Here is a 50647-nt window from a genome sequence, read left to right as displayed (position 1 = left end):
CCCCACCTTAATAAAAACCCCACCCTAAAAACTCTAACCCAACCCCACCCAATACCTAAATCTCAATTCACCCCACCCCCAGGAGGGCCCGGACCGCGATCGCGGTCCGGGCCCTCCTGCGTGTCGTGCCCGCGGTCCGACTAGTCGGACGTCTTGCGGGCCGTGGAGAACGCGACCACGGCGGCGACGGCGAAGAAGACGAAGCTGAGCGCGTCGGAGTCTTCCTTCCACACCTCGTTCAGGTCGCTGAAGTGGTCGAAGAAGATCTCGGTGACCGAGAGCGGGAGCTGCTTGCTGATGATGATCGCTTCACCGAGCAGCTGGCCGAAGTAGACGCCGAGCAGTGCGAAGACACCGCTGATGACCGGCAGGGCGGGGTTGCGGCCGCCGAGCTTGCCGGCGGCGAAGCCGACGATGGCGCCGACGCCCACGGCCGCGTAACCGATCTCGTGCTTCGTGGCGCCGATGATCGCACCGTAGATGCCCGCCGCGACGAGTGCCGCGATGAACGCGACGAGGATGCCCAGGCCCACGTTGTTGCGTGCCGGTGCCACCGGAGCGAACGGGGCGCCGCCGCCGTACGGGGCGCCGCCGGGCTGCTGGCCCGCGAACGGGTTGCCGGTCGGGGCGCCGGGCTGGGGCTGGCCGGGCTGCGCGGCGTACGGGTTGCCGGGCTGGGGCTGGGCGTCGTACGGCTGGTTCGGCGGTGGTACGGGCGTGCTCATGTTGGGTTCCCCCTGGGACGTCTGCGCACGAGTGTGCGAGGAGTGACGCCGCAGGCTAGCAGCCGTCTCCGACATCGGCCCACAGAAATCCTTGGGGGAACTGCGGTCAGAGCCGGTGCGCGGCCCCCGCCGGGGTCGCGCCGCGGGTGTCGAGAAGGAGCTGTGCCTTCACCGCGAGGCCCTGGAGGTCGTACGTGCGGTGGTGCTGGAGCAGCACCGTCAGATCGGCACTGGAGGCCGCCTCGTACAGCGAATCGGCACGGGGGACCGGGAGTTCGCGTACGCGCCAGTCCAGGACGTGCGGATCGTGGTAGCCGATCTGGGCCCCCATGTCCATCAGCCGGGTGGCGATCTCGCGCGCGGGGGAGGCCTCCTGGTCGGCGAGGTCGGGCTTGTAGGTGACGCCGAGGAGGAGGACCCGGGCGCCTCGGACGGACTTCCCGTGCTCGTTGAGGAGGGTGGCGCAGCGCTGGATCACGTACTGCGGCATCCGGTCGTTGATCTCCTGGGCGAGCGAGACCATCCGCAGGGGGTGCCCGGGGGTGCGGCTGTTGTACGGGAGGCAGCCCGGGTCGACCGGCACGCCGTGGCCGCCGACGCCGGGTCCCGGGCGGAAGGGCTGGAAGCCGAAGGGCTTGGTCTCGGCGCACCGGATGACGTCCCACAGGTCGACTCCGAGATCGTGGCAGAGCACGGCCATCTCGTTGACCAGGGCGATGTTGACGTGCCGGAAGTTGGTCTCCAGGACCTTCGTCATCTCGGCCTCGCGGGGGCCCCGGGCGCGGACGACCTTGTCGGTGAGCCGGCTGTAGAAGGCGGCGGCCGACTCGGTGCAGGCGGGGGTGAGGCCACCGATGACCTTGGGGGTGTTGGCGTAGACGTGGGTGCGGTTGCCGGGGTCGAGGCGGGTGGGGGAGTGGGCCAGGTGGAAGTCGCGTCCGCCGCGCAGTCCCGAGCCCTCTTCGAGGAGGGGGAGCAGGAAGCCTTCGGTGGTGCCGGGCGGGACGGCCGACTCCAGCAGCACGGTGGTGTGCGGGCGCAGCCGGGCGGCCAGGGCGCGGGCGGCGGCGCCCACGCCGGTGAGGTCGAGGGTGCGGTCGGGGCCGAGGGGCGTGGGCGCGCAGATCACGGCGGTACGGACCCGGCCCAGCTCGGCCTGGTTGGTGGTGGGGCGGAATCCGCCGGAGAGCATCCGGCGGATGTCGGACGCGGTGAGCGATCCCTCGACAGGGGTGCGGCCCGCGGAGAGCTCCGCGAAGGCCCGGGGGTCGGTGTCGTAGCCGATGGTCTGGATACCGGCGGCGACGGCGGCTTGGGCGAGGGGCAGGCCGAGGTGACCGAGTCCGATGACGGCGAGGTCTGCAGGCACGTGGGTGGCCGTCCTTCCCTAAGACCATGAGGACAGAAAGCGCAACTGCTGGGGACAGTGCAATGTCAGACTAGGCGTAAATATGACCTATATGTCGCATTGTGTGACCCCAGTCGTCCGGGTGTTGTCCACAGGCGGTGGCTGAAGTCGCGGAGCGCGGACAGAATCGAGAGGTGGGCACGGGTACCCGACCCCGCGGTCGGACCGCATCCCCGTGCCGGACCACCCCGATCTACCGGGAGGCAGCAGTGAGGACAGCGACACTGGGACCCGCGGAACGCGCCGAGGCGCTCGCCGCGATGGCCGAGCGCGAACTGGACGTGCTGGTCGTGGGGGCGGGCGTGGTCGGCGCCGGGACGGCACTGGACGCGGTGACGAGAGGGCTCTCGACCGGACTGGTCGAGGCGCGCGACTGGGCGTCCGGCACGTCGAGCAGGTCGAGCAAGCTGATTCACGGCGGGCTGCGCTATCTGGAGATGCTCGACTTCGCGCTCGTCCGCGAGGCACTGAAGGAGCGCGGGCTGCTGCTGGAGCGCCTCGCCCCGCACCTGGTGAAGCCGGTGCCGTTCCTCTATCCGTTGCAGCACAAGGGCTGGGAGCGGCTGTACGCCGGTTCGGGCGTCGCGCTGTACGACGCGATGTCGGTGTCGTCCGGGCACGGCCGCGGACTGCCCGTGCACCGCCACCTCTCCCGCCGCCAGGCCCTGCGGGTCGCACCGGCGCTCAAGCGGGACGCACTGGTGGGGGCCCTGCAGTACTACGACGCCCAGATGGACGACGCCCGCTATGTGGCGACGCTGGTGCGCACCGCCGCCGGGTACGGCGCGCAGGTGGCGAACCACGCGCGGGTGACCGGTTTCCTCCGGGAGGGCGAGCGCGTCGTCGGCGCCCGGGTGGAGGACGTGGAGGCGGGCGGTGAGTACGAGGTCAGGGCCAAACAGGTGGTCAACGCCACCGGCGTCTGGACGGATGACACCCAGGCGCTGATCGGCGAGCGCGGCCAGTTCCACGTACGGGCCTCCAAGGGCATCCATCTGGTCGTCCCGAAGGACCGCATCCACTCCTCCACGGGCCTGATCCTGCGCACCGAGAAGTCGGTCCTCTTCGTCATCCCGTGGGGACGGCACTGGATCGTCGGGACGACGGACACCGACTGGGACCTGGACAAGGCGCATCCGGCGGCGTCCAGCGCGGACATCGACTATCTGCTCGAACACGTCAACTCGGTCCTGGCCACCCCGCTGACCAGGGACGACGTCCAGGGCGTCTACGCAGGGCTGCGTCCGCTGCTGGCCGGCGAGTCGGATGCGACCAGCAAGCTGTCGCGCGAGCACACGGTGGCGCACCCGCTGCCCGGCCTCGTCGTCGTCGCGGGCGGGAAGTACACCACGTACCGGGTGATGGCCAAGGACGCCGTCGACGAGGCGGTGCACGGCCTCGACCAGCGGGTCGCGGAGTGCGTCACGGAGGACATCCCGCTGCTGGGGGCCGAGGGCTACCGCGCCCTGTGGAACGCACGGGCCAGGATCGCCGCCAGGACCGGCCTCCACGTCGCCCGGGTGGAGCACCTGCTGAACCGGTACGGCTCCATGACCGAGGAGATCCTGGAGCTGATCGTCGCCGACCCGGTGATGGGCGAACCGCTGCCGTCCGCCGACGACTACCTGAAGGCCGAGATCGTGTACGCGGCCTCGCACGAGGGGGCCCGGCACCTAGACGACGTACTGACCCGGCGCACCCGGATCTCCATCGAGACCTTCGACCGGGGCACGCGCTCCGCCCGGCTGTGCGCGGAGCTGATGGCACGGGTGCTCGGCTGGGACGAGGGCCGGATCGATCGCGAGGTCGCGCACTACGAGAAGCGGGTGGAGGCGGAACGGGAGTCGCAGCGGCAGCCCGACGACCTGACCGCGGACGCGGCGCGGCTGGGAGCGCCGGACATCGTGCCCATCTAGGGCCTTTCGTTCGGATCGTGCCGGGCGCGCGGGTCGCTTGCCCCCTCGTCGCCCGCCGCCCGCCGCCCGTCCGTCCTGTCGCCCTGCCGGACTTCCGCCCCGCCCGACGGCCGCCTCCGTCGGGCGGGGCCGGGGCGTGGCCGCCGGAACTCCGGTGCTCACGCCATGGGTTCGAAGGCGGCGGTGGCGTTCCGGGGCAGGCCTTTGGGGCGGTACGTCAGGACGGGCCGGGAATGCGGCGGTTCGGACCGTCGCCCCGGACGGCCGGCCGTGGTAGGCAGGGGGTGCCCGGGTGGAATGTGGTTCCCTGGGCAGGGAACGGTGGGGGCGCGCGGCCATGGCACGGCGGCGCCGCGCGTACGGGCCCGGCAGGAAATCCCTTCCGCCGGCCACATCGTGACGGTCCCCGGACCCGGCACCAGGACCGGTCCAGGGGTGAGGGACAATGAACGCTCTGCCAGGGCGGGTTGATCGCAGAGGGGACGCATGTCGGAGGCGGAGCAGGCACGGGGGCCCCAACGGGACAAGGACGGACGTCTTCTCGCGGGGCGGTACCGGCTCGGGGAGGTGCTCGGCCGGGGCGGAATGGGCACGGTCCACCGCGCCGTCGACGAGACGCTGGGCCGCACGGTCGCGGTCAAGGAACTGCGGTTCCCCACGGCCATCGACGACGACGAGAAGCGCCGGCTCATCACGCGTACGCTGCGCGAGGCCAAGGCGATCGCCCGGATCCGCAACAACGGCGCGGTCACGGTCTACGACGTGGTCGACGAGGACGACCGGCCGTGGATCGTCATGGAACTCATCGAGGGCAAGTCGCTGGCCGAGGCGGTGCGCGAGGACGGCGTCCTGACGCCGAGACGGGCGGCCGAGGTCGGCCTCGCCATCCTCGACGTGCTGCGCTCGGCGCACCGCGAGGGCATCCTGCACCGCGACGTGAAGCCGTCCAACGTGCTGATCTCCGAGGACGGCCGGGTCGTGCTGACCGACTTCGGGATCGCCCAGGTCGAGGGTGACCCGTCGGTCACCTCCACCGGCATGCTCGTCGGCGCCCCCTCGTACATCTCCCCGGAACGGGCCCGCGGGCACAAGCCCGGGCCGCCGGCAGACCTGTGGTCGCTCGGCGGACTGCTGTACGCGAGCGTGGAGGGCTGCCCGCCGTACGACAAGGGGTCCGCGATCGCGACCCTGACCGCCGTGATGACCGAACCGCTGGACCCGCCGAAGAACGCGGGCCCGCTGGAGGAGGTCATCTACGGGCTGCTCGCCCGGGACCCCGAGCAGCGGCTCGACGACGCGGGCGCGCGCGCCCTGCTCAACGACGTCATCAACGCCCCGGAGCAGCCGGAGCTTCCGGTGCCGCCGCCGGCCGATGCCACCCAGGTGATGGCGCTCCCCAAGGACGTGGCCGACGCACCGCCCAAGGGTGCGCAGAAGTCCGGTGAGACGGGCGAGGGGACGCGCGACCGGCTGCGCGGAGCGCTGCGCTCCGCGCGGAACGCGAAGGCGGCGCCCGCCGCGGCCGCCGGCGCAGGTACTGTCGCGTCGGCCTCCGTACCGGCCCGGCCGGCCACGGCTCCCGCGAAGGCCACGGCCTCCCCTTCGGCTGCCGTACCGCCGCCGCGTCCGGCCACCTCGCCGGTCACTCCGCCCCGTGCCTCGCTCACGGACGTGGTGCCGCGCCGCACGCTGGCGATCATCGCGGCCGTCATCGTGCTCGCCGTGCTCGGCACGGTCCTCGCGCTCACGCTCGGCGGGGACGACAAGGGTTCCGACGACGCCGGCAAGTCCAAGGACGGCACGTCGGCCTCGGCCGGACCCGCTGCCTCCGCCGCTTCCGGCGGCTCCGCCGACACGGAACAGGGCAGCGGCAAGGAGCAGGGCAAGGACGAGGACACGAAGAGCGGCGGCGGCCAGGGCGAGGGCGCCGACGAGGGCACGGGGTCGGACGACGCCAAGGACAAGGAGTCGGACGACGCCCTGCCCGCCGGATTCCGGGCGGTCGAGAGCAAGCAGTTCCACTTCGCCATGGCGATGCCCGAGAACTTCCGTTTCGCCAAGACGGCCGGCGCCAACTCCGGTGCCATATACAACGTCAGCGGCGGCTTTCCCCGCATCCAGGTCGACTACACCGACTCGCCGGGCGGCGACGCCGCCGCCGCGTGGAAGGCCGCCAGGGCCGCCGTCGCGGCCACCAGCAACGGCTACCACCACCTCGGCATAGACGAGGTCCAGTACAACGGCTACCCGACCGTCGCCGACTGGCAGTTCGAGCGTACGCAGCAGGGGCAGCGGGTCCGGGTGATCAACCGGGGCTTCAAGGTCGACGGCGGCCACGGATACGCGATCATGATCAGTTGCAAGGCCGACGAGTGGGACGGCAAGGAGTGCCGGGCGCTGCGCAAGACCGCGTTCGACACGTTCAAGCCGCTCGACTGAGGCAAGCTGCCCGGCCGGGTTGCGCCGACCCTGCCGCGCGGCCGCCTCAGGCCACGTATTGTGAGAACCCGAAGACCGTACGCAGCCGAAACCACAAGTCAATTGCACCGTAAGTAACTGCAATTGAGGGTTTCGTGCGGTCTGCGTGACCGGGGGACAGCGCGCTCTGGGGAGGCGTCGTGGACGACTATGCGGGTCGGGTGCTTGCCGACCGCTACCGCCTTCCGCTGCCCCCGTCCGACGAGTACGAACTGGTCGAGACCCGGGCGTTCGACACTTATAGCGGCCAAGAGGTTCTGGTCCGTCAGGTGCCGTTGCCCGAGGTCGTGGACGCCGAGGTGCTCGATGCGGACGGGCTGCCCACGGCGGCGCGGCGGACGAGCGGGCGCACGGTGCGCCGGTCCACCGATCCGGCGGTCCGGCGAGCCATCGAGGCCGCCCAGGCGGCGGCCCAGGTGCCCGACCATCCCCGCCTGGACCAGGTCTTCGACGTGTTCGCCGAGGCCGGTTCGCTCTGGATCGTGAGTGAGCTGGTCGCGGCCCGGCCGCTCGCGGCCCTGCTCGCGGAGCACCCGCTCAACCCGTACCGGGCCGCCGAGATCGGCTCGGACGTCCTGACCGCGCTGCGCGTCCTGCACGCCCACGGCTGGACCCACCGCAACATCACCGTGCGCACGGTGCTCATCTGCGACGACGGACGGGTCGTGCTGACCGGCCTGGCGGCCGGCGCGGCGGAGGAGGCACTCTGCGGGTACGTGCCGGTGCCGCGCACCGACGACGACGGCGAGGGCGGCTACGGCGCCCCCGCGATCGAGTCGGGTCCCACGGGCCCGTACGCCCCGCCCGCGGTCGAGGCGGGCGGGGCCGACCCGTACGGCCTGCCGGGGGCGGAGCAGGGCGGCACCGATCCCTACGGCCCCTACGCGGGCGGGGCCGTAGGGATCGGTGCCGACTCCTACGGCCCGCCCGCGATCGAGCCCGGGCGCGCCGATCCGTACGGCCGGCCCGAGGTGCCCGGTTCCCGCGGGCCCGCGGGAATCGAGTCGGGGTCCGGGGACGGTCCTTCGCAGCCCTACGGAGCCGGCGAGCCGGAGTCCGTGCGCAGGCCGCCGCCCGCACCGCCCGCCACCGTGCCCGTCCCCGCCTCCGAGGCCGGCAGCGCCCAGGCGCGGGCCGCGCGGGCGGGCGCCATCGCCGCATACCGTGCGGGCGCCCGCGCCGCCGCCCGAGTCAGTGAGGAGGAGCGCCGGGCCGGTACGGACGAGGCGCAGGACACCGGCATCCTTCCGGTCCCGCGGCCCGCCCACCCGCAGCCGCCCCTCGCCCGGCCCGGCGTCCCGGCCGCGTACGACGCCCAGGACCTCTACGACGACGAGGATCCGTACGACGACGAGGATGACGGCTTCGAGAGCGGCGACTTCAACGGCAACCACGCCGTTGACGGCGACGACGGTGACGGCCAGGCGCCGCCCAGGCGGCTCCACCTGACCGGTTCCTGGGACGACGGCCCCGGCCGTGGACGCCCGGTGCCCGCCGGGGGCTCCAGCGAGGACGCCCTGCGCGCCGACTCCCGGCGGCAGGGCACCACCCCGGCCGTACGCCCGCAACTGCCCGCCACCACCGGCGAGACCGCTCCGGGCCGGTGGGACGAGATCGTCGCCGGCAACCAGGACCGGTCCGCGTACCGGGGCCCTGCCACCACCCTCGCCGCCGAGCGGGCCCGGCAGGCCCGGATCGCCGTCGTCGGCGCGGTCACCGAGCGCTGGGCGCCCGAGCAGGCCGGCCCGGTCCACGAGAACTGGCAGCTGGCACCGCCCATCGGGCCCTCCACCGACCTCTGGGCGCTGGGCGCCCTGCTCTACCGCGCCGTACAGGGCCACGCCCCGTATCCGGAGGAGAACGCCGCCGAGCTCGTCCAGATGGTCTGCGGCGAACCGCCCGCCTTCGCCGAGGAGTGCGGTCCGCTGCGGCCCGTCGTCGAGTCGCTGCTGCGGCAGGACCCCACCGAGCGCCCGGACTTCGAGGAGCTGCGCGGCTGGCTGCGCTCCCTCGTGCGGTCGGCGCCCGAGCCGGAGGCCGGTCTCGACGTCGTGACGCTGCCCTCCGCCGACGCCACCCGGCTGCCCGTCGTGCGCCGCCGGGGCGAGCTCGTCCGCAAGCGCCGCGGACGCCGCGGCGGGGCGGCGCACGGCCGGCACCGTCACACCAAGGAACGGCTGGAACCCGCGGAGCGGACCACGCTTCAGCCGCGCGAGCCCAGGAGCCCCAAGCCGCCCCGCGAGCCCAAGGGCCCGAAGGCGCTGCGCACCCCGCCCCGCCCGCAGCAGGAGGGGACGCGCACACCGCGCCGCCTCGGCCGGCTGCTGCTCGTCCTGATCCTGCTGGTCCTGGCCGCTGCGGTCGCGTACGCGGTGATGTTCATGCCCAAGTCCGGTACGGACTCCGGCGCCGGTGCCGACCCCTCCCGTACCCCGTCCGGAGCGCCCGAGCCCGGCTCCCGGGACTCCGGGGAGCCGTCACCCTCGGGTTCCGGCGCGCAGCAGCCGCAGACCAGCCGCTCCGCCGTCGCGGTCGCACCCGGCTACGCCCTGCGCAAGGACGCCGAGGGCTTCGAGGTCGGGACGCCCAAGGGCTGGCAGCGCAGCCCCGCCAACGCGAACCGTCAGATCCGTTACGGAAGCGACGGCTTCAGCCTGCTCGTCGTCCCCGGCCGCGACACGGTGAAGGCCAACGGCGCCGACCCGCTCGACTACCAGCGGGACAAGGAACCGGAGTTGAAGCCGTTCCGCGACTCCAGCTGGGCGTCGGCGAGCGGTCTGCGCCGGATCGACGTAGGCCGGCAGGCCATGGCGGAGGGCCAGTTCACCTGGCGGGAGGCCGGTGGCCGTGAGGTCTACGTCCGCAACCTGGTGATGGTCGTCGAGGGCCGCTACCACATCCTCCAGGTCGTCGGCCCCGAGGATCAGCGCGACAAGGTGACCGAGATCTACCAACAGGCCAGCGTCTCCTACCGCGTGACACAGTGAAGGCAGGCCGTACCGCGGCGGGCGGTCCGGCGGAGCGACAAGCATCACAGTGCGGTCTCGTGAGCGGTGCGAGGTTCCGTGGCCGTACTTCCTCTCCGTAACCTGTCATCCGAAGGAACGGGGCGGGGACACGTGGATCGATCACAGGGCACGGAAGCAGGACTGGTGCTGGCCGGGAGGTACCGGCTCGGCGAAGTCCTGGGACGCGGCGGAATGGGCAAGGTCTGGCGCGCCCATGACGAGGTGCTGCACCGCACCGTCGCCGTCAAGGAACTGACCGCCGGGCTGTACGTCGCCGAGGCGGACCGGGTGGTGCTGCACGCGCGCACCCAGAAGGAGGCCCGCGCCGCCGCCCGCATCACGCACCCCGGCGTGGTCACCGTCCATGACGTGATCGAGTACGACAACCGGCCGTGGATCGTCATGCAGTACGTCGACGGCCCGTCACTTGCCGACCGGATCAAGGAGTCCGGCGAGATGGAGCCGCGCGAGGCGGCCCGGATCGGGCTCCACGTGCTGGGCGCCCTGCGCGCAGCACACGCCGCCGGGGTGCTGCACCGCGATGTGAAGCCGGGCAACGTCCTGCTCGCGCGGGACGGCCAGGTGCTCCTGACCGACTTCGGGATCGCGGCGATAGAGGGCGACTCGACCATCACCAGGACCGGTGAACTGGTCGGCTCCATCGACTACCTGGCACCCGAGCGGGTCCGCGGCGGCGACCCGGGCCCCGCCTCCGACCTGTGGTCGCTGGGCGCGACGCTGTACACCGCGGTCGAGGGACGCTCGCCGTTCCGCCGCACCTCCCCGATATCCACGATGCAGGCCGTCGTCACCGAGGACCCGCCGGTACCCGGCAGGGCCGGGGCGCTCGCCCCCGTCATCACGGCGCTGCTCCGCAAGGAACCCGAGGACCGGCCGTCGGCCGCGGAGACGGAGCGGATGCTGCTGGAGGCCATGGAGGGGCGCGAGCCCCGGTCGGCCCAGGCGTACGTGCCCACGCAGCGGGTCCCCGAGGAGGTGCTGCGTTCCATGGGCGCCGACGGAACCTCCGGCGGCCCGGCCCCGCACGGCGGCACGGCCCGACTTCCCTACCCCGGGCCCGCCCCGGCCCCCGGCTCCGCGCCGGTCACCCGGCGCAGCCGCGGCCGGTGGCGTACGACGGTCGTGGTCATCGCCCTGGCGGCACTGGTGGGCGGCGGCGCGGGCATCGCCGCGATGCTGTACGCGAACCGCTCGGACGCGAACACCGGGGGCGGCGGCACGGCATCCCACGGCACCCGGTCGCCGGGGAAGGTCACCGCCACGACCACCCCCACACCGAAACCGACACCCACGCCGGACCCGGCGAAGGAAGGCGTGCCGGACGGCTGGCGGCGGGTGGAGGACCCCTCCGGGTTCAGCATCCTCATGCCGATCGGCTGGGAGCGCCGGGTGGAGGGCACCAACATCGACTACACCCCGGACGACGGTGTGCACTACCTCCGCGTCAGTGTGGACCCGGCACCCGACTTCGAGCACCCGTACACGCACATGCAGAACCTGGAGACGAGTCTGCGCGAGCGGCTGCCGGACTACCGGAGCCTGGAGATGAACAGCAACGTCTACCGTGACTGCCCCGGATCCATCTGGGAGTTCACCTGGACCGAGAAGGACGGCGCCGGACCGCGGCACGCCATCGACCAGATGTACTACGCGCGGGAGGGCGGCCCGGAGTACGCGCTGTACATGACGGGGCCGGAGGACGACTGGGACATCACCCGGGACCGGTTCAACACGATGCTTCGCAGCTGGCGCGCGCCGGCCGACGCCGGCTGATCCGGCGGGACGGGCAGGAGATTTCCGGGCGGCCGGACGAGGGGCTCAGGGTTCACTCCTCCTGAGCGGGGAGCGGAAGATAGCCCCTGATCAGCGGTTATTCAGCCAGTGATCACTGGCTCGATCGGCGGGGGCGTCGGAGGGCTGTTGTGGGGACTGTGAAAAGCTGTTACCCACGGGTACCCAAAGCATCCGGCTCGACGTACTCTCGCCCTCATGACGGACTCGCAGGCCTCCACGTCCACCTCCGCCGCGGTTGTCGGCACCAACCCGGTGGCCGCTGTGCCCGCGGGCGTGCGCACGGCCGCCGATGTCGTGACGCCCGAGGTGATCGCCCAGCTGACCCGCGGCGTCGTCGGCTCCGGCCGTACGGCCAACCACACCCCCTTCACCGGCGAGAAGCTGGCCGACCTGCCCGAGTCGACCCCCGAGGACGTGGGAGTCGCCTATGAGCGGGCTCGCGCCGCCCAGCCCGCCTGGGCCGCGACACCGGTGCGGGCCAGGGCCGCCGTGCTCCTGCGCTTCCACGACCTCGTCCTGGACCGTCAGTCGGAGGTCCTCGACCTCATCCAGCTGGAGACCGGCAAGGCCCGGCTGCACGCCCACGAGGAGGTGCAGGCGGTCGCCGTCGCCGCCCGGCACTACGGCCGCAAGGCCGGGGCGTATCTGAAGCCGAAGCGGCACACCGGTGTCGTACCGACCCTCACCAAGGTCACCGAGCTGCGCCAGCCCCGCGGTGTCGTCGGTCAGATCGCGCCGTGGAACTACCCGTTCGAGCTGTCCGTCGGCGACGCGCTGCCCGCGTTCGTCTCCGGCAACGCCGTGGTGATGAAGCCGGACACGGAGACCGCGCTGACCGCGCTGTGGGCCCGTGACCTGCTCATCGAGGCCGGGCTGCCGGCCGAGGTCTTCCAGGTCGTGCTCGGTGACGGCCCCGTCGTCGGCCCCGAGGTCGTCAAGCACGCCGACTACGTCTCGTTCACCGGCTCCACCCGCACCGGCCGCGAGGTCGCCCAGGGCGCCGCGGCCCGGCTCGTCGGCGTCTCGCTGGAGCTCGGCGGCAAGAACGCGATGCTGGTCCTGAAGGACGCCGACGTGGAGAAGGCCGCCGCCGGCGCCGTCCGCGCCTGCTTCTCGTCCGCCGGCCAGCTCTGCATCTCCATCGAGCGGCTGTACGTCCACGAGTCCGTCGCCGACGACTTCGTGGCCCGGTTCGCCGCCCGTACGAAGGCGATGCGGCTCGGCAACTCCCTCGCGTACGGAGCCGACATGGGCTCGCTCGTCGGCGAGCGCCAGCTGGAGACCGTCAGCAGGCACGTCGCCGAGGCCGTCGAGAAGGGCGCCAAGCTCGTGGCCGGCGGCGTCGCCCGCCCCGACATCGGCCCGCTGTTCTACGAGCCGACCATCCTCGACGGCGTCGAGGCCCCGATGGCCGTCTGCAGCGAGGAGACCTTCGGACCGGTCGTCTCCGTCTACCGCTTCAGCGACGAGGACGAGGTCATCGACCTGGCCAACGCCACCCCCTACGGCCTCAACTCGAGCGTCTGGACCAAGGACGGCAGGCGCGGTCACCAGGTCGCCGCCCGGCTGCGGACCGGCACGGTCAACATCAACGAGGGCTACGCCCCCGCGTACGGCAGCGTGCAGTCCCCGATGGGCGGCATGAAGGAATCCGGCCTCGGCCGCCGCCACGGCTCCGAGGGCATCCTCAAGTACACCGAGGCCCAGACCGTCGCCCAGCAGCGGCTGATCCCGCTCGCCCCGTCCTTCGGTATGGACGACGCGAAGCACGCGGCGTTCATGACCCGCAGCCTCAAGGCGATGAAGGCCTTCCGCCTGCGCTGACCGCCCCGCCCGTCCCCTTCCCGCCCAGGTTTCTCGTACCGCACCGAGGAGAGCCATGTCCCAGGTCAGCCCTGCCCGGAATCAGTCCTTGGACCCGGAAGGAGCCGATGACGACGCCGCGTACGACTACGACGTCCTGATCGTCGGTTCGGGCTTCGGCGGCGCGGTGTCGGCGCTGCGACTGACCGAGAAGGGGTACCGGGTCGGCGTCCTGGAGGCGGGCCGGCGGTTCACGCCCGGCACCCTGCCCAAGAACTCCTGGGACCTGAAGAACTACCTCTGGGCCCCCGCCCTCGGCCTCTTCGGCATCCAGCGCGTGCACCTGCTCGGCAAGGTGATGGTGCTGGCCGGTGCCGGGGTCGGCGGCGGGTCACTCAACTACGCCAACACGCTGTACGTGCCCCCGACGCCGTTCTTCGAGGACCGGCAGTGGGCGCACATCACCGACTGGCAGGACGAGCTGAAGCCGTACTACGACCAGGCCACGCGGATGCTCGGGGTCCGGCTCAACCCGACGATGACGCCCTCCGACGTCCATCTGAAGGCGACCGCCGAGGTCATGGGCGTCGGCGACACCTTCCACCTCGCCCCGGTCGGCGTCTTCTTCGGCGACGGCAAGGACGCGGACGGTACGGCGAGGGCGAAGCCCGGCGGCACGGTCGCCGACCCGTACTTCGGCGGCGCCGGCCCGGCCCGCAAGGCCTGCACGGAGTGCGGCGAGTGCATGACCGGCTGCCGGCACGGGGCGAAGAACACCCTCAACGAGAACTACCTCCACCTCGCCGAGAAGGCCGGAGCGGTCATCCACCCGATGACGTCCGTCGTCGCGATCACGGACGACCCGGAGGGCGGCTACCAGGTCTCGACCGTGCCGACCGACCGGCGAAGGAAGGCGGAGCCCACCGTGCTGCGCGCCCGCAAGGTGGTCGTCGCGGCGGGCACGTACGGCACCCAGACCCTGCTGCACACCATGAAGGACCAGGGGCTGCTGCCCCGTCTCTCGGCCCGCCTCGGCGAGCTGACCCGGACCAACTCCGAAGGCCTCGTCGGCGCGCAGACCTCCGACCGCCGCTACCGCAGGAAGCACGGCACCAAGGCCGACTTCACCAGGGGCGTGGCCATCACCTCGTCGATCCACCCCGACGAGAACACCCACATCGAGCCGGTCCGCTACGGCAAGGGATCCAACGCGATGGGCGGCATGACCATCCTCCAGGTCCCGTACGGCACCCACCGGGTGCTGGGCTGGATCGGCAGCATGGCCAGGCACCCGGCGCTCGCCGTGCGTTCGCTCTCCAACCGGCGCTGGTCGGAGCGGACCATCATCGGGCTCGTCATGCAGTCGCTGGACAACTCCCTGACCGCGTACCGCAAGCCCCGCGGCATCGGGAAGGGACTGCTCACCGCCCGCCAGGGCCACGGCGCGCCCAACCCGACGCAGATCGCCGAGGCGACGCAGAGCGCGACGCTGCTCGCCGCCGAGATCAACGGCTTCGCGGGCTCCAACATCGGGGAGCTGATGGGCACCCCGCTCACCGCGCACTTCCTCGGTGGCTGCCCGATCGGCGCGAGTGCCGAGGAGGGCGTCATCGACCCCTACCACCGGCTGTTCGGCCACCCGGGCATCTCGGTCGTCGACGGTTCCGCGGTCTCCGCCAACCTCGGCGTCAACCCGTCGCTGACGATCACCGCGCAGGCGGAGCGGGCCATGTCCTTCTGGCCCAACAAGGGCGAGCAGGACCCGCGCCCGGCGCCGGGCGAGGCGTACGAACGGCTGTCGGCGGTCGAACCGCAGGCGCCGGCCGTTCCGAAGGAGGCGTTCGGCGCGCTGAGGCTGCCGTTCCTGGGGATGCCGGCGGTGCCGCCGAAGAGGAGCACGAAGGCCGAGTAGGGCGGACCGGCCGGGCCGGACCGGTCCGGACAGCAGAAGGGGCTGCACCCCCCTCCGAGTGCAGCCCCTCACGCTCTACCGGTGAAGCCGTGTTACGGATGTGACCGGTGGTTCCGCATGAATGACCCCCAGGACGCCCTGATGGTTGTCCCCGGGACGACGACATTCCGGTGTGAGGTCGGTCACGCCCCGCGACGTGCCCGATTCGTGATCGGAACGCACGCAACTATTCCCGCACGCCCCTGGTCGTACCCATGTCGCTGTCACAGCGGTCACACAGCTCCCGACGACCCAAGGGCCCGAGATGAGAAGCACGACCCCGAGAGCCACTCTCCGTCGCGTCACCGGAGGTTTCGCCGCTGTCGGCCTGCTGGCCGCCGTCGCTCTCGCCCTGAACACGCCGGCGCAGGCCGCGGCCCCCGAGTTCACTCTCGGAGGCCCCGCCGAGACCGCGCTGCACCCGTACCCGGCCACGGGAGCCCCGCAGAAGGCGACCCTCGGCTTCACGGTCGACAACCCGTCCGTGGACGAGGAGAACGGGACCTTCGCCGACGAGTACACCGTGCGCTTCGACCTCAGCGGGATCGCCGGTGTCGCGGACGTGTCGTTCAGCAAGGAAGGCAGCGCCGACTGCCGGACCACCGGGACGACCGCTGTCTGCACCGACTGGGGCATCTTCCCCGGCCTGAGCACCTTCGCCGACCTCGAGCTCACCGCGGCGAAGGGCAGCGAGGACGGTGACGCCGGGACCATCGAGGTCACCGCGGAAGCGCAGGGAATCACCTTCCGGTCCTTCTCCGCCCACGTCGGCATCGGTGGCCCCGACCTGTCGATGAAGCGCCTCCCGTTCAAGACGAAGCTCAAGCCCGGCGACAGCCAGCCGGTGCCCGTCACCTTCACCAACAACGGCACCCGCGCGGCCGAGGGCGTCCTGCTCACCCTGCGGCACACCCGCGGCATGGCGTTCACCGAGCGGTACCGGAACTGCGAGTACAGCGAGGCCGAGCTGGGCATGGGAAGCCCCGGCGCCTGGACCACCGCCCTGTGCTCCTTCGACGGCAGCTACGAGCCGGGCGCCACGTACACGCTGGCCGAGCCGCCCAGCATCAAGGCCACCACGCGCGCCTTCTACGACTCCTTCGTCTACGGCATCACGGAGGACGGCTCCGCCGCCCGCACCGCGGAGCGCGCCGGTGCGCGGTACAGCTCCGGCGAGGGCGCCGCGCTGACCCTCCGCGAGGCCCCGACGACGCGCTCGGCGGACCTGGAGCCGGGCGACAACCAGCAGGACGTCGACTTCCGGACCACCAACAGCGCCGACTTCGCGGCGTACGGGGCACGGGCCGGGGGCGCCGCGGGCGACTCGGTCGACGTGACGGTCGGATTCCGTAACCGGGGGCCGGCCTGGATCGGGTACATCCGCTCCGGCGAGGACGTCGCCACGGTGGACGTCACGGTGCCCGAGGGCGCCACGGTCGTCGGCAAGCCCTCGTCCTGCCGCGGTGTGACCGCGGACGGTGCGTACCGCGAGAACCAGAAGGCCGCCCCGCGCTACTTCTGCTCCACGCCGATGTCCGTCCGCGAGGACGCCGACTTCGCCCTTCCCTTCAAGCTGAAGATCGACAAGGTGGTCGCGGGGGCGTCCGGCAAGGTGCTGGTCCGCAACACCCACCTCGCCGCCCCCGCCCTGCCCTTCGACCCGAAGCCCGCCAACAACACCGCGTCCCTGGTGCTGAACGGCAAGGGCCCGGGCTCGGGCGGCAGCAGCGGCGCCGCCACCGGCGGAGGTGCCCCGGGCCAGGGTGGACCGGCCGCCACCGGAGGCTCCTCGGGCAGCGGCGGAACGGCCGGCGGCTCCGGCGGTCCGGCCGGCTCGTCCTCGACCGGCACCACCACAGGCAGCGGCTCCGGCAGTGGCGGTGCCACCGGAGGCGCTCTCGCCTCCACCGGCTCCACCTCGCTGATGACGGGCGGCGCGGCTCTCGTCGCCCTGGCCGCGGGTGGTGTCCTCTGCACGGTGTCCCGCCGCCGTCGCGTGACCCGCTGAAACCCGGTCCGTACACCTGCCCCCCGAGGGCCGGTGTTCCGGACGGAGAACGGCCGGCTCCGGGCGTCCCCGGAGCCGGCCGTTCGTGAAGAGACCGGCGAGCGGTCCCTCCGAGTGACCGGGCTGCTGTCCCCTGCCGACCGGTCACGCACGCCGGTGCGCGGTCCCACGGCGTACGTGCAGTACGCCACACGCCCCGGCGGAGCCACGCGTGGTTTCCTCTTCCCGAAGCCGCCCCTGGCTGGCACGGACACCGGGACCAACGAAGCCGTGCGGGGCCCGGTCACGCGCCGTACGGGTGAGAGTCCGCCCGAACTGGGATACGCCCGTACAGCCCTGCCGGCCCTTGGGGCGCCCGACCTGCGGTGCGTCACACGCGGCCGCGGCACAGCTCCAGCAGGGTCATCGCGAGGGAGGTGCCGGGCTTGCCCAGCGCGTCCCGGTACTGGCCCAGGATCTCCATCTCGCGGGAGAGGTTGACCCTGCGGCCGCCGGACGTGATCCGGGCCTCCTGGATGACGGTGGAGACCGCCATCCGTTCCTGGACGAGGCCGATGATCCGGTCGTCGAGGGCGTCGATGCGCCCCCGGGCGTCCGCGATCAGGGACGCGGCCTCGTCGGTGTGCGCGCCGGTCACCTCGGTGGGGGTCTTGGCGGGGGCGGCGGGCTTGGCGGTTGCGGTGCTGCTCATGGCGGGTCTCCCGGTGGGGTGCGGCTCCCCGGGGCCGACCGGGCCCGGAACGCCAGAACGCCCCGGGCCTGTCGGCCCGGGGCGCCTGGAACGTTGCTTGTCAGTTGCTCAAGCAGCACGACCATGGCAGCCGGCGGGCCGGGTGCCATAGGTAAAGACGAAGGTCGTGTGCTGACGCATGGGGGACAGTATGGCCGCCGGTGGCGGGCCCGGTCCAACGCCCGGCCCGGATGATGAGACGGCCGCGTTTCCGTGCCCCCGTCGCCCCGGGGCCACGCGGGACGCCCACAGCCGCCGTATCCGGTGTGACGCGGGACGCCCCCCGCCCGCCGTATCCGGTGTGACGCGGGACGCCCCCCGCCCGCCGTAACCGGTGCGACGAGGTACGCCCCCCGGCCGCCGTATCCGGTGCGACGAGGTACGCCCCCCGGCCGCCGTATCCCGTGCGACGAGGTACGCCCCCCGGCCGCCGTATCCGGTGCGACGAGGTACGCCCCCGCCCGCCGGTAGAATCGGAAGAACCGACCCCCTCTCCACCGCCGGAAGGCCGCCCCGTGCCAGCAGCACCCCCCGCCGCCCCCGACACCACCACCGACGTGGTCCTCGTTGTCGACTTCGGCGCGCAGTACGCCCAGCTCATCGCCCGACGGGTCCGTGAGGCCCGGGTCTACAGCGAGATCGTGCCGTCCACGATGCCGGTGGCCGAGATGCTGGCCAAGAACCCCCGGGCGATCATCCTGTCCGGCGGGCCCTCCTCGGTGTACGCCGAGGGCGCGCCCTCGCTCGACCGCGCGCTGTTCGAGGCCGGGGTCCCCGTCTTCGGCATGTGCTACGGCTTCCAGCTGATGGCGACCACGCTCGGCGGCACCGTCGACGACAACGGTGCCCGGGAGTACGGCCGCACCGCGCTCACCGTCTCCAAGAGCGGCTCCACCCTCTTCGAGGGCACCCCGGACGAGCAGTCGGTGTGGATGTCGCACGGCGACGCCTGCTCCGCCGCCCCCGAGGGCTTCACCGTCACCGCGTCCACGGACGTCGTCCCGGTCGCCGCCTTCGAGAACGACGAGAAGAAGCTCTACGGCGTCCAGTACCACCCCGAGGTCCTGCACTCCACGCACGGCCAGCAGGTCCTGGAGCACTTCCTCTACCGCGGCGCCGGCATCGAGCCGAACTGGACGACGACCAATGTCGTCGAGGAGCAGATCGCCCTGATCCGCGAGCAGGTCGGCACCAAGCGCGCCATCTGCGGCCTGTCCGGCGGAGTGGACTCGGCGGTCGCCGCCGCCCTCGTGCAGAAGGCCATCGGCTCCCAGCTGACCTGTGTGTACGTCGACCACGGACTGATGCGCAAGGGCGAGACCGCGCAGGTCGAGAAGGACTTCGTCGCCGCGACCGGGGCGAAGCTGAAGGTCGTCGACGCGGAGAAGCGCTTCCTCGACGCCCTGGCCGGCGTGTCCGACCCGGAGCAGAAGCGGAAGATCATCGGCCGCGAGTTCATCCGCGTCTTCGAGCAGGCCCAGCTGGAGATCCTCCAGGAGGACGGCCCCGAGGTCGCCTTCCTCGTGCAGGGCACGCTCTACCCCGATGTCGTCGAGTCCGGTGGCGGCACCGGCACCGCGAACATCAAGTCGCACCACAACGTGGGCGGGCTGCCCGACGACATCGAGTTCCAGCTCGTCGAGCCGCTGCGCCAGCTGTTCAAGGACGAGGTCCGGATGGTCGGCCAGGAGCTCGGCCTGCCGGAGGAGATCGTCCAGCGCCAGCCCTTCCCCGGCCCCGGCCTCGGCATCCGGATCGTCGGAGAGGTCACCAAGGAGCGGCTCGACCTGCTCCGCGAGGCCGACGCCATCGCCCGCGAGGAGCTGACGGCGGCCGGCCTGGACCGTGACATCTGGCAGTGCCCGGTGGTCCTGCTCGCGGACGTCCGCAGCGTCGGCGTCCAGGGCGACGGCCGCACCTACGGTCACCCGATCGTGCTGCGCCCGGTCTCCTCCGAGGACGCCATGACGGCGGACTGGTCGCGGCTGCCGTACGAGACCCTCGCCAAGATCTCCACCCGCATCACCAACGAGGTCGCCGACGTCAACCGCGTCGTGCTCGACGTGACGAGCAAGCCCCCGGGCACCATCGAGTGGGAGTAATCCTCCCCCTCACCCCTCGCGCCGATGCCGTCGTCCGTTCCCACGGGCGGCGGCATCGCCGTGTCCCCGGCTCCGAATCGATGGCCGATACCTCTGGCCACCTGCGGCGACCGGCGGTAACTTCCGATCCCGTACGCCTGATCCCGTACGCCCGGGAGTCCTGAGGAGTCGCCATGCCCGAGCCCATACCCGTACCCGTGGACCAGCTCCGTTTCGCCATGCCGCCCGTCCACGCCTCCGTGGAGGAGGAGCGCGCCCATCGCAAGGAACGCCTGGCAGGGGCGCTGCGCCTGTTCGGGGAGTACGGGTACGAGGACGGTGTCTCCGGACACATCACGGCGCGCGACCCGGAGTTCGGCGACTGCTACTGGGTCAACCCCTTCGGTGCCCCCTTCGACGGGCTGCGGCCGGACGAGCTGATCCTGGTGAACGGTGAGGGCCAGGTCGTCGAGGGGAGCCGGCACGTCAACCAGGCGGCGTTCGCCGTCCACGCGCAGGTGCACAGGGCCCGCCCCGACGTCGTCGCGGTCGCGCACACCCACTCCGTGCACGGCAGGGCGCTGGCCGCGCTGGGGGAACTCGTCGAGCCGATCACCCAGGAGTCCTGCGCCTTCTACGAGGACCACGCGCTGTACGACGCGTACACCGGGGTCGTCGTGGACGAGGACGAGGGGCGCCGGATCGCGGCCGCGCTCGGGGCGCGCAAGGCCATCGTGCTGCGCAACCACGGGCTGCTGACCGTGGGCGACTCGGTGGACGCGGCCGCCTGGTGGTTCCTCGCGCTGGAGCGGTCCTGCCAGGTGCAGCTGGCGGCGCGGGCGGCCGGGAAGCCGGTGCTGATCGAGCACCGGGACGCGGTCACCACCCGCGAACAGCTCGGCAGCGACCTGGTCGCCTGGATCAACTACCAGCCGCTGTGGAGCCGGATCTCTCGAACATTCTGACGATCCCACCCGCCCGGTGTGCCCCGATGCGGGAACCTCCCGCACCGTACGGCACAATTCGCAGCAATCACAGTCGAGTTGGGTTGACCAGCGGCTGTACCGGGGCGGGAAAGGGCGGCGTTCTCCGTGGCGTTGGACGAGGCGAGACAGAGCACGCACGGCGGTGGCTGCACGTGTGGCGACTGCCCGCACGGAGCACGCCAGGGGCACCGGCGCGCGGTGGCCGCCTTCCTGGCCAAACGGGACGAACTCGCCGCGGGCCAGGGGCTTCCCGCCGGAGTCGCCCAGTCTCCCTCCGCGACCAGGCAGTGGGTCTCGGACGAGCTGACCCAGTCCGCGCGCGCTGTCGCCGACCGCGGCCGTGAGGCGGGTGACGCCTGGCTGTACAGGGTGTGGCAGCGCACCCTGGTCATCGTCTGGGGCGCCGTCGCCGTACTGGCCGTCTCCGAGGCCGCCACCGCCATCGGGGCCGGCTGGACCCACGCCCGCACCGCCGGCCTGCTCGCCGGACTCGTCACCGCGGGGCTGCTCACCGCGGCCGCGCATGTCCACCGGGCGCGCGGCGGCCTCCTCGCCCCGCTGATCGGCGAGGACAACCGGCTCTCGACCTCCCGTGCGGTCGCCGCGTCCTGGGTGCTGCTAGCCGTCTTCTCCGTACTCGTCCTCGCCCTGCAGCTCGCGGGAGCCTCCGGCCACGCACAGCGCGACGCGCTGATCGAGGGCCTGGACCTGGCGCGCGGCGCCGGGGTGGTGACCGTGCTGGCGCTGGTGTGCGCCATCGCGGTGGTCGTCCGGCGGGTGGTGAGCGTACGGGTGCTGTCCGGGCGGCTGCAGAAGCTGCGGGCGGACCGGCCGCGCGCCGCCGACCTGCTGACCGACGACTCGGGGCGCGGCGGATTCACCGATGTGCAGTACGTGCTGGTGTCCACCGTCGCCGTCGTCTTCGCCGCGGTCCGGCTCGCCCGCCGGCCCGAGCAGCTGCCCGATCTGCCGTGGGGGCTCGCCCTGCTGGTGGCCGTCTCGGCGGCCACCTACTTCGCCGGGAAGTACACGGAGGGCGGCCGGCCCGTGGTGCTGTCCGTGATCCGGGCCCGTGAGGCGGGCGACCTGGACGCGCCGATCCGTACCGGCGACGACATCGAGATCCGCGGCGCGGGGTTCGTGCCGCCCGGCGCCGGGGCCCCGGACCGGCTGGCCCGCATGGTCGTGCGGATCGGTGCCGTCCACGTACACGTCCCGATGGTCCCGGTCACCGGTGGCTTCGCCAACCCGACCGACACCGTGCTGACCGTGCCGGTGCCGGTGGAGGTGGAGCCGGGGGTGGTCGAGGTGCAGGTGGTGACCGCGTCCGGGGCGGAGTCGAACCGCGTCGCGATCGATGTGACCGACTGACCCGGGCGGCCGGGCCGCCGCGGTAGCGACTCGCGATGAACCCGACCGCGCACCTGGTGAGCCGGGCGTTCGGGGCGTACGTATGGTCTGGTGACGGATCGAACGGTCCGGCGAGGGTCGAACGGCTCTGTTGGCGGACCCGGTGGTCCGGCGGCGGAGGCTTCGAAAGGCGGGAGAACCATGCACGGGTACGGCACGAACGGGCGCGGTCTGGGCGAGGCCAGGAGCCTGGGGGAGCTGGCGCGGGAGCACGCACTGCTGCCCTTGCGGATCTTCCTCGGGGTCACCTTCATCTACGCCGCGCTCGACAAACTGACCGACAGCGCCTTCTTCCACGCCACGGGAACCGGTTCGATCGGCGAGCAGATGACGGCCGTCCGCGACTCCGCCGCGATCCCGGCCCTCGTCGACCTCGCGCTGAAGAGCCCGTCCGGCTTCGGGTACGCCATCGCCTTCGGTGAACTCGCCGTCGGCATCGGCACGCTGCTGGGCCTGTGGACGAGGATCGCGGCGCTCGGCGGGGCGCTGATCTCGCTCAGCCTGTGGCTCACCGTCAGCTGGCAGGTCTCGCCGTACTACCTCGGCAACGACCTGATCTACCTCATGGCCTGGCTGCCGCTGCTGCTCGGCGGGGCCGCGTCGTTCTCCGTGGACGCCTTCCGCGCGACACGGCGGCGCCGGATCCGGTAGGCGATCCACGTCACGGTGGCGGCCAGCCACAGGCCGCCCACGAAGAGCGGGACGAAGAAGGCCCACGGGGCGTTCCACAGGTCCGCCGCGTCGGCCGCGTAGCCACCGGCCAGCACCAGCATGACCACGCCCGCCACGGCCCGTCCGGGCCGGAACTCATGACGCAGCACGGGTGACCTCCACCTGTCCGATGCCGACTTCCAGATCGAGCTCGACCGTCCCGGCCGGCTTGCTGCCCTCGGCCGGCGGCAGCGTCCGGTGCTCGTTCTCCGAGAGACGGATGTCCACATCGCCCTGGCGCCGGTCGGCCGGCAGCGTGATGTCGCCGAGGCCGGCCCGCGCGTTCACCTTCACGGTGACCGCCCTGGGCACCCGCACGACGATCCGGCCCGCGCCGAGCCCCACCTCGGTCCTGACCGTGTCACCCGCGGGCACGGCGACCCGGGTGAGGTCCAGCTTCGCCTCCCCGGAGCCCAGTTGGTACCGCGACTGCACCGCGGCGGCCGACGCGGGCCGCCACTCCTTTCGCGCCCAGTCGGTGGTGATGTCCTTGGGCATGGCCGACGCGCCCGCGAGCAGGCCGGCCGTGATCATCGCCAGCAGGAGCGTGCCGAAACCGGTCCGGCCGGCGAAGGCGCTGATCAGCATCCCCAGCCCGAGGACCGCGAGCGCGGCGGCCAGCCCGATCTGCAGACTCGTACCGAGCGGGTGGGAGTCCCAGCTCAGGCCCGTGCCCAGACCGCCCGCGATCATCGCGTTGACGAAGACGGCGCCGCCGATCGGCCGCGGCCCCCGGACCTCCCGCGACCGCTGCGGCGGGAGGAACGGGGCGTTGGCCGTCGCCCGGGGCGCACCCTCCGCCCGGCCGTCGAGAACGGCGTCCGGCGGTCCCCACAGATAGCCCGCACCGGCCGGCCCCGTGGTCCCGTCCTTGACGATCGGGTCGCGCCACCAGGACGGGCCGGACGGCGTCGGCGGCGCCTTCACCTCGGGCGGCGCGTCCGACACCGCCCGCTCGGCCGCCGGATGCGCCCGCTCCTGTGGATCGGCCGTCCTGCGGTGCTGCGTCCAGACGGTGAAACCGATGACCGCGAGCGAGAGCATCGCGGAGAACGCCAGCGTGCCGCTGTTGCCCAGCATGGACAGGAACAGACCGCAGCCGATCAGCGCGCACAACGCCGCGATCAGCGACGCCCCCTCGACCCGGCCCGACAGCAGCCGGCGCGCCTCGTTCTCCTCCTCGCCCTCCAGCGGGATCAGCAGCCATGCGAAGCCGTAGAAGATCAGTCCGATGCCGCCGGTCACGGAGAGCACGCCGAGCACGATCCGGAAGATCACCGGATCGACGTTGCAGTACCGGCCGAGCCCGCCGCACACCCCGGCCACCACCTTCTGCCGCGCGACGCGGTGCAGCTGCGGTACGGGCCCGGGGGGCGGTACGACGCCGGGCGGCGCGTCCTGGGGAACGGTCATGGCTCCATGGTGACGGGCGCCGGCCCCTTCCGGCACCCGCCCCGACCCTGGCCCGTCCCTGATATTGGCCCGGCCGACCCTGAGGTGCCCGTGCCGCATTCCGCCGGTCTCAGGGTAGATGTGGGGGCCGACCCTGATGCCCTCACCCGCACGGACGTGTGACGATCAGGTCATGCCAGCCGCCACGCCCCGAGCCGCAAGCTCCCGCACCCCCGACCTGGAGGAGCCGCCCCAGCGCAAGCTGTACCGCAGCGCCGACGGACGGCTGCTCGGCGGCGTCGCACGCGGTCTCGCCGGACACCTCGGGCTGCCGGTCGCCTGGGTGCGGTTCGTCTTCCTCGGGCTCTTCCTCGCGGACGGCCTCGGCGCGCTCCTGTACGCCGTGTTCTGGATCGTGGTGCCGCTCGGCGTCGGCGGCGTGGACGGCCCGCGGTCCGTCTTCGAGACCGCCCCCGACGGCACCCGCCGGCTCCGCAAACCCGACAAGGGCCAGGTCTTCGCCCTCATCGCGCTGCTCATCGGCGCCCTGATCTTCGTCGGCAACGTCGACATGGGCAGCAATGCCGACCGCTACATCTGGCCCACCCTGCTGATCGGCGCCGGCTCCGTCCTGGTGTGGCGCCAGGCCGACAACGCCCGCCGCGCCCGCTGGATGGAGGTCGGCAGCCGCCGCCGCGTCCTGCACCTGGCCCGCGGCCTGGCCGGCGTCGCGCTGGTCGGCCTGGGCCTGGCCGGTTTCATGGTCGTACGCGGCTCCGCCGCCCAGCTCGGCAACGTCCTCACCGCGGCCATCGCCGTCCTCACCGGCATCGCCCTGCTCGCCGGCCCCTATCTCGTCCGGATGACCCAGGACCTCTCCGAGGAACGCCTGATGCGCATCAGGGCCCAGGAACGCGCCGAGGTCGCCGCCCACGTCCACGACTCGGTGCTGCACACCCTCACCCTGATCCAGCGCAACGCCGAGGACCCGGGCGAGGTCCGCAGACTGGCCCGGGCCCAGGAACGCGAGCTCCGCAACTGGCTCTACAACCCCGAGGGCACCGGCAAGGACGAGGACGACGAGCCCGAGACCCTGGCCGAGGCCGTCAAACGCGCCGCCGCCGAGGTCGAGGACAAACACGGCGTCCCGCTGGAGGTCGTCGTCGTCGGCGACTGCCCGCTCGACGAGAAGCTGACCGCACAGATGCAGGCCGCACGCGAGGCGATGGTCAACGCCGCCAAGTACGGTGGCGAGGGCGGCGCCGTGCAGGTCTACGCGGAGGTCGAGGGCCGCACGGTCTTCGTCTCGGTGCGCGACCGGGGTCCGGGATTCGACCTGGATTCCGTACCGGGGGACAGAATGGGCGTACGAGAATCAATCATCGGCCGGATGCAGCGCAACGGCGGTACCGCACGGCTGCGTTCGGTGCCCGGCGGGGGCACGGAAGTCGAGCTGGAGATGGAGAGGACGAGCGATGAACGGGACCACTGAGGCGACCGGGGGCCACGAGGGCCCGGAGCGCCGGGTACGAGTCGTGCTCGTCGACGACCACCGGATGTTCCGCACCGGCGTACAGGCCGAGATCGGCCGCACCGAGGAGACCGGCGTCGAGGTCGTCGGCGAGGCCGCCGACGTCGACCAGGCGGTCACCGTCATCACGGCGACCCGCCCCGAGGTCGTCCTCCTGGACGTCCATCTCCCGGGCGGCGGCGGCGTCGAGGTGCTGCGCCGCTGCGCCCCGTTCATGGGCGCCGTCGAGAACCCGGTGCGCTTCCTGGCGCTGTCCGTCTCGGACGCAGCCGAGGACGTCATCGGTGTCATCCGCGGCGGCGCCCGCGGCTATGTCACCAAGACCATCACCGGCGCCGACCTGGTCGACTCGGTCTTCCGGGTCCAGGACGGCGACGCGGTGTTCTCGCCCCGGCTGGCCGGCTTCGTCCTCGACGCCTTCGCCTCAACGGACGCGCCCCCGGTCGACGAGGACCTCGACCGGCTGACCCAGCGCGAGCGCGAGGTGCTGCGGCTGATCGCCCGCGGATACGCGTACAAGGAGATCGCCAAGCAGCTGTTCATCTCGGTGAAGACGGTCGAGTCGCACGTCTCGGCGGTGCTGCGCAAGCTCCAGCTCTCCAACCGGCACGAGCTGACCCGCTGGGCGACGGCCCGCCGGCTGGTCTGAGACCGGCGGGCCCGTCGGGCGGCCGAGCCGCAGCTCAGCCGGCCGGGCGTTCGGGGTCGAGCGAGATGTTCAGCTTCTCGCCGATCCGGCGGTAGCCGATGGCCGCGTAGATCCGCTCCACCTCGGAGTCGCCCGGCTCCAGCCACACCACCCGGCAGCCCCGCGCGAACGCCGTCTCCGTCAGATGGACGGAGAGCGCGGCCCCGATGCCGCGGCGGCGGAAGTCCGCCCCGACCGCGAGACCCGCCAGCTCGCTGAGACCGTCGACCGGGACCGAGCAGCCGCCCGCGCCCGCCGGTGTGCCCCCGACGGTCGCGAGGGCGGCGACCCCGCCGTCCGTCGCGGCGGTGCGCAGCCACTGGGCGGTACCGGCCTCGGGCTCGCCCGTCCCGCCGTAGCCCAGGTGCTGGACGAGGGCCGCGGCGTCGAACTCCGCGTCGGTGGCGGGCTCCGCCATCACCAGGCCGTCCACCGGCTTCGGCGGCAGCAGATTGCCGGGCGCGCAGGCCAGGAGCGGGGCGCGGTTCTCCACGGTGAACCCGGCGGCCAGCAGTGCGGGTTCGACGGCCGGCGCCCAGGTGGGCAGGAACTCCAGGCGCGGCATCCGGTCCAGCCCGCGAAACGCCGCGACCAGGGCGTCGAGTTCGGCGGGCGCCGGCTCGGCTCCCTGGTCGGGGATCGCGTAATTGGCGTACTTGAGGGACCAGTTCGGGTTGTAGCGGATCACGAACGGGCCGACCCGGACATGGTCCGGGGAGCGGAGCGTGAGCGTACGGGCATGGTTCTGGACGTCTGCGTCCATGGGCATGTGCGGTTGTCCTTCTGGCCGTTCGGGTCGGAAGCCGGGAGCTTAGCCCGACCGGCACCCGGGGCGGCGCCGGGCTCATGCCACCCGGGTCGCTCCCGCGAAGGGCATCTGGTCGATCGGTGCGACGCGGACCGGGGCTCCCGGGCGCGGTGCGTGGATCATCTGGCCGTTGCCGATGTAGAGGCCGACGTGGGTGATGCCCGAGTAGAAGAACACCAGGTCCCCAGGAGCGAGTTCGGAACGTGAGACGCGCTTGCCCGCGTTGATCTGGGTGTACGTGGTCCGGGGGAGCGAGAGGCCGGCGGAGCGGTAGGCGGCCTGGGTGAGGCCGGAGCAGTCGAACGAGGAGGGGCCGGTGGCGCCCCACACGTACGGCTTGCCGAGCGCGGTGTACGCGAAGGCGACAGCTTCCGCGGCGCGGGCGTTGGGTGCCCGGACCGCGCCGCGCGGGGCGCTGCGGTCGGCGTGGGCGTCGCCGCGGCCGCCCTCGGAGGCGTCGTAGGAGGCGCGCTCGGCGGGGGAGAGGCGGGCCAGCAGCTGCCGGGCCTCGGCGAGTTTGGTGCGGACCGTCGCCTTGTGCTTCCGCAGGGCGGCCTGGCGGGCGGCGAGCTCGGTCAGCCGGCCGGCGGCCTCGGCGCGGACCTGGGCCACGTCCGCGACCTGGCGCTGCACGGCACGGACCTCGGTGGCGCGCCGCTCGCCGGCCCGGTCCACGTACGAGGCGCGCCGGAGGTACTGGTCGGGGTCCGAGGAGAGCGCCAACTGCACGGCGGGGTCGATGCCCCCGGAGCGGTACTGCGCGGCGGCGTACGAACCCAGCGCGTCGCGCGCGGCGTTGAGCCGGTCGGTCCTGCGGGCGGCCTCGTCGCGCAGGGCGTCCACGGACTTGGCGGTGGCGGCCGCCTTCACCTTCGCGCCGTTGTACTGCTCCGTGGCGACCTCCGCCTCCCGGTACAGCCGGTCCACCTCGGCCTTCACCTGCGCGGGGGTCGGCGCCGGATCGGCGTGCGCGGATCCCGGCAACGCGGCGGCGGTCGCGGCCCCGGCGAGGGCGAGCGTCGCTGCGGTGCGGGCAGCAGAGCCGGTGTACGGGCGCTGCTTGGGCTTCCGGTGCGCTGCCACGAGGGCGGGCGTCCTTCCTTTCGACGGCCCGCCGGGGTCTACCGACGGGCCCGCCCGGCCCGGCGGCGGGCCGCCAACAGGGGGAGCGGCCCGCCGCCGGAACCTCGGCGGGGTGACCGGGAACGCCGTCCGGGTGCGGATCGGCGGTGTACCGGCCACCTGCACAGGGACGCTAAACCCGGGACACGGGAAAGAGTTGTAATGACGCCTATTGTCTTAATTTGGCGTTGCATTGTCGCCGGATGATCGGAAAAATTGCACCAGAGTCAGGCAATTGGTGCATCTCGCGGTCAAGTGGTCACTTAGGCCGACCGGGCTGCGGAGTGCTGATATGGCCGGGGCTAGGCTGCGGAACCATGCGTGTACTCATCGATGTCTTCGTCGCCCTGCACATCATCGGCATCGCCTCCCTGCTGGGCGGGTTCCTCACCCAGATGAAGGCGATGGGCGCGGGCACGGCACGGTTCGTCCCGGCCATGCTGCACGGCGCGCTGACCATGCTGGTCACCGGAATCGCGCTGGTCGGGCTCGACCAGGCCGACGACCACCCCGTGAACAACGTCAAGATCGGCATCAAGCTGCTGATCCTGGTCGTGATCCTCGGGCTCGTCTACGTCAAGCGCGACGAGGAGAAGGTCGACAAGGGCCTCTTCGCCGCGGTCGGTGGACTCACGATCGTCAACATCTTCATCGCCACGCTCTGGACCTGAGCCCTCGCTCACGCCGCTGCCCGGACCCATGGGGTCCGGGCAGCGGCGTTTTCGCGACGAGGGCGAGGAGAGGTCAGCCCGGTCGCACGCTCCCGTAGATCGGCATGTAGAAGATCGACTCCTCGCGCACGTTCGCCCCCGGCTTCGGCGCGTGGATCATCATGCCGTCGCCCTTGTAGATGCCGACGTGGCTGATGTCGTCGTAGAAGAAGACCAGGTCCCCGGGCTGCAGATCCGCCGTGGCGATCCGGGTGCCGACGTTCACCTGGTCCCAGGTGGTCCGCGGAATGTCGACGCCGGCCGCCTTCCAGGCCGCCTGGGTGAGCCCCGAGCAGTCGTACGAGGCCGGGCCGGTGGCTCCCCAGACGTACGGCTTGCCGAGCTGCGCCCTGGCGAACGCCATGACCTTCTCGGCCTTGGTCGAGGCTTCGGTCCCCGAACCCGAACCCGAACCCGAGCCGGTGCCGCTCCCCGTGTCCGTACCGTTCCCGCTCCCGGTGCCGGCCTCCTTGGCGGCCTCCGCGGCCTTGCGGGCGGCCTCGGCCTTCGCGGCGGCCTGCTTCTTCGCCAGTTCCGCCGCCTTGCGCTCGGCCTCCGCCTCCTTCTTGCGCTCCAGCTCCGCCAGGCGCGCCTTCTCCTCGGCGGTCAGCTTCGACAGCAGGCTGCGGGCCTCGGACAGCTTCGTCTGGACGTTCTGCTTGCTGGTGCGCAGCGTCGCCTGCGACTCGGTGAGCGTCTCCAGGCTCACCACGGCCTCGGCCCGCTGCTTGGACGCCTTCGCCTGCTGCGTACGGAAGTCCGACACGGCGCGCGTCTGGCGCTCGGTCATCCGGTCCATGAGGTGGGTCTGGTCGAAGAACGACTGCGGGTCGTCGGCCAGGAAGAAGGTGGCGGTCGGAGCGAGGGCGCCGCCGCGGTACTGGGCGGCGGCATAGGTGCCGAGTGTCCTGCGGGCCTCGTTCAGCTTCTCGGTGCGCCGGGCGACATCGTCCAGCAGGGTGTCCACCTTGGAGCGCTGCTTGGTCGTCGCTTCCTTCGCCTGGTTGTACTGCTGGGTCGCGGTGCCCGCCTGGCGGTAGAGGTCGTCGACCTTCTTCTGCACGTCCTCGATGCTGGGCTTGGGGGCCGGGGCGGCCAGTGCGCTCTGCGTGGACAGCAGAGTCACCGACGCCAGCGCGGCCGTCGTGAGCCCGACGGCGGGGCCGGTGTTGCGCACCAGGGTGCGCGGTTTGCGATGCGACGCCAAGGCCGGCATCTCCTTCCGTGGACCGCCTACCGGGTTAGCTGTCGGGTTCGGGCGGAACGGAAGGCTGCCCTACGGTCCTGGTGGGGGATTCGGACCGATTCACCCCGGTGATGCGTGTGGGTCCCCGGTTCCCGACTCCTGACGCGGAGCCCGGATTCGGCGTGGACGCCCGCTCGGCGTGGATCGCCTCTGGGGGTACGGGCCGCCCGAACGAGCACGCTAGCCAACTCATGGTGTCGTTGTGAAGGTTGATGTTCGATATGCCCGATACATTTTCGTGACCTCGACGGATCGGGGCGCTGCGGAGCAGGTGGGGCCGGAATTCCCCCACTCCGTGCGGTCCGCCGCTTGCTCTGTGTGTCCGGTCGCGAGTGCGTGGTTGGTCACTCGGGCCCGGAGTGTCAGTGCGCACGCCTAGACTCGGGAGGCGATGAGCAGCCTCTTTGACGACAGTTTCCTGGCCGGCCTCCAGCACACGGAGGAAGGGCCCCCGCCGCCCCCCGAGGACTCCGCACCCGAAGCGGTGCCGGAGGACCTCTTCGCAGGCGTATTCGACGGGCCCCCGCCGCCCCGCGACGCGTACTACCGCGACGGTGCCCACCGCCCGGTCGTCGACGCCGCCGCGCTGCTCGACGGGCTGAACACCGAGCAGCGCGCAGCCGTCGTGCACGCCGGGTCCCCGCTGCTCATCGTCGCCGGTGCCGGTTCGGGCAAGACCCGTGTGCTGACCCACCGCATCGCCCACCTGCTGGCCGAGCGCGGGGTGCACCCGGGCCAGATCCTGGCGATCACCTTCACCAACAAGGCCGCGGGCGAGATGAAGGAGCGCGTCGAGCAGCTCGTCGGGCCGCGGGCCAACGCCATGTGGGTCATGACCTTCCACAGCGCGTGCGTACGGATCCTGCGCCGCGAGTCGAAGCGGCTCGGCTTCACCTCGTCGTTCTCGATCTACGACGCCGCCGACTCCAAGCGCCTCATGGCCCTGGTCTGCCGCGATCTCGACCTCGACCCGAAGCGCTTCCCGCCGAAGTCGTTCACGGCGAAGGTCTCCAACCTGAAGAACGAGCTGATCGACGAGGAGACCTTCGCCGGCCAGGCCGCGGACGGCTTCGAGAAGACCCTCGCCCAGGCCTACGCGCTGTACCAGTCCCGGCTGCGCGAGGCCAACGCCCTGGACTTCGACGACATCATCATGACGACGGTGCACCTGCTCCAGGCGTTCCCCGACGTCGCCGAGCACTACCGCCGCCGCTTCCGGCACGTCATGGTCGACGAGTACCAGGACACCAACCACGCGCAGTACACCCTCGTGCGCGAGCTCGTGGGTCCGGCGGGCGAGGCCGACGCCCCGGGAGAGCTGTGCGTCGTGGGTGACGCGGACCAGTCGATCTACGCCTTCCGCGGCGCGACCATCCGCAACATCCTTCAGTTCGAGGAGGACTACCCGGACGCGACGACGATCATGCTGGAGCAGAACTACCGCTCCACGCAGACGATCCTGTCCGCGGCCAACGCCGTCATCGAGCGCAACGAGAGCCGTCGTCCGAAGAACCTCTGGACCAACGCCGGCACCGGTGCCCGGATCACCGGATACGTCGCGGACACCGAGCACGACGAGGCGCAGTTCGTCGCGGACGAGATCGACCGGCTCACGGACGCCGGGGACGCGAAGGCGGGCGACGTCGCCGTCTTCTACCGTACGAACGCCCAGTCCCGCGTCTTCGAAGAGATCTTCATCCGCGTCGGCCTGCCCTACAAGGTCGTCGGCGGAGTGCGCTTCTACGAGCGCAAGGAGGTCAGGGACGTCCTGGCCTACCTCCGGGTCCTCTCCAACCCCGAGGACACCGTCCCGCTGCGGCGCATCCTGAACGTGCCCAAGCGCGGCATCGGCGACCGGGCCGAAGCGATGATCGACGCCCTGTCGATGCGCGAGAAGATCTCCTTCCCGCAGGCGCTGCGCCGTGTCGACGAGGCGTACGGCATGGCGGCCCGCTCGTCGAACGCGGTGAAGCGGTTCAACACGCTGATGGAGGAGCTCCGCACGATCGTGGAGTCCGGCGCCGGACCGGCCGTCGTGCTGGAGGCCGTCATGGAGCGGACCGGCTATCTCGCCGAACTCCAGGCGTCCACCGACCCGCAGGACGAGACCCGGATCGAGAACCTCCAGGAACTCGCTTCCGTGGCTCTCGAGTTCGAGCAGGAGCGGGCGGAGGAGGAGGGCGCGGGCACGCTCGCCGAGTTCCTGGAGAAGGTCGCGCTCGTCGCCGACGCCGACCAGATCCCCGACGAGGACGAGGACGGCTCCGGTGTCGTCACGCTGATGACGCTGCACACCGCCAAGGGCCTCGAATTCCCCGTGGTCTTCCTGACCGGCATGGAGGACGGCGTCTTCCCGCACATGCGTGCGCTGGGACAGGTCAAGGAGCTGGAGGAGGAGCGCCGGCTCGCCTACGTCGGCATCACGCGCGCCCGGGAGCGGCTCTACCTCACCCGGGCGGCGATGCGCAGTGCCTGGGGCCAGCCCTCGTACAACCCGCCGTCGCGGTTCCTGGAGGAGATCCCGGACCAGCACCTGGAGTGGAAGCGCAAGGGCCCCATGGCGGCCCCGGCGGGACCGACGGCGGGCATCACCTCGTCGCTCTCCGCGTCCCGCTCGCGCTCCGGCCCCTCGGGCTTCGCGACCCGGCGGACCTCGGACAAGCCGACGATCACGCTGGTGGTCGGTGACCGGGTCACCCACGACCAGTTCGGACTGGGCACGGTGACGGCGGTCGAGGGCATCGGGGACCAGGCCAAGGCCACGGTCGACTTCGGCGACGAACGGCCGAAGAAGCTGCTGCTGCGATACGCACCGGTCGAGAAGCTCTAGCACCCGCGAGGGCGGGACGGCCGGGGCTGACGGGACGGCCGGGTCGACGGGACGGCCGGGGCGTTCTGCCCCGGCCGTTGCGCGTGCGCCGGGGCAGCCGGGTCAGCCGGTCAGCCGACTCAGTTCGGGTTGACGTTGTGGCTGCGGAGCCATGGCAGCGGGTCGATGGCCGCGCCGCCGCCGGGTCGCACCTCGAAGTGCAGGTGCGGGCCGGTCGAGTTGCCGGAGTCGCCGGAGTGCGCGATGACGTCACCGGCCTTGACCGAACCCGAGCGGATCCGGGTGCTGCTGAGGTGGCAGTACCAGGTCTCGGTGCCGTCGGCCGCGGTGACGATGGCCATGTTCCCGTAGGCGGTGTTGAACTGCGTACGGACCGTGCCGTCGGTCGCCGCCATCACCGGCGTGCCGTAGTCGACGGGGAAGTCGATGCCCGTGTGCACGGACATCCAGTTGACGCCCGCCTGACCGAAGTACGCGCTGAGCTGGTGATTCGCGACGGGCATGACGAACTTGGGGCGCAGGGCCTCCTTGCGGGCGGCCTCCTCCGCACGCTTCTTCTTCTCGGCGGCCTGCCGCGCCTTCAGGTCGATGCGCTCCTGGGTGCGGCTGGCGCGGTCGGCGAAGTTCTCCGCGTCCGCGCTGAGGTTGGCCAGCTGGGTGTCCAGCTCGTTGTTGGCCGCGACGGGCTTGACCGTGCCGGGGTCGGCGGCCGCCATCGACGTGGTCTCGTCCTGCTTCTCCTCGCCGCCGCCCATTCCGCCCACGGACGCTGCGGCGATGCCCGCCACGCTCATCACACATGCGGACGGAACGGCGACGGTGAGGAGTGCGGATCGCTTCGCGGGGGAGCGCCTGCGGCTGCGGCTGCCGCCACCGCTGCGGGTGACGGGGCGGCCTGCGGGGCGCCGGTCGGCGGCCGGTGCGGAGTCCGGGCCGGCGGCGGAATCGTGGTCGCCGGCGTGGTCGTCCGCCTCGGACCCGGTGCCATCGGCGGCCGCTTCGCCGAGGTCCGTCTCCGGAAGGCTGAACTCGGCGGTCCGGTAGGGCTCGTACGGATCGTAGGAGGCCTGCTGCTCGTACGTGGCCTCGTGGGAAAGCTGCTGGTCGTACGGCGCTTCGTGGGAGACCTGCTGTTCGTATGCCTCGTTGGCCATGTACGGATGCTGGGCCGTTTGTTCGGATTCGTGCGGCGCCGTCGCGGTGTGCATGGTGTGCACGGGCTGCTGTTCGTGCTCGGGCGTGGCGCCGGTGTTCCAGGCGGTTGCGTCGTACGCGCCGGTGTCGTATCCCGCTGCTCCGGTGCCGGCCCACTGGCCGTTCTGGTGCCAGGCGGTGGTGTCCCACTGGCCGGAGGAGTCCGGGGCGCCGTGCTGGGCCGGGACCGTGTGGCCGTAGCCGCCGTCCGCCGGGATCCAGGTGGCGCCGGTGTCGTACTGCGGGTCGGCGTCGTACGGGTGCTGGTGTTGAGGCTGCTGCTGCGCGGTGTGGGCCGTGTAGTCGGCTGCGTGGCCGTACTCGGCTGTGGGGTGAGCGCCCGTGTCCCACTGGGAGGCGTCGTACGTGCCGCTGTAGTCGGCCTGGCCGCTGCCGTACGGGGCGGCGTAGGCCGTGGCGGTGTCGTACGAGCCGTCGTAGTTGCCGGGGAGGGAGCCGAAGAGCGGGTCGCTGTCGAAGCCGCCCGTGGAGTGGCCGTCGTATCCGGCGTACCCGGCGTGGGGGTGCTGGTCGTTCACCAACTTCTCTCTCGCCTCGACAGCAGGACCAGTGTGTCCGGGGTCCGATGGGGACTCCGGGGGAAGCAGTGGCCGCGACTGTACCCGGCGGTATGCGACGCCGACAATCTTCGACGCCCTCCGGGCGATCAGGAAACGGGCAATCGGCCGCCTTTCGACGGGCTGCTCACACAGCCTTGGCTCTACGTTCGAGATTCGTTCGATTTGCGGACGCGGTGGAGTGTTGACGGGGCGGGGTGGGGCTTCGGAAATGTCGCAGTTTCAGGCCACGGAGGCGGCGCCGGCCGACCCGTGGACCGGCGTGTGGGCATCGAGCGCCTGGCGGATACCGGCGGCCACGGCCGGGTGTACGGGCAGGGCGAGATGGCCGACCCCGCTGACGCGTACGTTCACCGCGTCGAGGTCCGGGTGGTCGATGCAGGCCGCCTCGACGGGGACGATCACCTGGTCCAGCTCGCTCCAGAAGCTGACGAACCGGGTGCGGCAGCCGGGCGCGGGCAGCCGCAGCTCCTCGATCGGCCCCGAACCGCTGCGCATCTGCCGCACGATGGGGTGCGCGCCGGCCAGCGGGGCGACGGCGGTTCCGCCATGCGGCGTGCCGAGGGTGACGAGGGTGCGGACCCGCCGGTCACCACCCAGTCGCTGCACGTAGTAGCGCGCTATCAGGCCGCCGAGGCTGTGCCCGACGATGTCGACCTCGTGGTGGCCGGTACGGGCGCAGATCTCCTCGATGTGCCGGCCGAGCAGCTCGGCGGCCGTGCGGATGTCGCAGGTCAGCGGGGAGTAGTTGAGCGACTCCGGACGGTTCCGGCCGTGCCGGGCCAGCGAGCGGCGCAGCAGGACGAAGACGGAGCGGTTGTCGATGAAGCCGTGCAGCAGCACGACGGGCGGCCGGGCGGGGCGCTGGGTGGGCAGGGCGGAGGTCCCGGCGGGTGCGGCCGTGGGCGTGGCTGCCGGGCCGGTTCGTCCTGGCGTGTCGGCCGTCGTTCCTCTGGCCGTTCCCGTGGACGTTCTTGCGGCCGTTACTGCGGCTGCTCTCATGGCCGTTTCAGTGGTCGCTTCTGTGGTCGCTCCGGGTGCCGTTCCGGGTGTTGTTCCTGGTGTTGTTCCGGCCGCGGGGTGCCTCTCGCCGGTGATGCCGGTGGGATACAGGAGCGCGTGCCCTGCGAGCACGACCAGCTCGAGGGCGGTTGCCTTCAGCAGGGCGGTGGACGGGATCCGGGTGGACGGCAGCCACGTGGTGCCCGCACACAGACGGCGCAGCAGTAGGGGAAGGGAAGGCAGGGTCTTCATGGCCGACCTCCTGCTCCGGCAGCCGGGGAGGAGCGGCTCGCTGTCCCGTATGCCCTGGTGGGGCGCCATGCCGGAGGAGGTCCGGGCCGACCGGCCGCCGTCCGGGCTCGCCGCCTGCCGCGCCCTCCGGATCACCTTCGGTAACCGGTGGACGGGCAGGTGCTGAGCCGTGCCACCGTGCCGTGCGGCTGACGGCGCGGTGGTACGACGACCTCGTTGCGGCTCCCCTGGCAGTCGGCCCCGCACGGCAGGGCTGCCGCGTGCTGCGGGAACGGTGCCCGGTGAACATGTCCCACGTGTGATTTCCCCCTCCCCGCCCACCGCGAAACGGCGGCTTGCGGGATGCTGTGGATAACGTTCGTTCACATTCCCTGGCCTTCAGGCACGGGAGACGCATGTGGAGGCAGTGATGGGTGTGACCGGTCCGATCCGTGTGGTGGTGGCCAAGCCGGGCCTCGACGGCCATGACCGCGGGGCCAAGGTGATCGCGCGGGCGCTGCGCGACGCGGGTATGGAGGTCATCTACACGGGGCTCCACCAGACGCCTGAGCAGATCGTGGACACCGCGATCCAGGAAGATGCCGACGCCATCGGTCTCTCGATCCTCTCCGGTGCGCACAACACGCTCTTCGCGAAGGTGATCGAGCTGCTGAAGGAGCGTGATGCCGCGGACATCAAGGTCTTCGGCGGCGGCATCATCCCGGAGGCGGACATCGCCCCGTTGAAGGAGCAGGGCGTCGCGGAGATCTTCACACCGGGCGCGACGACGGTCGCGATCGTCGACTGGGTCAACGCGAACGTCCGCCAGCCGGCAGAGGCCTGAGCTCCGGGGGTCCGGGTCCTGCGGGGACTTGAGCTCCGGAGGCCTGGGGCCGGCGGGGATCTGGGCCGCGGAGGGTCCGGGCCCGGCAGCGGCCTGAGCTCCGGGAGGCCGGGCCCGGTGGAGGCGTGAGCTGCGAGGGCCCGGTCCGGCACGGGGGCTGAGTGGGATGCGGCCTGGTCCGTTGGAGGACTGAGCGGGTTGCCGCCGGTTGCGGGTCGCCGCTCCCGTTGAGAGGGCAAGGGCAGGGGCAGGGGCAGGGACGCGGGTATGGGTCAGGGACGCGGGCGTGCCGTGTCGGCCCCGCTGCCGGGCCCGACACGGCGTGGCCGCCGCTACCCCGCTGCCGGGCCGACATGGCGTGGCCGCCGCCCGCCGCCTCAGAGGCGGCGGCCCGGTGTGAGCTCCAGGTCCATCGCCGCGCGCAGCCGCAGGGTGGAGACCAGGCGCTGGAACGCTTCCGACCAGTAGCCGTTCGCGCCCGGTGAGGCGTCCGCGGGCTCGTCGGGCGTCGTGGTCAGGACCTCGAGCCGGTCCGCCTCGGCCGGGTTCAGGCAGCGTTCGGCGAGCCCCATCACCCCGCTGAAGCTCCAGGGGTAACTGCCCGCGTCCCGGGCGATGTCGAGTGCGTCCACGACGGACCGCCCGAGCGGCTCCGCCCAGGGCGTCGGGCAGACCCCCAGCAGCTGGAACGCCTCCGACAGGCCGTGGGCCGCGATGAACCCGGCCACCCAGTCGGCCCGTTCGACGGCAGGCAGAACGGCCAGGAGCTTCGACCGCTCGGCGAGCGACGCCGTGCCGGGGCCGTTCGACGGAGGGATGGACGGGGTGCCGAGCAGCGCCCGCGCCCACTCCGGGTCGCGCTGACGCACCGCCGCCCGGCACCAGGCCGCGTGCAGTTCCTCGCCCCAGCCGTCGGCCACGGGCAGTGCGACGATCTCCCGGGCGCCGCGGCCACCGAACCGCGCCGGCCACACCGACAGCGGGGACGACTCCACCAGCTGGCCCAGCCACCACGACCGTTCGCCACGCCCGGACGGCGGGAGCGCCACCACCCCGTCGCGCTGCATCGCCGCATCGCATTCGTGTGGCGCCTCCACGGCCACGGACGGCCCGGTGCCCGTGAGGCCGGGGCTCACGCAGGACAGGGCGCGGGCCGCCATCCTGTGGGCCAGTGCCGATTCGGGGAGCGCGGACAACAGCTCGGCGGCCGTGGCGCGCACATTGCGGCTGCGGTCGGCGAGGGCCTGCTCCAGGAACTCCTCGTCGGCTCCGGACAGCCCGGTGCGCAGCGAGTCGATGAACATCAGCCTGTCCTCGGCCCGCTCCGTCGACCAGGTGGTGGCGAGCAGGGCGAGTGCCGCATCCGCCTCATGTGCTCGTACGGAGGACAGCAGGGCGACGCGTTCGGCGAACAGGCCCTCCTCCCACAGCCTGCGCACCGCCTCCGGGTCCGTCACCTCGGGCAGCAGCGCACTGCCGGACGCGCCGCGCAGGGCGAACTTCCACTCGGGGTTCAGCCCGGCCAGCCACAGCCCGCGCAGCCCGGCGAACGCCAGGGCCTGGGGCCGCAGATCGGTCCGCGCCCGGGCCGCGTCCAGCAGCGGCGGCAACGCGGCGTCCGGCGCGCGGTAGCCGTGCAGATTCGCGGTGGCGAGCCACTGCGGGAGCAGCTCCATGAGATCGGGAGCCGCGCCGCGTCTGCCGCCCGAACCGCTCGACGCCGCCCGGTCGGCGAGCAACTGCGCCAGTCGGCTCCGGGCGGCCTCCGGCAGCGCCGGGCGCGGGTCGGCAGGTGCGGGGTCGGGGCGGGGCGCCGCAGGGGCGGGCAGCAGGCCCGCCCGGCGCCGCACGGTGTGCAGCGCGGCGGCGTCCAGCAGCGCTGCCGCTGCGCCGTCCGGCCCCGTGCCGGACGGCGTCCCGGGCGGGCGGCGGTCCGTGCCGAGCAGCGCCGACGTGACGAGCTCCTCCCACGGCGGGGGCACGGACGCTCCGGCGGGCGCGGTGGTTGAAACAGCGGTCGTGGGCGCAGTCGTGGCGGTGGTTGCGGTGGTCGTGGTGGTACGGGGCATCGCTCCTCCTCGGGTCAGATGAGCGGTACGGTCTCTGTGGCTGTGGCTGTGGCTGTGGCTGTGGCAGCGACGGCGTCCGGCAGGGCGCGCGACGACGGATCCGGCGACGCGGTGTCGCCGCCCTCGCTTCCGCCCGGCCAGGCTGCGAGCGGGTCGAAGCCGCGGTGACCGCACTCGCCGAAGACGGTGAGCGGGCGGCCTCCGGAGAGTGCGACGAGCTTCCACAGCGCCGGCCGGGAAAGTGCGGTGGCGGCGACGGGCAGGGCCGCATCGCCTTCCGCGTCCGTCAGTTGCCAGCCGTCCGGGGACGGCACGGGTATGACATCGCGCAGCGTCACCGGCCAGGAGTCCAGCCACGGGTCGTCGCTCAGGGCCCTGCCGTACGCGGCGATCGCCTCGGTGACGGGGACCCCCGGCGGTGGTGTACCGGTCGGCACGGGCAGGCCGAACTGCGGGCCCAGCTCGGCCCGTAGCTGTCCGGCTCCCCCGTAGGGCGTGAGCTCGGCGTCGAGCGAGACGCCCACCGGAAGAGCCTGTCCGGGGGAGCGCCCGGCGGCCCCGAAGGACAGCAGCAGCGCGATGCGGCCCGAGTCCCTGCCGTACAGCCAGATGCGGCGGGTGACGATCTTGCCCTCGGGTGTGTCGTACTGTGCGAGGACCAGCCAGTGGTCACGGACCGGCGGTCCCTCCGCGGAGGCCGCCAGGCCCACGCGGGTGCGGACCGTCGCCGCGAGCGGCTGCGGGAGCCGGTCGATGCCCAGCCACGCCGTGTCCAGAAGATGGAGCAGCGCGCACTCCTCCAGCAGCCGCACCGGCCAGCCCGGTCCGGAGGCCGCGATCGCACCCAACTCCCTTACCCGGCTCGCCAGACCGGGTGCCTGCGCATCGACCATGCGGGCGGCGGTCTCGTCCCACAGCCCGTACCCCGACTGCTCGGCTGCGGCCAGCCCGCCGCGCAGCAGGTCGGTCAGGCGCTGCTCCAGCTCCTGCGCGCCGCCGTCGATCCGCTCCGCCCGCCGCTCGGCACGGCGCCGGGCGGCCCCGGGATCGGCCGGACCGCCGTCCGGGGTCTTCTCCTTGACCTCGGCGCGGGCGCGACGGCCCGTCAGCCACTCGCCGGCCCAGTCCGGCGGATCGCCGGCGGGCGGCGCCGATCCGCCGGAGGCGAGGAGGAGCAGCAGGCCCAGCGCGTGCTTGCAAGGGAACTTGCGGCTGGGACAACTGCACTTGTACGCAGGCCCCGTGGTGTCGATCACCGTCCGGTAGGGCTTGCTCCCGCTTCCCCGGCACAGCCCCCACACCGCGCCCGCGACATCCCCTCCGGTGTCCGACCACGGACCGGCCGTACCCAGCTTGTTCCCCGCCTTGCGTGAAGCGTCGTCAGGAGCCAGGGCCAGGACCTGCTCCACCGTCCAGCGCGCCGCCGGAGCAGCGGCGCCCAAGGGTTCTCCCCCGTCAGTCAGCAGCATGGGTACGACGGTAGGCGGCACCACTGACAACGGTGGTTCCCCGTTCGCGGAACCGGCCCTGACCTGCGACAAGGCTGATTGTCAGTGCCATGGTGCACCGTGGGAACCACATCAGGTCGACCGATCTGGAGGGGGATCCATGACCGTGTCCGCAACCACCGCAACCACCGCAGCCAGGACAGCCGGCGCAACCACCGCTGCCGCAGGCGCCGAAGTCCTGCGCCCGCATGCCGAGGTCGCCTTCGCCGACGAGCTGAAGGCGCTCGCCGCGGCCGACGACCGCCCCCGGCCCGAGCGTTGGCGGCTGTCGCCGTGGGCCGTCGCCACGTATCTGCTCGGCGGGACCCTGCCCGACGGCACGGTGATCACACCGAAGTACGTGGGCCCGCGCCGCCTCGTGGAGGTCGCCGTCACCACTCTCGCCACCGACCGGGCGCTGCTGCTCCTCGGCGTGCCCGGCACCGCGAAGACCTGGGTGTCCGAGCATCTCGCGGCTGCCGTCAGCGGCGACTCGACCCTCCTCGTCCAGGGCACGGCGGGCACACCCGAGGAAGCCGTCCGCTACGGATGGAACTACGCCCAGTTGCTCGCGCACGGCCCCAGTCGTGACGCGCTGGTGCCCAGCCCGCTGATGCGCGCCATGTCCGAGGGCATGACCGCCCGGATCGAGGAACTCACCCGCATCCCCGCCGATGTGCAGGACTCACTGATCACGATCCTGTCGGAGAAGACCCTGCCCCTTCCCGAACTGGGCCAGGAGGTCCAGGCCGTCCGCGGCTTCAACGTCATCGCCACGGCCAACGACCGCGACCGCGGGGTCAACGAGCTGTCCAGCGCGCTGCGCCGCCGCTTCAACACCGTGGTGCTGCCGCTGCCCGCCACTCCCGAGGCGGAGGTCGACATCGTCGCGCGGCGCGTCGACCAGGTCGGGCGCTCGCTCGACCTGCCGCCCGCGCCCGACGGCCTCGCGGAGATCCGCCGCGTGGTCACGGTCTTCCGCGAACTGAGGGACGGAGTCACCACCGACGGCCGGACCAAGATCAAGTCTCCCTCGGGGACCCTGTCCACCGCCGAGGCCATCTCCGTCGTCACCAACGGCCTCGCGCTTGCCGCCCACTTCGGCGACGGCGTGCTCCGCCCCGGGGACGTGGCCGCCGGCATCCTCGGCGCGGTCGTCCGTGATCCGGCGGCCGACCGCGTGGTCTGGCAGGAGTATCTGGAGACCGTGGTGCGTGAGCGGGACGGCTGGAAGGACTTCTACCGCGCCTGCCGTGAGGTCTCGGTATGACCGGCGCGCGCCCGTCGGGGCCGCTGCTGCTGGGGGTGCGGCACCACGGCCCGGGGTCCGCCCGTGCTGTCCGTGCCGCCCTCGACGCGGCCCGTCCACAGGCAGTGCTCATCGAGGGCCCGCCCGAGGGTGACGCGCTGCTGCCGCTCGCCGCCGACGAGCAGATGCGGCCGCCCGTCGCCCTGCTCGCCCACGCGGTGGACGATCCGGGCCGGGCGGCGTTCTGGCCGCTCGCCGCGTTCTCGCCCGAATGGGTCGCGATCCGCTGGGCGTTGGCGCACGGCGTCCCGGTCCGCTTCATCGACCTGCCCGCGGCGCACTCCCTGGCCATGACGGAGGAGGGGGAGCCGGACGGCCGCCCGGAGCGGGACGACGAACCCCGGCCCGTTCCCGTCGACCCGATCCGGGTGCTGGCCGAGACGGCGGGCCACGACGACCCCGAGCGCTGGTGGGAGGACGTCGTCGAACACCGTGCACCCGGCGGTCCCGGCGCCGCGGCCGCCGATCCGCTGGCCGCCTTCGCCGCGCTCGGGGAGGCGATGACGGCCCTGCGCGAGGTGTACGGGGACGGCGGACACCCCAGGGACGCGGTCCGCGAGGCGTACATGCGCGTCCAGCTCCGCGCCGCCCGCAAGGAGTTCGGCGGCGCGTTCGCCGTGGTCTGCGGCGCCTGGCATGTTCCCGCACTCGAAGCGAGGACGACCCAGACCGCCGACCGGGCGCTCCTCAAGGGCCTCCCCAAGGTCAAGACCGAGCTGACCTGGGTGCCCTGGACCCATCAGCGGCTTGCCCGGCACAGCGGATACGGGGCCGGGATCGACTCGCCCGGCTGGTACGAGCACCTCTTCGCCTCCCCGGACCGTCCGGTCGAACGCTGGATGACCAAGGTCGCCGGACTCCTGCGCGACGAGGACCGGTTCGTGTCCTCCGCCCATGTCATCGAGGCGGTCCGGCTCGCCGACACCCTTGCCGCCATGCGGGGCCGGCCCCTCGCCGGGCTGAGCGAGACAACCGACGCCGTCCGCGCCGTGATGTGCGAGGGCTCCGACGTGCCGCTCGCCCTCGTCCGGGACCGGCTGGTCGTCGGCGTGACGCTCGGAGAAGTGCCGGACACCGCCCCCGCCGTGCCGCTGCAGCGCGACCTCAACCGGCAGCAGCGCACCCTCCGCCTCAAGCCGGAGGCTGCCGAAAGGGAGTTGGAGCTCGACCTCCGCAAGGACACCGACGCGGCGCGCAGCCGGCTCCTGCACCGACTGCGCCTCCTCGGTATCGGCTGGGGCGAACCCACCGCGGGCCGGGGGAGCACCGGCACCTTCCGGGAGAGCTGGCGTCTGCACTGGGAGCCCGAACTGTATGTACGGGTCGCGGAAGCGGGCGTCTGGGGCACCACCGTGCTCTCCGCCGCCACGGCACGCGCCGAGTCGGAGGCCCTGGCGGCCACCGCCCTGGCCGAGGTGACCGCCCTCGCCGAACGGTGCCTGCTCGCCGGACTGCCCGAGGCACTGCCCGTCGTCATGCGGGTCCTTGCCGACCGTGCCGCGCTCGACGCCGATGTCGGTCACCTCGCCGACGCCCTGCCCGCCCTGGCCCGCACCCTCCGCTACGGGGACGTCCGTTCGACGGACACCGCCGCGCTCGGCGAGGTCGCGGCCGGGCTCGCCGAGCGGATCTGCGTCGGACTGCCGCCCGCCTGCACCGGGCTCGACGCGGACGGGGCGGCCGCGCTGCGCGGTCAGGTGGACGCCGTCCACACGGCGATCGGACTGCTCGCCGGCGCCGTACCGGAGAACGCGGACGGCCTGCGCGAGCGCTGGAGGGCGGTGCTGCACAAGCTGTCCGCCCGGGACGCGGTCGCCGGCGTCATCCGGGGCCGGGCCGCCCGGCTGCTGCTCGACGACGGACACCTCGCGCAGGACGACGCCGCCCGGCTGATGGGCCTCGCCCTGTCACCCGGCACACCCCCGGCCGACGCCGCCGCGTGGATCGAGGGCTTCGTGGGCGGGGCGGCGGGCGGCGGAATGCTCCTGGTCCACGACGAGCGGCTGCTCGCCCTGGTCGACGCCTGGCTCACCGGCGTCCCCGCGGACACCTTCACCGACGTGCTGCCCCTGTTGCGCCGCACCTTCTCGGCGTACGAACCGGGGGTACGGCGCACGCTGGGCGAACTCGTACGGCGGGGGCCGGCCGCCACCGGCACGGGCCAGGAACCCGGAGCGGTGCCGGGGCGCGAGTCCACGGCTCCCGGATTCGGCCCGGTCCTGGACGGGGCGCGCGCGGATGCGGTGGTGCCGGTGTTGCGCCTGCTGCTGGGCCTGGACGCCGTGCCGACGGCGGAGACACCCGACAACCACGAGGAACGGCTGGGGGCAACGGGATGACGACAGGAATCGGCACGGACGCGGTGGACGCGGCAGTGACAACAACGACAACGCCACCACTCCCCACGGGCGACGGGGAACGGCTGCGGCGATGGCGCATGGTGCTGGGGGCGGAGAGCGCGGAGAGCACCGGCTGCACCCTCACCGGCCGCGACGCAGCGATGGACGGGGCGCTGACCGCGCTGTACGAGAGCGGGAGCCGGCCCGGAGGCAGGGGCGGCAGCGGACGATCGGCCGGGCTCGGCGCCTCGGCCCCGTCCGTGGCCCGCTGGCTCGGCGACATCCGTACGTACTTCCCCACGTCCGTCGTCCAGGTCATGCAGCGCGATGCCATCGACCGCCTCGGCCTCTCCGCCCTCCTGCTCGAACCGGAGATGCTGGAGGCGGTCGAGGCGGACGTCCATCTCGTCGGCACCCTGCTCTCCCTCAACAAGGCCATGCCCGAAACGACGAAGGAGACGGCAAGAGCCGTCGTGCGCAAGGTGGTCGAGAAGCTGGAACAGCAGCTCTCCACCCGGACCAGAGCCACGCTGACGGGCGCCCTGGACCGGTCGGCGAAGGTCACGCGGCCCCGGCACCACGACATCGACTGGGACCGCACCATCCGAGCCAACCTCAAGAACTACCTGACCCTCCCCGGCGAGGACGGTGCCGGCACGATCGTTCCCGAGCGGCTCATCGGCTACGGGAGGGCCGCGCAGTCCGTGAAGAAGGACGTCATTCTCTGCATCGACCAGTCGGGCTCGATGGCGGCCTCCGTCGTGTACGCCTCCGTCTTCGGTGCCGTCCTCGCCTCCATGCGCTCGCTGCAGACCAGACTCGTCGTCTTCGACACGGCGGTCGTCGACCTCACGGACCAGCTCGACGACCCCGTCGACGTGCTCTTCGGCACCCAGCTGGGCGGCGGCACCGACATCAACCGCGCGCTCGCCTACTGCCAGTCCAGGATCACCCGCCCCGCCGACACCGTCGTCGTGCTCATCAGCGACCTCTACGAGGGCGGTATCCGTAACGAGATGCTGAAGCGGGTCGCCGCGATGAAGGCGTCCGGAGTGCAGTTCGTGACCCTGCTCGCCCTTTCCGACGAGGGCGCACCCGCCTACGACCGCGACCATGCGGCGGCGCTCTCCGCGCTGGGTGCTCCCGCCTTCGCCTGTACGCCGGACCTCTTCCCGGACGTGATGGCGGCCGCGATCGAGAAGCGGCCCCTGCCCATACCGGACAAGGAGACCCATCAGTAACACGGGACTTGCGTGCCCCCGGGCACCTCGTGCAAGCATCGTCCCGACGTCCGCGGAGGGTCGTATTCCGCGGTCCGCGCCGTCCTGAGAGGGCTCGCTCCCACGTGACCACCGCAGTTGCCGGTTCCGCCACCGCCCCGCGCCTCCGGCGCGGTGCGGCGGGCCGCCGCGTGCTGCAGGTGGTGTTGTTCCTCGGTGGCCTGCTGGCGCTCGGGCTGCTCTTCGGCACGCGGGCGCAGGCGGATCAGCAACCGGATCCGCAGCTGCTCCGACAACCGGAAGAGCAGCTGCTCCAAGTGCCGGCCGCGCAACAACTGCCTCACCATTCGTACCAGTTGCACAAGTCGCACCAGCCGGCCCGGAGCCACCGGTTGCACCAGCCGGTCCAGCCGGTCCAGCCGGTCCAGCCGGTTCGGCCGGTCCAGCAGTCGCGGGAGGCGGCAGCGGATGCGATGACGCCGGTCGTCTCCACTCCACCGGCCCCGCCGGCACGGGAAGTTCCGTCGGTGCGGGGCGTGCTGCCGGTACGGGAGACACTGCCTGTACGGGAGGCATCGCCCGCAGGGGAAGTGCTGCCGGTACGGGGCAACGTCCGGGAGCTCCGGGAGCCGGCCCGTCCCGTCGGCCAGGCCGTCGAGCGGACCGTCGGCACGGCAGTCACGGGTCTCCGCGATGTCGCAGCGGCCCTCTCGGGCGAATGGCCCCTGCCCATGCCGCCGTTGCCGGCCACACCCGAGGAGCCGCACGCCGGAACCGCACCGGTGTCCGATGCGCCCGGCAGGGGTGCACCGGTTTTCCCGGCCGCTCCCGGCACCGTCACCGCGTCCGTATCCCCCATCACCCCGGCGCCCGCCGTGTTCCTCGCGTCGCGGGGGAAAGTGGCGGCTCCTCACCGGGAGGCGGCGGAGCACCGTCCGGCACCCCGGGGGCCCCTCGGGCCAGACGGCGGACAGGGGCGTTCCGCGTCCGCCGAGGTCCACCCGCCCCGTGGCGGTGGCCAGCACGCCGTTCCTTCGGTGGACGGCACCTTCTTCGGGCTCGTGCGCGGCGCCGGTCTTCCGGCGACCACCGCACCGGTCCGTGACAGATCCGGCGACATCCTCGAATTCCCCGGCTAGGGCAGGCCTTTCCCCCGCCTCGACCTGCCGCGCGGGGGCGGAACAGGTCTGCCCGCCGTCCGGACGCACTCCGGACCGTCGAATGAATTCGAAGGATCTGACACACACATGCACAAGAACATCCGCCGTTCCATAGCCGTCGCTGCCACGGCCACCGGTATGTGGGCCCTCGGCACCGCAGCCGCAAGCGCGGACGAACTGCCCGTCTCCGTACCCCTTTCCACCCCCGACCACGCTGCCGATGCGGCCCACGTGATCGACGGCGTCGACGGTGCTGACGTCGCCGGCAAGGCAGGAGGCCTCCAGGACACCGCCCGGGCGAAGGCGGCCGATGTGACCTCCGCCGCCCGGAGCGGCGACGTGACCTCCGCCGTCCGGAGCGCCGTCGCCGGCCACGCGACCGACCGCGTCGACGCGACCCACGTCGCCGATTCCGCCGACCGCACGGACATCGCCCACCGCACGGACCTCGCCGACCTCGCCGACCTCGCCGACCTCGCCGACCTCGCCGACCTCGCCGGCCACGCCGCGCAGGTCCGGACCGAGGTCGCCGGAACCCTCGGCAAGACCACGGGCGCCACGGTCGGCAACCCCGCCCCCGAGGCTCCCGTCGACTACCTCTTCGGCCCCGTCGAGCAGCTCCCCGGCTACGGCCGGAACATCGGGACAATCGGGACCACCGCCGGAGGCGCCCTCAGTCAGGCCGCTCCGGTCGTCGGGCAGACCTCCGACGCGGTGCTGCCGCCCCTCGTCGCCGATGCCGTCTCCTCGGTGCTGCCGGTCGTCGAGCAGGCGCTCGGTGACGTCTCCACCCTCGCCCGGGGGGTCACCGGCGAGGTCGCGCCGTTCGCCGACGGAGTCGTTGCGCAGGCCGCTGCGCCCTTCGTGCAGGGTGTGACGACCGAGGTCCAGCCGCCGGCGTACGGGGTGACCGGTGCGGTCCAGCAGTTCGCCGAGGGCGTCGTCTCCGAGGCCCCGCCGCTGGCCCAGGGCCTGGCCGGGGACGCCGTCGCCCCGTTCGCCCAGGGGGTCACCGGCCAGGTGATGCCGCTCGCCCAGGGCATCGGTTCCGAGGCCCGGCCCTTCGCCGGTGGTGTCGTGTCCGCGGTCGGCGACGACGCTCGTCCGGCCGTGGCGCACGCGGCGTACGGCTCCGAGGGACTGACGTCCGTCACTCCGGCCTACGTCTCCGACACCGTGTCGTCGGCCTCGGCGGCGGTCCCGGCGCAGAACCGCGCGGCGCACCCCGTCGCCGCTCCGACGCACCCGCTCCAGGGGATCTGAGACGGTCTCCCGCACCACTCGCCACACCCCCTTCCGCACCATCCGTCACTCCGGGCACCGTCCCGGGCGACCTGCCGGGCGGCCCCCGTACGGTCCGGACCCACCCGGGTCCGGGGCAGGGGGCCGCCCGGTCCGCGTTCGGCCGGCCCGCCCTCGTCCGCCGTGTCGATTTGTCCACTGCGACCCGGCTACCAGCGCGATCTGTGACCGTAATCACCGCCCAGGTGTGATCTGCGATTTAGGGTCATGCGGGGCTCGGGGATAACCTGCGAGATGGACATGCCGCGTATTCGGTCACCGTGTGCGCCTTCCTTGTGACAGAGCAGTCACGTTGCCCCTCGCGGCACGCCCACGCAGAAAACCAACCGCGAGACCATTTGATAAGGGACGGACGCGCGTGGACCTGTTCGAGTACCAGGCGAGGGACCTCTTCGCCAAGCACGGTGTACCGGTGCTGGCCGGTGAAGTGATCGAGACGCCTGAGGCAGCCCGCGAGGCGACCGAGCGGCTGGGCGGCAAGTCTGTCGTCAAGGCACAGGTGAAGGTCGGTGGCCGCGGCAAGGCCGGTGGCGTGAAGCTGGCCGCCAACCCTGACGAGGCGGTCGCCCGGGCGACCGACATTCTCGGCATGGACATCAAGGGCCACACGGTCCACAAGGTGATGATCGCCGAGCTGTCCCCGGAGATCGAGGCGGAGTACTACGTCTCGTACCTCCTCGACCGCACCAACCGCACCTTCCTGGCCATGGCCTCGGTGCAGGGCGGCATGGACATCGAGGAGGTCGCGGAGAAGACCCCCGAGGCCCTCGCGAAGGTCCCGGTCAACGCCGTCGACGGGGTCGACATCGTCAAGGCCCGCGAGATCGTGGCCCAGGCGAAGTTCCCGGCCGACGTGGCCGAGGGTGTCGCCGAGGCCCTGGTGACCCTGTGGGACACCTTCGTCGCCGAGGACGCGCTCCTCGTCGAGGTCAACCCGCTGGTGAAGACCAAGGACGGCCGGATCCTGGCGCTGGACGGAAAGGTGTCTCTCGACGAGAACGCCGACTTCCGTCAGCCGGGTCACGAGGCGCTCGAGGACAAGGCCGCAGCCAACCCGCTCGAGGCTGCCGCCAAGGCCAAGAACCTCAACTACGTCAAGCTCGAAGGCGAGGTCGGCATCATCGGTAACGGTGCCGGTCTGGTCATGTCGACCCTGGACGTCGTCGCGTACGCCGGTGAGAACCACGGCAACGTGAAGCCCGCCAACTTCCTCGACATCGGTGGCGGCGCCTCCGCAGAGGTCATGGCGAACGGCCTGGAGATCATCCTCGGCGACCCGGACGTCAAGTCCGTGTTCGTCAACGTCTTCGGTGGCATCACCGCCTGTGACGAGGTCGCCAACGGCATCGTCCAGGCGCTGGAGCTGCTCAAGACCAAGGGCGAAGCGGTCACCAAGCCGCTCGTCGTGCGCCTTGACGGCAACAACGCGGAGCTGGGTCGCAAGATCCTTTCCGACGCCAACCACCCGCTCGTTCAGCGCGTGGACACCATGGACGGCGCGGCCGACAAGGCCGCCGAGCTCGCCGCGGCTGCGAAGTAAGGAAGAGGGACTCAGACCACCATGGCTATCTTCCTCACCAAGGACAGCAAGGTCATCGTCCAGGGGATGACCGGCTCGACGGGCATGAAGCACACCAAGCTCATGCTCGCCGACGGCACCAACATCGTCGGCGGCGTGAACCCGCGCAAGGCCGGCACGACCGTCGACTTCGACGGCACCGAGGTACCGGTCTTCGGCTCCGTCGCCGAGGCGATGGAGAAGACCGGCGCGAACGTGTCCGTCCTCTTCGTGCCGCCGGCCTTCTCCAAGGCCGCCGTCATCGAGGCGATCGACGCCGAGATCCCGCTGGCCGTCGTGATCACCGAGGGCATCGCTGTCCACGACTCGGCCGCCTTCTGGGCGTACGCCGGCGCGAAGGGCAACAAGACCCGGATCATCGGCCCGAACTGCCCGGGTCTCATCACCCCCGGCCAGTCCAACGCCGGCATCATCCCGGGCGACATCACCAAGCCCGGCCGCATCGGTCTCGTGTCGAAGTCCGGCACGCTGACCTACCAGATGATGTACGAGCTCCGTGACATCGGCTTCTCGTCCGCCGTCGGCATCGGTGGCGACCCGGTCATCGGTACGACGCACATCGACGCCCTCGAGGCGTTCGAGGCCGACCCCGACACCGACCTGATCGTCATGATCGGCGAGATCGGCGGCGACGCCGAGGAGCGTGCGGCGGACTTCATCGCGAAGCACGTCACCAAGCCGGTCGTCGGTTACGTCGCGGGCTTCACCGCCCCCGAGGGCAAGACCATGGGCCACGCCGGCGCCATCGTCTCCGGCTCCTCCGGCACCGCGCAGGCGAAGAAGGAGGCCCTCGAGGCCGCCGGCGTCAAGGTCGGCAAGACGCCGACCGAGACCGCCAAGCTGGCACGCGAGATCCTCGGCGCCTGACGCCTCACAGCGTCGGAGCACCACCGCAGGAACGCGGCACCGCACAACGACGCGGGCCCGCACCCCGATCAATCGGGCGGGCGGCAGGGATTCTGGCGCGGCGGTGGGA

36 protein-coding genes and 1 riboswitch are annotated in these 50647 nt (G+C 72.2%); of the genes, 24 read left to right on the top strand and 12 right to left on the bottom strand.

Annotation, left to right across the window (positions count from 1 at the left end; genetic code table 11):
- Positions 1–140: 140 nt before the first annotated feature.
- The gene (locus ABT025_RS28805) at positions 141–725 is read right to left on the bottom strand and encodes a hypothetical protein (protein WP_351000600.1); all 585 of its coding nucleotides are present in this window, start codon (positions 723–725) and stop codon (positions 141–143) included.
- 106 nt (positions 726–831) lie between these two features.
- Positions 832–2094 carry a nucleotide sugar dehydrogenase gene (locus tag ABT025_RS28800; RefSeq protein ID WP_351000598.1) on the bottom strand — a complete coding sequence of 421 codons (1263 nt, stop codon included), beginning with the start codon at positions 2092–2094 and terminating at the stop codon, positions 832–834.
- A gap of 248 nt (positions 2095–2342) precedes the next feature.
- Here ABT025_RS28800 and ABT025_RS28795 point away from each other — a divergent pair, with 248 nt between their 5' ends.
- From ABT025_RS28795 to ABT025_RS28765, 7 genes are all read left to right on the top strand, one after another.
- Complete coding sequence (locus ABT025_RS28795) at positions 2343–4049, top strand: glycerol-3-phosphate dehydrogenase/oxidase (RefSeq protein WP_351000596.1); 1707 nt, start codon at positions 2343–2345, stop codon at positions 4047–4049.
- 486 nt (positions 4050–4535) lie between these two features.
- Complete coding sequence (locus tag ABT025_RS28790; RefSeq protein WP_351000590.1) at positions 4536–6488, top strand: serine/threonine-protein kinase; 1953 nt, start codon at positions 4536–4538, stop codon at positions 6486–6488.
- Between the two features lie 179 nt (positions 6489–6667).
- The gene (locus ABT025_RS28785) at positions 6668–9514 is read left to right on the top strand and encodes a serine/threonine kinase C-terminal domain-containing protein (RefSeq protein ID WP_351000587.1); all 2847 of its coding nucleotides are present in this window, start codon (positions 6668–6670) and stop codon (positions 9512–9514) included.
- A 132-nt stretch (positions 9515–9646) separates the two neighbouring features.
- Positions 9647–11329 (top strand): serine/threonine-protein kinase, encoded by a 1683-nt coding sequence (locus ABT025_RS28780; protein WP_351000584.1) that lies wholly within the window; start codon positions 9647–9649, stop codon positions 11327–11329.
- Positions 11330–11545: 216 nt separating this feature from the next.
- Positions 11546–13174 carry a succinic semialdehyde dehydrogenase gene (locus ABT025_RS28775; RefSeq protein ID WP_351000581.1) on the top strand — a complete coding sequence of 543 codons (1629 nt, stop codon included), beginning with the start codon at positions 11546–11548 and terminating at the stop codon, positions 13172–13174.
- Positions 13175–13229: 55 nt separating this feature from the next.
- Positions 13230–15065 carry a GMC oxidoreductase gene (locus ABT025_RS28770; RefSeq protein WP_351000578.1) on the top strand — a complete coding sequence of 612 codons (1836 nt, stop codon included), beginning with the start codon at positions 13230–13232 and terminating at the stop codon, positions 15063–15065.
- Positions 15066–15369: 304 nt separating this feature from the next.
- Positions 15370–17112 (top strand): peptidase, encoded by a 1743-nt coding sequence (locus ABT025_RS28765; protein WP_351000575.1) that lies wholly within the window; start codon positions 15370–15372, stop codon positions 17110–17112.
- 370 nt (positions 17113–17482) lie between these two features.
- Here the strand turns inward: ABT025_RS28765 and ABT025_RS28760 are convergent, their stop codons facing one another.
- Entirely contained in the window at positions 17483–17803 is a 321-nt protein-coding gene (locus ABT025_RS28760) for a chorismate mutase (protein WP_351000572.1), read from the bottom strand.
- A gap of 554 nt (positions 17804–18357) precedes the next feature.
- Here ABT025_RS28760 and guaA point away from each other — a divergent pair.
- The 4 genes from guaA (at position 18358) to ABT025_RS28740 (ending at position 22970) form a co-directional block, all read left to right on the top strand.
- Entirely contained in the window at positions 18358–19944 is a 1587-nt protein-coding gene (gene guaA, locus ABT025_RS28755; RefSeq protein WP_351000569.1) for a glutamine-hydrolyzing GMP synthase, read from the top strand.
- A gap of 173 nt (positions 19945–20117) precedes the next feature.
- On the top strand, positions 20118–20888 hold the full coding sequence (locus ABT025_RS28750; protein ID WP_351000566.1) for a class II aldolase/adducin family protein: 771 nt from the start codon (positions 20118–20120) through the stop codon (positions 20886–20888).
- 126 nt (positions 20889–21014) lie between these two features.
- A complete protein-coding gene (locus ABT025_RS28745) occupies positions 21015–22280 on the top strand; it encodes a hypothetical protein (RefSeq protein ID WP_351000564.1) in 1266 nt (421 codons plus the stop codon).
- A gap of 180 nt (positions 22281–22460) precedes the next feature.
- Entirely contained in the window at positions 22461–22970 is a 510-nt protein-coding gene (locus ABT025_RS28740; protein ID WP_351000561.1) for a DoxX family protein, read from the top strand.
- Here ABT025_RS28740 and ABT025_RS28735 read toward each other — a convergent pair.
- Entirely contained in the window at positions 22877–23140 is a 264-nt protein-coding gene (locus ABT025_RS28735; RefSeq protein WP_351000558.1) for a hypothetical protein, read from the bottom strand. The genes ABT025_RS28740 and ABT025_RS28735 overlap by 94 nt on opposite strands.
- Entirely contained in the window at positions 23127–24443 is a 1317-nt protein-coding gene (locus ABT025_RS28730; RefSeq protein ID WP_351000555.1) for a PspC domain-containing protein, read from the bottom strand. Before ABT025_RS28730 ends, ABT025_RS28735 begins: the two co-directional genes overlap by 14 nt.
- Before the next feature lie 172 nt (positions 24444–24615).
- On the opposite strand from ABT025_RS28730, the gene ABT025_RS28725 reads away from it, so the two are divergent.
- Positions 24616–25914, top strand: a complete 1299-nt coding sequence (locus ABT025_RS28725) for a PspC domain-containing protein (protein ID WP_351000552.1) — start codon at positions 24616–24618, stop codon at positions 25912–25914.
- Positions 25898–26602, top strand: a complete 705-nt coding sequence (locus tag ABT025_RS28720; RefSeq protein WP_136327611.1) for a LuxR C-terminal-related transcriptional regulator — start codon at positions 25898–25900, stop codon at positions 26600–26602. Before ABT025_RS28725 ends, ABT025_RS28720 begins: the two co-directional genes overlap by 17 nt.
- A gap of 34 nt (positions 26603–26636) precedes the next feature.
- Here ABT025_RS28720 and ABT025_RS28715 read toward each other — a convergent pair whose 3' ends face one another.
- Both ABT025_RS28715 and ABT025_RS28710 read right to left on the bottom strand, forming a co-directional pair.
- Positions 26637–27410, bottom strand: a complete 774-nt coding sequence (locus tag ABT025_RS28715; protein WP_351000548.1) for a GNAT family N-acetyltransferase — start codon at positions 27408–27410, stop codon at positions 26637–26639.
- Positions 27411–27485: 75 nt separating this feature from the next.
- Positions 27486–28532: a C40 family peptidase gene (locus ABT025_RS28710; RefSeq protein ID WP_351000545.1), complete on the bottom strand. Its 1047-nt coding sequence runs from the start codon at positions 28530–28532 to the stop codon at positions 27486–27488.
- A 356-nt stretch (positions 28533–28888) separates the two neighbouring features.
- On the opposite strand from ABT025_RS28710, the gene ABT025_RS28705 reads away from it, so the two are divergent.
- Positions 28889–29242, top strand: coding sequence for a hypothetical protein (locus ABT025_RS28705; protein WP_136327614.1), 354 nt, complete (start codon positions 28889–28891; stop codon positions 29240–29242).
- A 73-nt stretch (positions 29243–29315) separates the two neighbouring features.
- On the opposite strand, the gene ABT025_RS28700 is transcribed toward ABT025_RS28705, so the two are convergent.
- Positions 29316–30497 (bottom strand): C40 family peptidase, encoded by a 1182-nt coding sequence (locus ABT025_RS28700; protein WP_351000542.1) that lies wholly within the window; start codon positions 30495–30497, stop codon positions 29316–29318.
- Positions 30496–30660, bottom strand: a riboswitch (cyclic di-AMP (ydaO/yuaA leader). It overlaps the preceding gene by 2 nt.
- A 258-nt stretch (positions 30661–30918) precedes the next feature.
- On the opposite strand from ABT025_RS28700, the gene pcrA reads away from it, so the two are divergent.
- Complete coding sequence (pcrA, locus tag ABT025_RS28695; protein ID WP_351000540.1) at positions 30919–33357, top strand: DNA helicase PcrA; 2439 nt, start codon at positions 30919–30921, stop codon at positions 33355–33357.
- Positions 33358–33476: 119 nt separating this feature from the next.
- On the opposite strand, the gene ABT025_RS28690 is transcribed toward pcrA, so the two are convergent.
- Positions 33477–35090, bottom strand: a complete 1614-nt coding sequence (locus ABT025_RS28690) for a M23 family metallopeptidase (protein ID WP_351000538.1) — start codon at positions 35088–35090, stop codon at positions 33477–33479.
- A gap of 261 nt (positions 35091–35351) precedes the next feature.
- Positions 35352–36383 (bottom strand): esterase/lipase family protein, encoded by a 1032-nt coding sequence (locus tag ABT025_RS28685; RefSeq protein ID WP_351000535.1) that lies wholly within the window; start codon positions 36381–36383, stop codon positions 35352–35354.
- Here ABT025_RS28685 and ABT025_RS28680 point away from each other — a divergent pair.
- The gene (locus ABT025_RS28680) at positions 36382–36549 is read left to right on the top strand and encodes a hypothetical protein (protein ID WP_351000532.1); all 168 of its coding nucleotides are present in this window, start codon (positions 36382–36384) and stop codon (positions 36547–36549) included. The two genes, ABT025_RS28685 and ABT025_RS28680, sit on opposite strands and share 2 nt — an antisense overlap.
- Positions 36550–36792: 243 nt before the next feature.
- Positions 36793–37206: a coenzyme B12-dependent isobutyryl CoA mutase small subunit gene (gene icmB, locus ABT025_RS28675; RefSeq protein WP_328898391.1), complete on the top strand. Its 414-nt coding sequence runs from the start codon at positions 36793–36795 to the stop codon at positions 37204–37206.
- Positions 37207–37583: 377 nt separating this feature from the next.
- On the opposite strand, the gene ABT025_RS28670 is transcribed toward icmB, so the two are convergent.
- Positions 37584–39275, bottom strand: a complete 1692-nt coding sequence (locus ABT025_RS28670) for a DUF5691 domain-containing protein (RefSeq protein ID WP_351000529.1) — start codon at positions 39273–39275, stop codon at positions 37584–37586.
- A 14-nt stretch (positions 39276–39289) separates the two neighbouring features.
- Positions 39290–40744 carry an SWIM zinc finger family protein gene (locus tag ABT025_RS28665; protein WP_351000527.1) on the bottom strand — a complete coding sequence of 485 codons (1455 nt, stop codon included), beginning with the start codon at positions 40742–40744 and terminating at the stop codon, positions 39290–39292.
- A gap of 139 nt (positions 40745–40883) precedes the next feature.
- Here ABT025_RS28665 and ABT025_RS28660 point away from each other — a divergent pair, with 139 nt between their 5' ends.
- The 7 genes from ABT025_RS28660 to sucD all read left to right on the top strand — a co-directional run bounded on the left by ABT025_RS28660 (position 40884) and on the right by sucD (position 50538).
- Positions 40884–42032 (top strand): ATP-binding protein, encoded by a 1149-nt coding sequence (locus ABT025_RS28660; protein ID WP_351000524.1) that lies wholly within the window; start codon positions 40884–40886, stop codon positions 42030–42032.
- Positions 42029–44410, top strand: a complete 2382-nt coding sequence (locus ABT025_RS28655; protein WP_351000521.1) for a DUF5682 family protein — start codon at positions 42029–42031, stop codon at positions 44408–44410. The genes ABT025_RS28660 and ABT025_RS28655 overlap by 4 nt, the downstream gene beginning before the upstream one ends.
- Positions 44411–44508: 98 nt before the next feature.
- A complete protein-coding gene (locus tag ABT025_RS28650) occupies positions 44509–45651 on the top strand; it encodes a vWA domain-containing protein (protein ID WP_351000602.1) in 1143 nt (380 codons plus the stop codon).
- Between the two features lie 104 nt (positions 45652–45755).
- Complete coding sequence (locus ABT025_RS28645) at positions 45756–46769, top strand: hypothetical protein (protein WP_351000518.1); 1014 nt, start codon at positions 45756–45758, stop codon at positions 46767–46769.
- A 108-nt stretch (positions 46770–46877) separates the two neighbouring features.
- Complete coding sequence (locus tag ABT025_RS28640) at positions 46878–48053, top strand: hypothetical protein (RefSeq protein ID WP_351000515.1); 1176 nt, start codon at positions 46878–46880, stop codon at positions 48051–48053.
- 397 nt (positions 48054–48450) lie between these two features.
- On the top strand, positions 48451–49632 hold the full coding sequence (gene sucC / locus ABT025_RS28635; protein WP_351000512.1) for an ADP-forming succinate--CoA ligase subunit beta: 1182 nt from the start codon (positions 48451–48453) through the stop codon (positions 49630–49632).
- A gap of 21 nt (positions 49633–49653) precedes the next feature.
- Positions 49654–50538, top strand: coding sequence for a succinate--CoA ligase subunit alpha (gene sucD, locus ABT025_RS28630; protein WP_351000509.1), 885 nt, complete (start codon positions 49654–49656; stop codon positions 50536–50538).
- The last annotated feature ends 109 nt before the right edge of the window (positions 50539–50647 follow it).

The sequence above is a fragment of the Streptomyces sp. NPDC002809 genome, assembly GCF_040295435.1.
GTDB lineage: Bacteria > Actinomycetota > Actinomycetes > Streptomycetales > Streptomycetaceae > Streptomyces.
The sequence above is the reverse complement of the archived record's forward strand: the minus strand, read 5'-3'. Positions and strand labels throughout refer to the sequence as shown.

Bases quoted from the DNA above. Each gene is read 5' to 3' on its own strand.
- ABT025_RS28805 (WP_351000600.1), bottom strand. From the start codon at position 725: ATGAGCACGCCCGTACCACCGCCGAACCAGCCGTACGACGCCCAGCCC.
- ABT025_RS28790 (WP_351000590.1), top strand. From the start codon at position 4,536: ATGTCGGAGGCGGAGCAGGCACGGGGGCCCCAACGGGACAAGGACGGA.
- ABT025_RS28775 (WP_351000581.1), top strand. From the start codon at position 11,546: ATGACGGACTCGCAGGCCTCCACGTCCACCTCCGCCGCGGTTGTCGGC.
- ABT025_RS28770 (WP_351000578.1), top strand. From the start codon at position 13,230: ATGTCCCAGGTCAGCCCTGCCCGGAATCAGTCCTTGGACCCGGAAGGA.
- ABT025_RS28765 (WP_351000575.1), top strand. From the start codon at position 15,370: ATGAGAAGCACGACCCCGAGAGCCACTCTCCGTCGCGTCACCGGAGGT.
- ABT025_RS28760 (WP_351000572.1), bottom strand. From the start codon at position 17,803: ATGAGCAGCACCGCAACCGCCAAGCCCGCCGCCCCCGCCAAGACCCCC.
- ABT025_RS28750 (WP_351000566.1), top strand. From the start codon at position 20,118: ATGCCCGAGCCCATACCCGTACCCGTGGACCAGCTCCGTTTCGCCATG.
- ABT025_RS28740 (WP_351000561.1), top strand. From the start codon at position 22,461: ATGCACGGGTACGGCACGAACGGGCGCGGTCTGGGCGAGGCCAGGAGC.
- ABT025_RS28730 (WP_351000555.1), bottom strand. From the start codon at position 24,443: ATGACCGTTCCCCAGGACGCGCCGCCCGGCGTCGTACCGCCCCCCGGG.
- ABT025_RS28725 (WP_351000552.1), top strand. From the start codon at position 24,616: ATGCCAGCCGCCACGCCCCGAGCCGCAAGCTCCCGCACCCCCGACCTG.
- ABT025_RS28720 (WP_136327611.1), top strand. From the start codon at position 25,898: ATGAACGGGACCACTGAGGCGACCGGGGGCCACGAGGGCCCGGAGCGC.
- ABT025_RS28715 (WP_351000548.1), bottom strand. From the start codon at position 27,410: ATGCCCATGGACGCAGACGTCCAGAACCATGCCCGTACGCTCACGCTC.
- ABT025_RS28705 (WP_136327614.1), top strand. From the start codon at position 28,889: ATGCGTGTACTCATCGATGTCTTCGTCGCCCTGCACATCATCGGCATC.
- ABT025_RS28700 (WP_351000542.1), bottom strand. From the start codon at position 30,497: ATGCCGGCCTTGGCGTCGCATCGCAAACCGCGCACCCTGGTGCGCAAC.
- pcrA (WP_351000540.1), top strand. From the start codon at position 30,919: ATGAGCAGCCTCTTTGACGACAGTTTCCTGGCCGGCCTCCAGCACACG.
- ABT025_RS28680 (WP_351000532.1), top strand. From the start codon at position 36,382: ATGGCCGACCTCCTGCTCCGGCAGCCGGGGAGGAGCGGCTCGCTGTCC.
- ABT025_RS28685 (WP_351000535.1), bottom strand. From the start codon at position 36,383: ATGAAGACCCTGCCTTCCCTTCCCCTACTGCTGCGCCGTCTGTGTGCG.
- icmB (WP_328898391.1), top strand. From the start codon at position 36,793: ATGGGTGTGACCGGTCCGATCCGTGTGGTGGTGGCCAAGCCGGGCCTC.
- ABT025_RS28670 (WP_351000529.1), bottom strand. From the start codon at position 39,275: ATGCCCCGTACCACCACGACCACCGCAACCACCGCCACGACTGCGCCC.
- ABT025_RS28665 (WP_351000527.1), bottom strand. From the start codon at position 40,744: ATGCTGCTGACTGACGGGGGAGAACCCTTGGGCGCCGCTGCTCCGGCG.
- ABT025_RS28660 (WP_351000524.1), top strand. From the start codon at position 40,884: ATGACCGTGTCCGCAACCACCGCAACCACCGCAGCCAGGACAGCCGGC.
- ABT025_RS28655 (WP_351000521.1), top strand. From the start codon at position 42,029: ATGACCGGCGCGCGCCCGTCGGGGCCGCTGCTGCTGGGGGTGCGGCAC.
- ABT025_RS28650 (WP_351000602.1), top strand. From the start codon at position 44,509: ATGGTGCTGGGGGCGGAGAGCGCGGAGAGCACCGGCTGCACCCTCACC.
- ABT025_RS28640 (WP_351000515.1), top strand. From the start codon at position 46,878: ATGCACAAGAACATCCGCCGTTCCATAGCCGTCGCTGCCACGGCCACC.
- sucD (WP_351000509.1), top strand. From the start codon at position 49,654: ATGGCTATCTTCCTCACCAAGGACAGCAAGGTCATCGTCCAGGGGATG.